The sequence below is a fragment of the Gallalistipes aquisgranensis genome (assembly GCF_014982715.1).
Lineage (GTDB): Bacteria > Bacteroidota > Bacteroidia > Bacteroidales > Rikenellaceae > Gallalistipes > Gallalistipes aquisgranensis.
Map to the genome: position 1 here is coordinate 1 of NZ_JADCJY010000002.1, position 57,671 is coordinate 57,671.

A 57,671-nucleotide genomic window follows, 5' to 3' on the forward strand; every position below is an offset into this window, starting at 1 on the left:
GCAGAAGCGCAACTTGAAAAAAATGACGCTATATCTATTCTGAACACCGGGAGTGATTATCCAAGTATGGTAACACTCGAAGATTTACGAATAATCATACGGAATGTAAGACCGGATTTGGATAAGGAAGAAATCGTATATCCAGCCACATTCACATTCGATCTGGGGTGTGACTCCCTTGATATGTTCGAAATTCTCCAAGGGTGCGCCAAATTTTACGGCATCGGATTTACCGAATCCGATATGGCCAATATTATGACGGTCGGAAACTTGGCCGATATAATCCAACAAAAATTAAACAAACTCTAAATCATCCGCCTCTTGATTCCAGGGACTGTTCTGAGAACTGCCGGACAGTCCCTGCGTTTTCCATGATTATTGCAATTTCAGAATTTCATCCGGAAAAAGTCTAAATATCCTCTTTCTCATTTCCGAATTTCCCTGAAATTTCATATATTGCCATACAAGCCCCTCGGGAAACCAACAACTACACCAACCTCAAACCCTGTGCGTATGAAAACACCTCTACCGCACATCATCGTTCTTATACTGCTCATTCCGTTATGGGCGGCCGGCCAGAAAAACCAGGGTGTCCAGGGTTCCGTATCGGATGCGGAGTCGGGACAGGCCATGGGTTATGTGACCATAGCCGCAGTCGACAGCAAAGGCAGACAGACCGGAACGGCCATCTCGCAGATTTCCGGCAAATATTTTCTTCACCTGCCGCGTTCGGGAAAATACACCCTCTACTTCTCGTTCGTGGGCTACGGAACCGAAAGCCGGACCGTCGACTTCGGGGGAACGACGCTCGGCCTGGGGAACCAGCGCCTCAAGCCCGGTATCGCTATCGAAGAGATTTTCGTGGCCGCCAGACCCCTGATCCGCAGGGAGAGCGACCGGATCGTCTTCGACGTAGGCAAAGACCCGGAGGTAGGCAAATTCAAAATGATGGAGATCATGTCCAAAATCCCTGAACTGGAGATGTCTCCCGGCAGCGGGAATCTGAATTTCCAGGGACAGCCGCTGGAAAAAATCCTGATCGACGGAAGACACAACGACATCATCCACCACAGCCGCCAGTATCCAATGGAGTTCATCCGCGCCGACTACATGGCTCAGATCGAAGTGATTCTGCCCGGCTCGCCCGAATACCACAACGAAAAACCGATCCTCAACATCAAACTCGACCGCCCCCTACCCTACGGTATCGCCGGAGAGATCAGACCGAACGCCTCGTCAGACAAAGCATTCGGAATAAAAAGCGATCTCGTGGCCAACACACCGATCACGGGCATCGGAGTCAATTACCAGTTCCTGTTCTCCGACGCACCGAAACTCGAAAACAGATCGACCCGGGAAAATTTTCTGCCGGAAAGCAACGACCGACTGCTCGAAAGCCGGTCGGAATCGAGCCACATGACACGCTCCCACAACCTGAACGTCTCGCTTTTCCGCCCCCTGTTCCGGAATACGGGAAACATACGGCTGCAAGGAAGCACCCAACGCGCCGAAACGATTGCGGGCAAGACGAACACTTCGGAAAGCTACGACACAGAAGGCAACCGTACATCGGGAAACTCTACCTCGTCCCGGATGTACGGCCAACAGCCGATGAAGTTCAACGGAGGAGTCGGTCTCGACAAATTCTGGAAAACATACACCCGAAGATTCAACCTCAAATTCGGATATGACTATACGGACCGCCCCACCGAAAACCGGACGACCACCCGGATCGAACCGTCACCCGAAACGGTATCCGAACAACAATCCCGCAGTCGTTCCGGATCGGTCCAGCATGCTCTCAAAGGGACCTTCTCATTCATCAACGGCACCTCCATCACTGCCTCCAGCCGTAATCGGATGCTCTACCTGAGTACGGGATACGTGAACCGCCGGTACGAAAACACGTCACAATACTATCTCCTCGACGACCTGTCGGGAGAATACATCGAAGAGGAGACCCGTTTCAACGGACTGAACTACCGGCAGGAATTCTCCTACTGCTACCTGGGTTACTCTGACAACTTATTCAACAACCGCCTCTCCTACTCCCTGCGGCTGCACGGAGAATACCTCGCCAACGAAGGCACCTACCAGAGCCGGGAGAGCATTCCGCTGGACTATCATGAATTCAACCTGCTGCCTCAGATCCGACTGGCGTACGAGATCAAACGGGCGAATTTCCGCCTCGGATACAGCGCCAGTGTCCAACGACCCAACCTGATGCAGATGAGCCCCTATGTCAACGACACCGATCCCGATAACCTCTCCGCCGGCAATCCCGAACTGAAAGGACAATACATGCACGCAGCCTTTTTCAATTACAGCCAGCGAATCGACCGGTTTCCGCTCAAAATGCTCGCCCTGCGTTACTATTTCCGCAGCACGAACAATGCCATCGAACGCACGACGACGGTCGACGGGAACAACGTCTCCTTCACCACCTACGAAAATCTGGGGCGGTCGAGACAAAGCGACATCAGTTTCACCATAAGCACCCGAGAGTTTTTCAAGAAGATATCAGCCTACTTTTCCATCCAATATTCCCACGATTACTATCGGTTCCACGACGGTACGGAAAACCGAAACAACCGACTGTCCGGCAGTGCATCGCTCTATTTCCATCCGGCCAAAGGTATGCAGATAAACGCCTCGTACAACATCCGTCCGACCTCCAGGTCGGCCCAACGCCAGTCGGACGACCGCTACTCTTCCCTGAATGTCAGTCTCAGCAAATATTTTCCCAAAGCCCATCTGGGAGGAAGCATCGAGGTCGAAGACCTGCTGAACGGGCACAGGTTCCTCCGGGAGACCCTCGGTTCGACCTCCTTCTTCCAGACCAGCTACCGCGAACAACTCGGACGAATCTTCCGGTTCAGTCTCTACTGGCGTTTCGGCAAATTCAAGCAGGAGGCGAAACAACAGCATATCGACAGCGGCGTGTACGACATGGGAACGCGAGAGTGACCCCGATTCCGTCGCTTCCGCCCGTTTTCCGCTCCCGGAACCGGAAAGAGGTGGCTTTTCCTCGCCGATCCGTTCTTTTTCCGCGAAATGAACGATGGGCATGATTCATCTTTTTCGCATTTTAATTACCTTTGCCCAAATCGCATGCACAATGAACGGAAACGGCTCCGGAATGAAACCCACCACCCTGCTCTGCCTTCTGCTTGGCGGATGGTGGATCGTCAACCTAATCCAGGCGGGATGTACGGAACTGGCCAACGACGAGGCGTACTACCACATGTTTTCCCGCGAACTGGCCTGGGGTTATTTCGACCATCCGCCCATGACGGCCCTGCTTGTACGCATGGGTGCCTTTCTGGGCGGAGAGTTGGGGGTCCGTTTCTTCTTCACGATCCTGCAACCGCTCTACCTGCTGATCCTCTACCGGATCATCCGGCCGGAACAGCCGACCCGCCGGGACGTGTTGCTCTATTTCGTGATCTGCGCGGCCCTTCCCGTCCTGCAGCTCTACGGCTTCATCGCAGTACCCGACGCTCCCCTATTGCTGTTCTCGGCTCTGTTCCTGCTCTGCTACAAGCGTTTTACGGAACGGGATTCGCTGCCGAACGCCCTGTGGCTGGGCCTCTCGGTCGCCGCACTGGCTTACAGCAAATACCACGGGGCGCTGGTGGTATTCTTCACGCTCGTCTCCAATCCCCGGATATTCCGGCAGCCCAGGCTCTACCTGGCGGGCGGCGTGGCCCTGCTGTTGCTCGTGCCGCATCTGATCTGGCAATACGAGCACGATTTCGCCTCGATCCGCTACCATCTGGCCGGCCGGAACGGATTCTTCAAGTTCAACTACATCACGGAATATATCCTCAACATTTTCGCCATCTTCAATCCGCTTTTCTTCCCGCTCTACGTCAAATCGTGGATCAAATCGAAATCGGCGAACCCGACCGAACGGGCCATCTACTGCATAACGCTGGGACTGATCGTGTTTTTCCTGCTGTCAAGCATCCGGGGATACGTCCAGCCGCAATGGGTGATCGTCTCTTCGTTCGGATTCATCCTGCTTTTGTTCGGTTATGCACGGCGGCATCCCCGCACCCGGAAATACACGATGGTCTCGGGGTGTGTCACGATCGGGCTGATCGGCCTGGTACGGCTGGTGATGATCTTCAACCCGATCGGCCTCCGGTTCGAGGTGTTCGACAATAAAACGAGCTACGGAGCCATCGCCGCCGTCGCGCAGGGACGCCCCGTCATCTTCGGAGGCAGCTACGCCATAGCGGCGAAATACGGATTCTATACGGGTCAGCCCGCCTTCTCTCAACCGTCGATCAACTACCGCACCAGTCAATGGCAGTACATGGACACGGACACACGGGCTGCCGGAGGTCCCGTCCTGATCGAAACCGGACCGGAGGGAGCGGACTCCACCCTGCACCTGGCCAACGGCCGGGACTTCAGTTATGTCGCGGTCGCCGATTTCAGGCCCGTCCGGAAAGTGGAAATCGCCGGCCGTCCCCTTCCCCGCCGCGTGAAGGTCGGGGAGACACTCACTGTCCCGCTCACCATTTTCAACCCGTACGACTACGATATCGGACTGAGCCCCGAATCGAATCCGCTCGTACTGGCCTGGGGCCGCAACAAGGAGGTATTCCGAGAATATGTCCTCCCCGTGAAGGGTACCGTTCCCGCAGGATCGCTGCTGCGGCAGACGGTTCGTTTCACCGTCCCCGAAGAGTTGGCTTCTCCCCGGGAGTACCGCGTGGGTTTCACGATCCGGCCCCGTTATCAGGGTTATTGGTTCAACAGTAAAGAGAGCAAAGTGAGCGTAGAGTGACACACGCACCTCATGGAATAAGATCATGATTCAGCAATTCATCAAATTCTGCGTAGTCGGGGGTTCCGGCATGGTGGTGGACTTCGGCATTACCTACCTGCTGAAGGAGTTGGTCAAAGTCAACAAATATATCGCCAATTCCGCGGGATTCCTCTGCGCAGCCACTTCGAATTACATCCTCAACCGTATCTGGACCTTCGGCAGCACCGATCCGCACGTAGCCCGCCAGTATCTGATCTTCATCGGCATTTCGCTGATCGGACTGGCAATCAACAACGCCGCGATCTATGTGCTGAACGACCGTTTCCGCCTCAATTTCTATTTCGCCAAACTGTTGGCGATCGGAGTGGTCACCTTCTGGAACTTCTTTATGAACTATTTCTTCAATTTCAGCGCATGAAAAAGCCTCTGAGCGAAAAGGAGAAGATGCTGGCATCGGAACTCTACACGGCCTCCGACCCGGAACTGGTCCGGGAACGCATCCGCGTACGGCGCGATCTGAAACGGCTGAACGACATGGTCTACGGCGACGACCCGGACTATGAAACCGTCCTGCGGCGCATCCTGCCCAATTGCAGCCCGGACGTACAGGTACAGCCGCCGTTCTACTGCGACTACGGTTACAACATCCGCTGCGGGGAGAACACCTTTTTCAACTTTGACTGTGTGGTGCTCGACGTGGCTCCCGTCACGATCGGGAAAAACGGCTTTTTCGCCCCGAAGGTCCAACTCTACACGGCAGGCCATCCGCTCGACCATAAAATGCGGGGCGACATGCTCGAATACGGGAAACCGATCACCATCGGCGACGACTGTTGGCTCGGGGGCGGCGTGATCGTATGTCCGGGCGTGACGATCGGCGACCGCGTAGTGGTCGCCGCCGGGTCGGTCGTAGCGAAAGACATCCCTTCGGATTCGCTGGCCGCAGGCAATCCCGCCCGCGTGATCCGTTCCCTGAAAAAGGAAAATTAATCGCTTCCTACTTCAGCGTATCCGCTCCGGGCAGAGCCACAGCGGCGGAATCGGCAGCAGCCCCCTCATCGGGTCGTACGGCGACGGTCTCTTCCGTACGCTCTTCCACGACCTCTTCCGGTGCAGGCACCTCCGGGTGCCGGACCACCCACACGATAATGAAGACAACGGCGAGTGCCGCGATGATTCCGATGATTTTCTTTGCCATGTTCTTCGGGTTTAACGGTTCCGGCCGTTATTGGCCGTTCAGTTCGTCGATCGCGCGGACGATCACATTGTCGATCGGGTAGATATTCGAGTAGAAGCCCGCATCCTCCAGCACCGAGTTCCGGCCTATATAAGCCCTCAGCTGGGCCGTAATCAGGGCCCGCGAACGCTCGATCTGCTCCTTGTCCGGGGCGACGCCCCGGCGTGAAGCATAGGCGATGAAGTCGTCGAAGAGTCCCGGATCGCTGTCCAGCAGGGCATCGAGCTCAGACACCGTCTTGACTTCGTTCAGTTTTTCACGGATGCGGTCGGAATACTCGATCGTATATTTGTAAAGGATATTGCGCCCTGTCACCTCCAGGAAATAGGGCGTCATGTCGGTCGTGTCGAGCGGAACGAAAATATCAGGCATGATGCCTCCCCCTCCGTAGACCACCTTGCCACCGGGCGTAGTGAAACGCAGGCTGTCGGCAAACTTGATGCTGTCAGCCGAAAACATTTCGTTGTGGCGGAAACGGGTCACCAGATCGTTGTTGTACTCGTCCGTCCCGTGTGTATAGGGCTTCTGGATGGACCGGCCCGTCGGCGTGTAATAACGGGCGATAGTGAGCCGCAATGCCGAACCGTCCGGATAGGGAAACTGTTGCTGAACGAGCCCTTTGCCGTATGACCGGCGGCCGATCACCGTGCCCCGGTCGTTATCCTGAATGGCACCGGCCAGAATTTCGCTCGACGAGGCGCTGCCCTCGTCGATCAGAATGGCCAGCGGCATATCGGTATATCCTCCCCGGCCGTCGCTGAACTCCTCCACGCGCCTTTTGCGTTTGTCCTCGGTGTAAACGATCAGTTTCTGTCCGGGCAGGAACTCGTTGGCGATCCGGATCGCCTGATCCAGAAAACCGCCCGTATTTCCCCTCAGGTCGAAAATCAGCCGGGTCATCCCCTCTCCTTTCAGCCGGTCGAGGGCGGCCTTCAGTTCATCGTACGAATTTTTCGAAAATGCAGTCAGTTTCACGAACCCGACCTGCGGCGCAATCATAAAGGCGGCGTCGATACTCTTGATCGGAATCACGCCCCGCTCCACCGTCACGGGCACCAGATCGCCGATTCCCGACCGCTGGAGGGAAAGATTCACCTTCGTGCCCCGTTTTCCGCGCAGGAGTTTCACGATCCGGTCCTGCGGAATCTTCCGGCCGGCCACCAGCGAATCGTCGATCCGGATGATCCGGTCGCCCGCCTTCACTCCGGCCTTGTCGCTGGGCCCGGACGAGATCACGTTAAGCACGATCACCGTATCGGTCGCCATGTTGAAAACCACGCCGATTCCGTCGAACTCCCCGTCCAGCGTCTCGTTGGCCGCCGCCATATCCGGCACGGGAATATAGACCGAATGGGGGTCCAGCTCTTTCACGAGCACGGGCAACACATGTTCCGCAATGGAGTCCATATTCACGGAATCGACATACAGATTCTCGATCAGCGAAAGCGTGTAGCCGATCTTATCGCCCGAAAACGGCAACGTCCGCGACCGGCGCTGCTGCGATTCGGCGCTGTTGCGGCCCAACAGCGAGCCGATCAGGATACCCGCCGCCACGGCCACCGCCAGCAGGGAGGGAAAAAGGATATTCCGTTTCGTATTCTTATACATAACCGTCTGTTTTCAAAGGGAGCAAATTCCATACCGCCGGCCGGCCGCTATTTGTTGGTGATCTTGTAGGAAAGTCCCACACTGAGCGAGTAGTTCAGCTGGGGCCGTTCGGGCTTGGGGGTGTTGGCGTATTTATCATAATAGAAAAGGGCGTAAACCGTCGTCGAGAGAAAACGCGTGGCCTTGATTTCGAACGTATTCTCCCATCGGACCGTGGGCGGGGTCTTGATATTGGTAAACGAATAGAGCGACCACCGGTAGCGGAATATCTGTTTGAAGAACTCCTTGTCGAAGTCGATCCTCACCGAGGGTCCCACCTGCCCCTTCGACCGCTTTCCCAGTTCGAGACCGTTGAGCCCCTTTCCGCCCACACCGTTTTCCCTCAGGTATTCGTCGAGCACCATCACGACGCTGCCCGCTACCGGAGAGATGGTAATGTTGAAAGGCGAACCCTCCTTCTTGTAGTTGAAACCGACCGATATGTCGAAGAAACCCGGCGCCATGAAAGTGGACACCTTCGTCGAATCGGTCCGGGACTTGTACCCGATCGAAAACTGGCTGCGCAGGTTGGCCGTAGCCGCATACGACCAGTTCTTGTGCATCTTCCAGGTCGTCTGCACGTTCAGCTTGAATTCATCTTCGTTCTTGAAAGCCCTCTTTTCGATCACATTGAAACCGTAACGGGCCTCCACCTTGTAATCGAGCCCGAACCGTTCCCGGGTGTGCTGATGGCGGAAATAAAGGGTCGTCCGCGCGGCCAGCGTATTGTCGCCGCCGCCCGCCCAGTTCACGAATTTGGTCTGGGTACCCTGCAATCCCAGATTCAGCTCGATGGCATTGCGCTCCTTGCGGAGTTTGCGTCGTTCGGCCTCCCAGAGCGCCTTGCTGAAAAAATCGTTGCGGTATTCGGTCTGCCGGACGGAATCGGCCCGTGCCCGGGTCTCGACAGCCGACGGCTCGACTTTTGATATGGAAAACTGGGCGACCGCCGTACAGGAAAAGAACACGGGAAACAGGAAAAACAGAATTTTCATCGCCCTCATCATCATATCGGATTTCGAACGTACAAATATAGCATAAAATAGGTTTCCGGTCAAATTTTCTTATTTTTGCAGATAAATCAAACCCGACGGATATGAAATACTTCGGAGCCCATGTCAGTGCAGCCGGAGGCGTGGAAAACGCCCCGCTCAACGCCAAAAATATCGGGGCGGGAGCCTTCGCCCTCTTCACCAAGAACCAGCGCCAGTGGTGGGCGGCCCCGCTCTCCCCGGAGACGATAGAAGCCTTCCGGAAAAACTGCGAGTCGCTGGGCTATTCCGCCCGACACATCCTGCCCCACGACAGTTACCTGATCAATCTCGGACACCCGGAATCGGACGCGCTCGAAAAATCGCGCGACGCTTTCGACGATGAAATGCTGCGCTGCGAACAACTGGGTCTCGACCGGCTCAATTTCCATCCGGGCAGCCACCTGAACAAAATTTCGGTGGAAGCCTGCCTCGACCGGGTGGCCGAATCGATCAACCGGGCGCTCGACAAGACCCAGGGCGTCACGGCCGTCATCGAGAATACGGCCGGACAAGGTTCGAACGTAGGATTCTCGTTCGAGCACCTGGCCCGTATCATCGACAAGGTGGAGGACAAGAGCCGCGTAGGGGTCTGCATCGACACCTGCCATGCCTTCGCCGCCGGCTACGACCTGAGCACTGCCGAGGCTTGCGACAGGACGTTCGCCGAATTCGACCGGATCGTCGGTTTCCGCTATCTGCGGGGCATGCACCTGAACGACACGATGAAGCCGCTGGCCAGCCGCGTAGACCGTCACCAGAGCCTCGGCAGAGGAGAACTGGGCATCGAGGCATTCAAATACATCGCGGCCGACCCCCGGTTCGACGACCTGCCCCTCATTCTCGAAACCCCGAACGAGGAACTCTGGCCCGAAGAGATCGCCGAGCTGTACCGTTTCGCCGGAAAATAAATTCGGAAAAAAGGGACGGATGCAGTAATTTTGTCCGGTCAATTCGGATAAGATGAAAGAGAATCTCACGATCGGCCATCTGGCCATGTTCGGCGCCAATCTTCTGTGGGGCGTCATGTCCCCAATTTCGAAGGCCGTATTGGAATCCGGCGCCATCACCCCCCTGGCCCTCACCACCTTCCGGATGCTGGGAGCGGCCCTGCTCTTCTGGATCGCCTCGGCCTTCACCCGACGGGAACACGTCCCGCCCCACGACCTGGCGATGCTCTTCTTCGCCTCCCTGTTCGGCATCACGCTCAACCAGGGCTGTTTCATCGCAGGCGTCTCGCTCACCTCCCCTATCGACGCCTCGGTCATCACGACTACCGTGCCGATCATCACCATGATCATCGCCGCCTTCTACCTCAAGGAACCGGTGACCAACAAAAAGGTGATCGGTATCTTTCTGGGAGCGCTCGGAGCCCTGATCCTCATTCTGAACGGACAACACGCCGCTCCGGGTACGGAACAGGAGAGCAGCATGGCCGGCAATATCCTCTGCCTGACGGGCGAGTTCAGTTTCGCCGTCTATTACGTGGTGTTCAAAAGCCTGGTGAGCCGTTATTCGCCCGTCACGCTGATGAAGTGGATGTTCACCTACGCCACGATCTGCTGCGTGCCGTTCTCCTATGCCGACATGACCGCCGTAGACTTTCCGCATCTGGGCACCGCCCTGCTATACGAACTGATCTTCATCGTCGCCGGGGCCACGTTCCTCTCCTATCTGCTGATCCCCCTCGGCCAAAAGCGTCTCCGCCCCACCGTCGTCAGCATGTACAATTACCTGCAGCCGATCGTGGCCACCATGCTGGCCGTACTGTGGGGCATGGACCGGTTCAGTCCCACCAAAGGGCTGGCGATCGTACTGGTCTTCCTGGGCGTCTATGTCGTGAACAAAAGTAAATCCCGCGCCCAGATGGAAGCGGAGGCCGCAGCCCGACAAGTCCCGGCCGAAACCGGAGATACGGAGACCGGGAAGAGGCATTAATCCCTCGCCGTCCCTCCGCTTTCCGTCTCCCGCCCGGCCATGAACTCCCGCGCTTTCGCCACGGCCAGATCTATATGGCTGCAGATGTTCTCCTGGCCGACCAACTCGTAGAAACCGGCCTTCTCCAGTGCCGAATGCACCTGTTCGTTCACGCCCGAGAGAATGATGTGGATACGCTCCCGGCGGGACATCCGGCACAATATGGTCAGGTTATGAATCCCCGTGGAGTCGATGAACGGAACACGCCGCATACGGATGATACGCACGGCGGGACGGTCGCCCAGCTGGGCCATCGTCTCTTCGAATTTGTTGGCGATCCCGAAGAAGAAGGGGCCGTCGATCTCGTACACCTCCACTCCCGCAGGCAACGAAAGGGGTTCCTCGGGAACGGATGTATCGGCACCCCGGCCCGAATCGACCTCGTCCCGCACCACCGAAATATTAGTCGTCTCGGCTACCCGTTTCATGAATAGCAGGCAGGCGATCACCAGTCCCACCTCGATCGCCACCGTCAGGTCGAAGAATACCGTGAGCAGGAAGGTCACCAGCAGGACGGCCACGTCCGGTTTCGGATTTTTCATCAGTGCCCGGAACGAACGCCACTCGCTCATGTTATAGGAGACCACCACGAGCACTCCGGCCAGGCAGGCCATCGGAATATACTGCGCCAGAGGCATCAGGAAAAGCAGAATCAGCAACAGCACCACGGCATGGATGATACCGGCCACGGGCGTCCGGCCCCCGTTATTGATATTGGTCATCGTGCGGGCGATGGCTCCCGTAGCGGGAATACCGCCGAACAGGGGGGTCACCATGTTGGCGATACCCTGCGCCATCAGCTCCTGATTCGAATCGTGCCGGTCGCCTGTCACGCCGTCGGCCACCGTGGCCGAAAGCAGCGACTCGATCGCCCCCAGCACGGCGATGGTCAGCGCCGCGGGCATCAGCCCGCGCACCATCTCCCAGCTCATGGCGGGAACCTGCGCGTCGGGCAGGGCGGAGTCGATCGAAAAACGGTCGCCGATCGTCTCCACCGACGTAATCCCCGCATACTGCCGGAGCAGATAGACAACCACCGTCATCACGACGATCGCCACGAGAGAGCCGGGAATCTTTTTCGAAAAACGGGGTGTCAGCAGGATCAGTACGATACTGAGCACCCCCACCCCCGTCGCCCAGGGATCTATCGTGGAGAAATCCCGCATGTAAGCCCCCCATTTCGAAGCGAAGTCGGCCGGCACCTCGGCCATCGTAAGTCCGAACAGGTCCTTGATCTGCGTGGTGAAGATCGTCAGGGCGATACCGCTGGTGAAACCCACCACGATCGGATAGGGAATGAACTTGATGATCGTTCCCAGCCTGAACAGACCGAGCAGGATCAACAGGGCCCCGGCCAGGATGGTGGCCACGATGAGTCCCGTCTCCCCGTACTGCTGGATGATACCGTAGACGATCACGATAAAGGCTCCCGTAGGTCCCCCGATCTGCACCCGGCTGCCGCCCAGCAACGAAACGAGGAACCCGGCGATAATGGCGGTCACGATACCCTTCTCGGGCGCCACACCCGACGCGATGCCGAAAGCGATGGCCAACGGCAGGGCCACGATACCGACGATGATACCCGCCATCAGGTCGGACGAGAAGGTCGCCTTCGAATAATCCTTAAAAACCGTACAAAGTTTGGGTCTGAACTCGAAAAATTTCATCTGAACACAGTTATCCGAAAAAGAAGCCGCAAAGGTATGAATTAAGACGGAACGATGCAACAAATTTCATCATATTCCGCTCTTTCCGGACACTTCATCCTTATTCGCAGGCGGGACAACAGGCCATCGGTCCCCTTCCTTTCCGTCATCCGCGCCAATACAAACGAAAAGGGCGTCCGCATCAGCGGACGCCCTTTTTCTTCTTGCGGAATACGGACTACATCATGCCGCCCATACCGCCCATGCCCGGAGCTGCCGGCACGGCAGGAGTCTCCTCCTTCTTCTCGGCGAGCACGCACTCGGTGGTCAGGAACATCGAAGCGATCGAAGCCGCATTCTCCAAAGCCACACGGGCCACTTTGGTCGGGTCGATGATACCGGCCTTGAAGAGGTCCTCGTACTTGTCGTCGCGGGCATTGTATCCCTCGGCGCCCTTGCTCTCCTTCACCTTGTTCACCACGACCGAACCCTCGCCTCCGGCGTTGGCCACGATCTGGCGCAGGGGCTCCTCGATGGCGCGTTTCACGATCTGGATACCCGTCGTCTCGTCCTCGTTGTCGCCCTTCATCTTATCCAGCACGTCCACGGCACGGATGTAGGCGACACCGCCTCCGGGGATGATGCCCTCTTCGACGGCGGCACGCGTTGCGGCCAGCGCATCGTCCACACGGTCCTTCTTTTCCTTCATCTCCACCTCGGTAGCGGCTCCGACATAGAGGACGGCCACACCGCCGGCCAGTTTGGCCAGACGCTCGGCCAGTTTCTCCTTGTCGTAGTCCGACGTGGAAATCTCCATCTGCTTGCGGATCTGGGCTACACGGGCCTTGATGGCGTCCTTCTTGCCGCTGCCGTTCACGATGGTCGTATTCTCCTTGTTGATGGTCACCTTCTCGGCCGAACCCAGCATGTCGAGGGTAGCCTGATCCAGCTTGAGACCCTTGTCTTCCGAAATAACGGTACCGCCCGTCAGCACGGCGATATCCTCCAGCATCTCCTTGCGGCGGTCGCCGAACCCGGGAGCCTTGACAGCGGCGATTTTCAGCGTACCGCGCAGTCTGTTCACGACCAGAGCAGCCAGAGCCTCACCGTCGACATCCTCGGCAATGATGACCAGCGCACGGCCGTTCTGAGCCACCGGCTCCAATACGCCCATAAGCTCCTTCATCGTGGAGATCTTCTTGTCGGTAATCAGGATGTAGGGCTTGTCCATCACGGCCTCCATCTTCTCCGAATCGGTCATGAAGTAGGGGGAGATATAGCCGCGGTCAAACTGCATACCTTCCACCACGTCGACATGGGTTTCGGTACCTTTGGCCTCTTCCACGGTGATGACGCCTTCCTTGTTCACCTTGCTCATCGCCTCGGCGATCAGCTTACCGATGTTGTTGTCGTTGTTGGCCGAAATCGTGGCGACCTGCTCGATCTTGCTGAAATCGGTCCCCACGGCCTTGCTCTGCTTGCGGAGCGTCTCCACTACCTTGGCGACAGCCTTGTCGATACCCCGTTTCAGATCCATCGGATTGGCCCCGGCGGTCACGTTCTTCAGCCCCACGCCGATGATGGCCTGAGCCAGCACCGTAGCCGTCGTCGTACCGTCACCGGCATCGTCGGCGGTCTTCGAAGCCACCTCTTTCACCATCTGGGCGCCCATGTTGGCGAAGGGGCACTCCAGTTCGATCTCCTTGGCCACGGTCACACCGTCCTTCGTCACCTGCGGAGCACCGAACTTCTTGTCGATAATCACGTTGCGGCCTTTGGGACCGAGGGTCACTTTCACGGCGTTGGCCAATGCGTCCACACCCTCTTTGAGCTGCTCCCTTGCTTCGGTATTGTATTTAATCTCTTTAGCCATTTTTTCTGAATTTTAAGCGTTTCTGAATCCTGGTTTAGAAAATTAGATGATTGCGAGAATATCGCTCTGACGCATGATCAGATAGTCGTTGCCGTCCACATTGACCTCGGTTCCGGCATACTTGCCGTAGAGCACCTGATCGCCGGCCTTCACCTCCATCTTGACCTCGGAGGTTCCGGGACCCACGGCCACCACTTTGCCCGCCAGCGGCTTCTCCTTGGCGGTATCGGGAATGAACAGGCCGCCCGCGGTCTTCTCCTCTGCAGGATTCGGCTGAATCAAAACTCTGTCTGATAACGGTTTAATTTTCATAATCCTTAAACTATTTTAGGTTGTTATACATTTTCCGAAGCACATTTATATCACAATGTATGCCAAAAGGATTTTGACACGTTTCCGTGACAAAATAGCGGACAGGCGGACAGAAACACCGGAATTTTCCTGTCACTTTGTCACGACAGGAAATTCCTATCCACGTCCGCGCTTTTTTGTGGCAGCCTTCTTCACCGCACCGCGTCCGCGTACCGCACCGCCGGACGTACTGCGGGTCCCCTTGCGCGAAGCCCGGTCCCAGCCTTCGCCCGCGGCTGCCCTCTCGAAGGCCGCCCAGTCGAATTCGTTGTTGGGAACCGGTTCGAAAAAGACTTTTTCCTCCTCCGCATCCCTCCGCTCCGCCGGTTTCGGCCGGCCGGCCCCATATTTTTTCCGTTCCCCGGTATCCGGCCTCTCCCGCTCCTTCCGCTCTCGGCGGATTTCCGGCTCCCCGGTATCGGGCCTCTCCCCGGCCGGACGCCTCCTCCGGCCCTCGCCCTTCTCTGCATGAGGCCGGAGACCCTTTCCACCACCTTTTCCGTCGGCCGCCAACTCGGCCACAGGGCGCTCTCCCTTCCGCAGGGCATTGAGCCGGCGTACGACCGACTCGGCATCGGCGAAAGGCACCGAAACGAACGAATAGTTGTCCATCACCTTGACATCGTCGATCTTGCTGTCGTTCAGGCCGCACTCCCGCTTCAGCAGGGCCACCATCTTCCGGGCGTCGTAACCGTCCTTCCGTCCGATGGAGATGAAAAGCCGGGCCGTTCCCCGCCGGTCGACGTTGATCGAACGGATTTCGGGATAGTGACTCTCCTCGAGCTGGTTCTTGAAAGCCAGACGAAGCAGGGCGCTCAGCGCCACTTCCGGCGGATTCTGTCCGAGAATGTCCCGGGCCATACCGGTATATTCCGTGTAGTTTTCGCTGTCGATCACCTCTTTCAACTCTTCCAGCACCTTCGCCCGTTTCATCGCCACCACATCCTGCGGCGAGGGCAGGGTCTCGCGTTTGATGTCGGCCTTCAGATCGCGTTTCAGGTAACCGAACTGACGCAGTTCCGAACTGGATATGAACGTAATGGCCGTCCCCTGGTTGCCCGCGCGGCCCGTACGGCCGATACGGTGCACGTAACTCTCGGAGTCCTGCGGCAGGGAGTAGTTGATGACATGGGTCAGATTGTTGATGTCGATCCCCCGGGCCGCCACATCCGTGGCCACCAGGATATTGGCCTGCCTCTTTTTGAACTTGCGGAGTATCTTCTCCCGCTGCGCCTGCGATACATCCCCGTGCAGCCCCTCGGCGGCATAGCCCCGTTCGAGCAGTCTATTTACCAACTCGTCCACCCCGACTTTCGTACGGGAGAAAACGATGCCGTAGAAATCGGGCTCCACGTCGATGATCCGGGTCAGGGCATCGAACTTGTCGCTCTCCCGCACCTCGAAATAGATCTGGTCGGTCAGTTCGGTCGTGAGCTGCGCCGATTCCACCTTCAGGATCTCCGTATCGTGCATGTACTTCTTCGAAAGCTGCACGATCCGTTCCGGCATGGTGGCCGAAAACAGCAGTACGCGCCGCTTCTCGTCCACATGGCTCATGATCTCCTCGATGTCTTCGATGAATCCCATATTGAGCATTTCGTCCGCTTCGTCCAGAATCAGATAACGGGTGTGTTCCAGCTTGAGCGTTCCCCGCCGGATATGGTCCAGGATGCGTCCGGGTGTCCCCACCACGATGTCGATCCCTTTGGCCAGCCTCCTGAGCTGCTCGCTCATCGAGGCTCCGCCGTAAATCGCGGCAATCGAGAGCTTCTTCCGGTTGAACGACAGCAGCTCCTCGGTCACCTGGAGGGCCAGTTCCCGCGTCGGCACCAGAACCAGCGCCTGCACACCCTCCCGCGAAGGAGTCAGCCGATCGAGCACGGGCAGCCCGAAAGCAGCCGTTTTGCCCGTACCGGTCTGGGCCTGCGCGATAATATCATTGGTCCGGCCCAGCAGGACCGGAATGGTCAGTTTCTGAATCGGGGAGGGGGTTTCGAATCCTTTGGCTTCGACAGCCCCGAGCATCACCTCCGACAGGCCCAATGCCTCGAATTCCTGCAAATTACTCATATACAAACACATATTAAAAAAGAGAGCCGGGGATTTTCTCTCCGACTCTCTGCTTGGGGGTGGAAGAAGGGGCTCGAACCCTCGACCTTCGGAACCACAATCCGACGCTCTAACCAACTGAGCTACATCCACCATGTGGGCCAGAATCTCTGGCGAATCAGGGTGCAAATTTAATTCTTTTTTATTAAACCGCAATATTTGAGGCGTAAAAATTCATCTTTCCGGCAAGATTATCCCTTTTCTCGGTCTCCGAAACCGGGAAACCGCCTGTTCCGCAGAGAAACGACCGAAGGGTTTACACCCGAAGCCTTTCCCAAGCAATATCGCAGCGACCTCTCCCTCCTCTCTCCCTCCTCTCTCCCTCCTTTTCAAAACGCGGCCGGTACTCCAAGACAAAAAGGGGTATCCGCGACCTGCGGATACCCCGGAAAGATAACGTTTCGTTCGCCTATTTCTTATACAGGCTTTTGGCGATTCCCATCTCCAGACCACGCAGTTCGGCCAGACCGCGCAGGCGGCCGATGCACGAATATCCGGGATTGGTCTTCTTCTTCAGGTCGTCCACCATCTGGTGTCCATGGTCGGGACGCATCGGGATCGACACCCCGCGACGCTGCTGCAACTCCAGCAGGGCCTTCATCACGCCGTACATGTCCACGTCTCCTTCCAGGTGGTTCGCTTCGTAGAAGTTCCCCTCCTCATCGCGCTTCGTACTGCGCAGATGCACGAAACCGACCCGTTCGCCGAACTCCTCCATCATGGCGGCCAGCTCGTTGTCGCTGCGCACGCCGAAGGAGCCCGTGCAGAGACACAGCCCGTTCGATTTGTTGGGAACCACCTCGATCAGTTTGCGGAAGTCGTCCGCCGTAGAAAGGATACGCGGCAACCCGAGAATCGGATAGGGAGGATCGTCCGGGTGAATTACCATCTCCACGCCCACCTCGTCGGCCACGGGCGTAATCTCCTTCAGGAAGTAGATCAGGTTCGCACGCAGTTTGTCGGCGTCGATATCCTTGTAACGGTCGAGCGCCTCCTGGAACTGGGCCACGGTGAAACTCTCCTCCGAACCCGGCAGACCGGCGATCATGTTGCGGGTCAGAAGCTCCTTGTCGGCCTCGGTCATCTGGTCGTAACGGGCTTTGGCCTTGGCCTTGTCAGCCTCGCTGTACTCCTTCTCCGCTCCGGGACGCTTCAGGATAAAGAGGTCGAACGCCATGAAGGCGGCACGCTCGAAGCGGAGCGCCTTCGAACCGTCGGGCAGTGTATAGGCCAGGTCGGTCCGCGTCCAGTCAAGCACCGGCATGAAGTTGTAGGTCACGGTATAGATACCGCAGGCCGCCAGATTGCGGATGCTCTGTTTGTAGTTGTCGATATATTTCTGGAAGTCGCCCGTCTGGGTCTTGATGTGCTCGTGTACGGGAACACTCTCCACGACACTCCACACCAGGCCGGCATCGGCGATCATCTTCTTGCGTTTCTCGATCTCCTCGATCGTCCACACCTCTCCGTTGGGAATATGATGCAGGGCATTGACCACATCGGTCGCACCCGCCTGGCGGATATCCCACAGGCTGACGGGATCGTTGGGCCCGTACCAACGCCAGGATTGTTTGCAAAGATACATAGTCTTTCGTTTTTTGGGAAAGTCCCGCCCTCCCTTGTCTCAGGCAGGGCGGGACTTACCGGTTTATACAATCGTTCGTTTAGATCGAGAATGCGTCGAAACCGCCGTCGATCACGGTCAGCGTACCCGAAACGAATTTCGAGGCGTCGCTGGCCAGCCACTGCAACGTTCCGAGCAGCTCCTCCGGTTCGCCGAAACGGCCGTAGGGAGTGTGTGCCAGAATCGTGTGCGAACGGGGCGTCAGGCTACCGTCGGGATTGGTCAGCAGGGTACGGTTCTGCTCGGTCAGGAAGAACCCGGGGGCGATCGCATTCACCCGCAGGCCCAAACCGAACTTGGTAGCCAGCTCGCCGCACATGTATTTGGTGAAGTTCACCACGGCTGCTTTAGCCACGCCGTAGCCGGCCACGCGGGTCAGCGGACGCAAGGCCGATTCCGAAGCGATGTTGATGATCGAACCTTCCTTCTGCTCCACCATCGCCTTGGCGAAGACCATCGTGGGGATCACCGTACCGAACAGGTTCAGTTCCACCACCTTCTTCACCGCGTCGATATCCAGGTCGAAGATCGTCTTGTCGGGAGCGATCGTAGCCCCGGCCATATTGCCGCCGGCACCGTTGATCAGCACGTCAATCCGGCCGTATTTGGCCATGATATCGTCGTAATTCTTCTCCACCGCCTCTTTTTTCAACACGTCGGTATAGAGGAAAAGCACCTCTCCGCCTTTGGCCTTGACATCGGCGGCCAGTTTGTTGCCGGCCTCCTCGTTGCGGTCGAGAATCACCACTTTCGCACCCTCGGCGGCGAAATGGTGTACCATCGAATTGCCCAGGATTCCGGCGGCACCCGTAATAACGACCACCTTATCCTTTACGCTAAATAGTTCGTTTGCCATTTTCAGATTATTTTTTCAAAGTTGGTTATTTCAATACGATCACCTTGTATTTCGGCACGAGCGACTTCATGATGACCCAGCCGATCAGATAAGCTACGGCGCAGACGCAGAAGATCACGAAGTAACCGGCCGGCTTTCCGACGAAGCCCATGAATGCCATCTGCGTCTTGTCCGCATGTACGAAGAGTTCGCCGGCGCAATACTGAAGAATCATCGAACCCACACCGCCGGCCATACCGCCGATACCCGTCACGGTCGCAATCGCGCTCTTGGGGAACATATCGCCCACGGTGGAGAAGATGTTGGCCGACCACGACTGGTGGGCCGCACCGCCGATACCGATCATGATAACCGGGAACCAGGGCGAAATCGTACCCAGCGGCTGGGCCAGCAGCACCAGCAGCGGGAAGAAAGCGAAGATCAACATCGCCCGCATACGGGCGGCATAGGGATTCAGCCCCGTCTTGTTGATGATGATGGTCGGGAGCTTACCGCCGTAGATAGAGAGCATCGTGATGGCGTAGAGCGTGAAGATCAGCGCCATACCCAGGCCTTCCGAAGTCTTGATCCCGAACTGTGTGTTCAGGTAGGAAGGCGTCCAGAACAGGAAGAACCACCACACGCCGTCGGTCATGAACTTGCCCACAGCAAAAGCCCAAGTCTGTTTGAACTTGAAGCACTCCAGGAAACCGATCTTCCGGCCTTCCGACTCCTCTTCCGCAGGGGCGAGGTCTTCGTGCCTGTCCTGCTCGATGTATTCGAGCTCGGCCTTGTTGACATGCTTGCTCCGGGCAGGTTTGTCATAAAGGAACACCCAGAAACCCATCCAGATAAAGCCCAGTGCACCGATGATGATGAAAGCCATCTCCCAGCCGAAAGCCTTGGCCAGCAGAGGGATAGATATCGGAGCCACCAATGCGCCGATCGAAGCGCCCGCATTGAAGATCGAGGTGGCGTAGGCACGGTCCTTCTTGGGGAAGTATTCGGCCGTCACCTTGATGGCTGCGGGGAAGTTACCGGCCTCACCAAGGGCGAGAATACACCGGGCAAACAGGAAGCAATACATGCTGACCGTAGCGATCACCACCATCGTGTCGCCCGTGGCGGCAGCCAGCTCGGCAGCAGAGTGCAGCCCTACGTGGGCCTCGGTCACCACGCCGCAGAGCGCGTGGAGGCAGGCGCCCACCGACCACACGCCGATCGACCAGAGGTATCCTTTCTTGGTCCCCATCCAGTCGATGAAACGGCCGGCGAAGAGCATGCAGATCGCATAGACGATCGAGAAGACGGAAGTGATCTTTCCGTAGTGGGATTCATCCCAGTGGAACTCGGGCTTGATAAACTCGTCCCACGTGAGGGAGAGCACCTGACGGTCGAGATAGTTGACCGTCGTCGCAAAGAAGAGCATGGCGCAGATAACCCAACGGAAGTTGGTCATCTTCTGTTCTGATGCATTCAGTTTATTCATCAATCTTTCAGGTTAGGTAAATAATCGGGAATTATTAGTTTTTTCGAACCGCAAAGTAGTAAAAAAAGGTGACTATTTACGGTATTTCGCAATAATCGCCAGTGCATTTTTACAAAGTTCCGTGATCGCGCCCCAGTTCTTGGCGGCCACCACGTCCTTCGGGAAGAGGTTGGAACCCATGCCCACGCAGGTCACACCCGCCTTCACCCAGGCCGAAAGATTCTCCTCGGTGGGCTCCACGGCACCCGTCACCATAATCATCGACCAGGGCATCGGCGCCTTCACGTTCTTCACGAACGACGGACCGCCCACGTTGCCGGCCGGGAACACCTTGCAGATATCGCATCCCGCCTCCTGAGCGAAACCGATCTCCGACACCGAACCGCATCCCGGAGTGTAGGGAATCAGACGACGGTTGCAGATCTTGGCCACCTCGGGATTGAACAGCGGTCCCACCACGAAGTTGGCTCCCAACTGGATATAGAGCGCGGCCGTAGCCGGATCGACCACCGAACCGACGCCCAGAATCATCTCGGGACACTCCTTGGCGGCGAATTTCACCAGTTCACCGAACACCTCCTGGGCGAAATCGCCCCGGTTGGTAAACTCGAATGCACGGACACCGCCCTCGTAGCACGCCTTCACCACGCTTTTAGCCACTTCGACATCCTGATTGTAAAACACGGGCACCATACCCGTTGAGGCCATCGCCGAGATGACCTGCACTTTCGAAAATTTTGCCATCGTTATCGTTCTTTATCTTAAAATTTCATCCTCTATTTTAAACGGCTTTTCGGGCCGGCATATTTCACCCGGCCCGAAAATCTCCGTTCGGTCTCTTTATCGGGACACACGGCCCGAACCGTCGCCCTTCATCAGGTTCTCCACCTCGGCTACGGTCACCAGATTGAAGTCCCCGTAAATGGTGTGCTTCAGGCACGAAGCGGCCACGGCGAAGTTGAGCGCCTTCTGGTCCTCGCCCGTGTAGGTGAGCAAACCGTAGATCAGGCCACCCATGAACGAGTCGCCGCCGCCCACGCGGTCCACGATGTGGGTGATGTCGTAGCGGGGAGACTGGTAGAGGGTCTTGCCGTCATAGAGCACGCCGCCCCAGGTGTTGTGATTGGCGTTGATCGAACCGCGCAGGGTGATGATCACCTTCTTGGCGCGCGGGAATTTCTTCATCAGCTGGGTGCAGACGCTCTCGAATTCGGCCGCATTCACCTCGCCGGCGGTAGCCGTCACGTCGAAGCCTTCGGGCTTGATTCCGAACACCTTCTCGGCATCCTCTTCGTTGCCGAGGATCACGTCGCAGCCCTCCACGAGCGCGGGCATCACTTCGGCAGCCGTCTTGCCGTATTTCCAGAGGTTCTTGCGGTAGTTCAGGTCACACGACACGGTCACACCCAGCCGGTTGGCAGCCTTGATGGCTTCCAGGCAGGCGTCGGCGGCACCCTGACTCAGCGCGGGGGTGATTCCCGTCCAGTGGAACCAGTCGGCGCCCTTGAGCACCTCGTCCCAGTCGATCATGCCGGGTTTGATCTCGGCGATCGAAGAGTGGGCCCGGTCATAAACCACCTTGCTGGCACGCGCCACGGCACCCGTCTCGAGGAAATAGATACCCAGCCGGTCGCCGCCGTAGATCACATGGTCGGTCTTCACGCCGTTCTTATGCAGATCCTTCACGCAGGCATCGGCGATGTCGTTCTTGGGCAGACGGGTCACGAACTGTGCCTCCATACCGTAATTGGCCAGCGATACGGCCACATTGGCCTCGCCCCCGCCGAAGGTGGCAGTGAACTCCTTGGCCTGACTGAATCTCAGATAACCGGGGGTTGCCAGACGCAACATGATCTCCCCGAATGTTACAACTTTTTTCATGAACGAATGATATATACTTTATAAAATGTTGCTTATTTGTCGAACCCGAAATAGTTCCTGGCATTGTAATAGGAGATGTCGGCCACCATCTTCGAGAGGAACTTCATCTCGCTTCGGGGCAGACGTCCGCTCTCCACGTCCCCGCCGATCACGTTGCAGAGAATCCGGCGGAAATATTCGTGGCGCGGATAGGAGAGGAAGCTGCGGGAGTCGGTGAGCATACCCACGAAACGGCTCAGCAGACCCAGCGCCGAAAGGGCATTCAACTGCTTGCGCATACCGTCCTCCTGATCGAGGAACCACCAGCCCGAACCGAGCTGCATCTTGCCCGGGACCGTCCCGTCGTTGAACGTGTAGGCCATCGTGGCGAGCACCTCGTTGTCCTTGGGATTCAGATTGTACAGAATCGTCTTGGCCAGTTTGCCAGCCGAATCGAGCCGGTCGAGGAACTTGTGGCCGGCAGCGGCACACTGTACGTCGTGGATGGCGTCGTAACCGGTGTCGGGACCCAGTATCTTGAACATGCGGGTATTGTTGTTGCGGATCGCCCCGATATGGAACTGCTGCGTCCATCCCTTCTCGGCGTCCATCACGGCCAGATCGTACAGAATACCGCTCTTGAACTTGAGGTTCTCCTCTTCGGTGGGTTTCACGCCGCTCATCACCTTGGCGAAGATCTGCATCAGATCGCTCTCGGTGTAGTCCTCGGCATAGAAGGTCTCCAGCCCGTGGTCGGAGAGCCGGCACCCCATCTCGGCGAAGAAGTCGTGACGCTTCTGCAGCGCCTGCAACAGGTCTTCGTAATTTCGGATCTCCATGCCGGCGGCCTCGCCCAGCTTCTCGACATAAGCCTTGTATGCCACGGGATTCTCCACGGCCATCGCCTTGTCGGGACGCCATGCAGGGAACACCTTCACGGAAAATCCGCTCTCCTTGATTTTCTTATGGTACTCCAGCGAATCGGCCGGATCGTCGGTCGTGCAGACCACCTCCACGTTGCAGCGCTTCATCAGCCCCTGCGCCCGGAACTCCTCGGTCTGGAGCTTGGCGTTGCACTCCTCGTATATCTCGCGGGCTGTCTCGGGGCTCAGCAGCTTGTCGATCCCGAAGATGCGGGAGAGCTCCAGATGGGTCCAGTGGTAGAGCGGATTACGCATGGTGTAAGGCACCGTCTCGGCCCACTTTTCGAACTTCTCGTAGTCGGATTTCCCGCCCGTGATGTACTCCTCGGGAACGCCGTTGCCCCGCATGGCCCGCCACTTGTAATGGTCGCCGCCCAACCATATTTCGGTCAGATTGCGGAACTGGTAGTTGTCCGCGATCATCTGCGGGATCAGGTGGCAGTGGTAGTCGATGATCGGCAGGTTTTCCGCGCTTCCGTGATACAGCTCCTGAGCCGCATCGTTGGTAAGCATGAAGTTCTTATCAATAAACTTTTCCATAGTTAATATGTTTTAGAGCTTTTCGTCGCAACCGTAGGCAAGGCCGTACGCACAGATCGTCCGATTTATACAATCCGGCTTACAAATTCCAAAAGTATAAAAAAATTCCGTAAATCGTGCACGTGCACGATTTTTTTTGCATATCTTTGTTTTGGTCTGCGGAGAGCGCTCTCCCGGCCGCTAAATTCGGGACGTTCGACATGGGAAACGACGACAAGAAAATCACGATCAAGGACGTGGCGAGACTGGCCGGCCTTTCGAAAGGGACCGTCGACCGCGTGGTGCACAACCGGGGCGAGGTCTCCGAAGAGAGCAAACGCCGCGTACTGGAAGTCATCCAGCAGATCGGCTACAAACCCAACATCTACGCCTCGCTGCTGGCCTCGAAAAAACACTACACCCTGCTCTGCCTGATTCCCCGGTTCCGCCCGGGCGAATATTGGGAACTGGTCTACACGGGTATCGGACGGGCCGTGGAAAAGGCCCGCAGCTACAACATCGGGATCGACGTGATCTCTTACGACCAGTTCGACCGGGAGTCGTTCCGCCGTGCGGCGCGCCAACTGCTGGAGGGCAATCCGCAGGCCGTGATGCTGGCCCCCATCTACCGGGACGACACGCTGGCCCTTACCGCGGAACTCGCCGCCCGGGGCGTACCTTATGTATATATCGACTCCCGTCTGGAAGGCAGCGGCTATCTGGCTTATTTCGGCATGCCGATGTACCAGAGCGGCTATCTGGCCGCCAGTCTGCTGACCGAACAGCCGGGTATCGGCGAAATCGCCAACTTCCGTATCGACAGGGGAGGCGCCCAGCCGCAGGACAATCCCACCCGGAAACGCAGGGAAGGCTTCATGGCCTATCTGGCAGAAAACCTGCCGGAGTGCCGGGTATTCGAGGACTTCATCAGGCCCTACGATCCAGAATACAACCTGCGGGTGCTGGACGAATTTTTCGAAAAGCATCCCCGCGTGCGACACATCGTCACCTTCAATTCGCGCGTGCATCTGATTTCGGAATACCTCGAAAAGAGGGGGCTCGGCGACCGGATCGTGGTGGGATTCGACAAACTCGCCGGAAATCTCGAAGGGGTGCGGAAAGGATACGTCAAATACCTCATCACCCAGCGCACCGAAACCCAGGTCTACCGGGGAATCAACGCCATCATCGAACACATGGTCTTCCACACGGCCCCGGCCGAGCAGGACAACTTCATGTCGATGGACATCCTGACCCGGTACAACGTGGACTACTACTCGGACATATACGAATTCTGACAAATCAAACATAACGAATTATGCAACCTCTGAACAGAAACAACGCAGCCAACAAACGCTATCCCGAACGGATCATCCAGTTCGGGGAAGGGAACTTCCTCCGCGCCTTCGTGGACTGGATCGTGTGGAACATGAACGAAAAGGCCGGATTCAACAGCGGCGTAGTGGTCGTACAGCCCATCGAACGGGGCATGGTGGACATGCTCAACGCCCAGGACGGCCTCTATCACCTCAACCTGCAGGGAATCGACAAGGGCCAGGAGGTCGACAGCATCCAGCTGATCGACGTCATCAGCCGCGGACTGAACCCCTACACCCAGTTCGACGAATACCTGAAGCTGGCCGAAAATCCCGATATCCGTTTCGTGATCTCCAACACCACCGAAGCGGGCATCGCCTTCGATCCCACGTGCAAACCGGACGACAAGCCGGCCAAATCCTACCCCGGCAAGCTGACCCAGCTGCTCTACCACCGGTTCAGAACCTTCAACGGCGCCGCCGACAAAGGGCTCATCATCTTCCCCTGCGAGCTGATCTTCCTCAACGGCAAGGAGCTCAAGAAGTGCATCGAACAGTACATCGACCTGTGGAATCTGGGCGACGACTTCCGCCAATGGTTCGAAACGGCCTGTGGGGTTTACTGCACGCTCGTCGACCGGATCGTACCGGGCTATCCGAAAGACACCATCGACGAAATCCTCGCCAAGATCGGCGTGGAGGACAAGCTGGTGGTCAAGGGCGAGATCTTCCACCTGTGGGTGATCGAGGCTCCCGAGTCGGTCGCCAAAGAGTTTCCCGCCGACAAGGCCGGGCTGAACGTGCTCTTCGTCCCCAGCGAGAAACCCTACCACGAGAGGAAAGTGACCCTGCTCAACGGCCCGCACACCGTGCTTTCGCCCGTGGGCTATCTTTCGGGTCTGAACACCGTGAAAGAGTGCGTGGAAGACCCCGTAATCGGCAAGTTCGTCCACAAGGTGATGTTCGACGAACTGCTGGAAACGCTCGACCTGCCCAAACCGGAACTGGAAAAGTTCGCCCACGACGTACTGGAGCGGTTCCGCAACCCGTTCGTAAAGCACTTCGTGACGAGCATCATGCTCAACTCCTTCCCGAAGTTCAAGACCCGCGACCTGCCCGGACTGAAAATCTATCTGGAACGCAAAGGCGCTCTGCCCCGCGGACTGGTACTGGGTCTGGCCGGCATCATCACTTATTATAAAGGCGGCAAGCGCGGCAACGACGAGATCATGCCCAACGACGACCAGGCAATCATCGACCTGCTGAAACGGCTCTGGGCCACGGGCGATCCCTGCCATGTGGCCGAAGGAGTGCTGGGAGCGGAATTCATCTGGGGCGAGGACCTCAACAAGATTCCCGGCCTCACCGCCCAACTCTGCGCCGATCTGAAACTGATCCAGGCCGAGGGCATGGCAGCAGCCGTGAAACAAATCGTATAATTCCTCCCGTTTATGGCAACATTCATTCGGATCAATCCGGCCGACAACGTGGCCGTAGCCATCGAACCCCTGCACAAGGGCGACAGCGTGCAGATCGGGGAAGAGTTGATCGTACTGGCCGCGGATATCCCCGCCGGACACAAATTCGCGCTGAAAGATTTCGCACCGGGCGAACACATCGTCAAATACGGCTACCCGATCGGGCATGCCCGCGAGGCGATCGCCCGGGGAGCCTGGGTCAACGAAAAGAATATCAAAACCAATCTGGACGGCGTGCTGGAATACACTTACCGGCCGCAAACGGTGACGCTCGACATTCCGAAGAGCGACCGTACGTTCCGGGGCTACCGTCGTGCCGACGGTTCGGTGGGTACGCGCAACGAAATCTGGATCGTCCCCACCGTGGGCTGCGTGAACGGAGCCGTGGGCCGGTTGGCCGAGATGCTCCGGGCCGAGACGAAAGGCGAAGGGGTGGACGCCATCGCCGCGTTCCCCCACAACTACGGATGCTCCCAGCTCGGAGGTGACCACGAGAATACGCGCAAGATTCTGCGGGACCTGGTGCTCCATCCCAATGCGGGCGGCGTACTGGTAGTGGGTCTCGGCTGCGAAAACAACCAGTTGTCGGCTTTCCGGGAGATGCTCGGCAAGGTCGATCCTGCCCGCATCAAGTTTATGGAGACCCAGAAAGTGAAGGGCGACGAACTGGAAGAGGGCATGCGGCTCCTGCGCGAAATCTACGAGGTGGTCCGGAAGGACGAACGCACCGACGTGCCCGTCTCCGAACTGCGCGTGGGCCTCAAATGCGGCGGTTCGGACGGATTCTCGGGCATTACGGCCAATCCCCTGCTGGGAGTCTTTTCCGACTGGCTGACGGCGCAGGGCGGCACGACCGTGCTGACCGAAGTACCGGAGATGTTCGGCGCCGAAACGATCCTGATGAACCGTTGCCAGGACGAAGCCACGTTCGACAAGACCGTCCACCTGATCAACGATTTCAAGGAGTATTTCATCCGGAACGAACAGCCGATCTACGAGAACCCCTCGCCGGGCAACAAGGCAGGCGGCATATCCACGCTGGAAGAGAAATCGCTGGGCTGCACGCAGAAGTGCGGCAAGGCGACCGTACGCGACGTACTGATGTACGGCGACCGAATCAAAACGCGCGGACTGAACCTGCTTTCGGCCCCGGGAAACGATCTGGTGGCGGCCACGGCACTCGCCTCGGCCGGCTGCCAGATGGTACTCTTCACCACGGGACGGGGCACCCCTTTCGGCACCTACGTCCCCACCATGAAGATTTCCACCAACAGCACCCTGGCAGCCAACAAGCCCAACTGGATCGACTTCAACGCGGGAGTCATCGTGGAGAACCGGACGATCGGAGAGACCTGCGCCGATTTCACGGACTACGTGATCCGCGTGGCCAGTGGTGAAAAAGTCAACAACGAAAAGAGCGGTTTCCGCGAGATCGCCATCTTCAAAACGGGCGTAACGCTCTGACAACAAATCCGAATCTACCGGAAGAGGGTGCCCCGCAAACCGCAGGCACCCTCTTTTCCTTTCCGGCCGACACCGGCAACCAGCCCCTTCTATTCGGCCACCAGCTCGATCCGGTTGCCGTCCGGGTCGCACACCACGCTCTCGAAAAAGCCGTCGCCGGTCACGCGGGGCTCTCCCGCCACTTCGTATCCCGCGCTGCGCAGCCGCCCGGTCAGCCCGACCACTTCGTCCCGGCTTCCCGCCGAGAACGCCAGATGACAAAATCCGGTGCACACCTCTCCGGGCCCGCAGGCCACATCCCGACTGCGCATGATCTCCAGCGAAGCCCCCTCCCCGAACGAGAGGAAATAGGATTCGAATCCCTTGTCCGGGTTCACGTATTTCGGGCCGGCAGTCGCGCCCAGCCACTGCACGTAAAAATCCCTCAACTCTTCGAGGCGGGTGGTCCACAAGGCGACGTGTGCGATCTTCATCGGTTTTCGGTTTTCCGTACGACAAAAAAGCCGCCCGGCAAAGGCGGCTTTATAACGTTTATATCTTAATCCGCTTACAGCGAGTTCACGTGAACCTGCAGGCTTCCCTTGAGGTTGCCGGCCTTGTTCTTGTGAATCACGTTTTTCTTGGCAAGCTTATCCAGCATGGCCGTAACTTTGGGAAGCAGGGCTTCGGCGGCACTCTTGTCGGTGGTGTTGCGCAGCGCCTTCATCGCGTTACGGGCAGTCTTGTGATAATACCTGTTCTGCAGCCGCTTGGCCTCAGTCTGACGGATTCTTTTCTCAGATGACTTGTGGTTTGCCATGTTCCTTTTATTAAAAAGCGTCTTTAAATTTCGTAGCCCATAGGAGAATCGAACTCCTCTTTCAAGAATGAAAATCTTGCGTCCTAACCGATAGACGAATGGGCCATCGTACGCCGATGTGTTAATTTCAGCGGTGCAAAGGTAACTAAAAAGTGACAATATGCAAATATTTCACCGAAAAAAGTGACGGGAAGCGTTTTTTCATCCTGTCATTCGGCCGCCGGAGTGTCGTACATCATGTAATCGGCAGCCAGCAGCACGAGCAGCATGAAATAAGAGACCGCTCCGCTGAACCAGGCCGAAAGCAGCAGCGACAGCACGGCCACAGAGATGACGGCCCGCGCCTGTCTCCGCCGGGGCATGCTCCGGAAACGGAGCAGACAGGCCACCGTGCGCCGGACCGTGCCCAGCAGGTAAAAGGCCAGGGCGACGAGCGTGGCAGCCAGCCCCGCCGCCGGGTAATCCCGGTTTAGCAGCGCACCGAGCACGACCAGCCCCACGACGATTAAAATAAAACTCTTTCCGGACATCCCAATAAAATTCACACACCGCAAAGGTACAATAAAAATCTTTTCGTAGTTTTGTCCCGAAACGATTTACAAATCCGCCACATCATGCCGAACCTGTCAGAAAAAGGGATTTACCTGCCGCCTTCCCCTATCCGGAAGCTGGTTCCCTATGCCGAAGAGGCCAAGCGCCGGGGCATCAAAGTACACCACCTCAACATCGGTCAACCGGACATTCCCACGCCGGCCGTCGCGGTCGAGGCGGTCCGCGCCGTCCACGACAGGGTGTTCGAGTACTCCCACTCGGCCGGCATCGAAAGCTACCGCCGCAAACTGGCGGGCTACTATACCGGCATCGGTATCGACATCACTTACGAGGACCTGCTCGTCACGGTCGGAGGCTCGGAGGCGATCTTCATGGCCATGACCGTCTGCATGAATCCCGGCGACGAGGTGCTCGTTCCCGAACCCTTCTACGCCAACTACAACGGTTTCGCCATGGAGGCGGGCGTCAACATCAAGCCGATCTTCTCGACCATCGAGAACGATTTCGCCCTCCCTCCGATGGAGGAGTTCGAACGCCACATCACCCCGCGCACCAAAGCGATCCTGATCTGCAATCCGAACAACCCGACCGGATACCTGTACAGCCGCGAGGAACTGAACCAACTGCGCGACATCGTCAAACGGTACGATCTGTTCCTGCTCTCGGACGAAGTGTACCGGGAGTTCTGCTATGACGGCCACAAACATATCTCCGTGATGAATCTCGAAGGAATCGAGGATAACGTGGTGATGATCGACTCCGTATCGAAACGGTACAGCATGTGCGGTGTCCGGCTGGGCACGCTCGCCTCGCGCAACCGCGAGGTGATCGAGGCGGCACTGAAAATGGCCCAGGCCCGCCTCTCGCCTCCCTATCTGGCCCAAGTGGCAGCCGAAGCCGCCCTGGACGCCCCTAAAAGCTATTTCGAAGAGGTTTACGCCGAATACAACAAACGGCGCATCTGCATCGTGAATGCCCTCAACGAAATCGAAGGCGTCTACTGCCCCATGCCCAAAGGAGCCTTCTATACCACCGTAAGGCTGCCGATCGACGATTCGGACCGTTTCGCCCAATGGATGCTCGAGGAGTTCAGCCACAAGGGCGAGACCGTCATGCTGGCCCCGGCTACGGGATTCTACGCCTCCCGCCACCTCGGACACGACGAGGTGCGCGTGGCCTACGTGCTCAAGTGCGAAGACCTGCTGGCTGCCGCGGAATGTATCCGGGAAGCACTGAAAGTCTACCCCGGACGCACTCTTTAGCCACCACAAAAAGAGGCTGTCCTACGCGCCCGGGTCCAATGAAATCACCCCCGCAGGAACAAAATCCTGCGGGGGTGATTTCATTTCAGAAAGCCCGACAGACCTTATTCCCGTCGACAGGCAATCCGTCTGTTCTACCTGACATACAGGATGCTGCCCACAGACCGCTCTCCCTCGTGGTCGAAAGCTCCGTTATCGCAGGGATAGTTGACCACCCCTTTCCCCGAAATCCACAGGGTCGTGGAACCGCCTCCGTCCAGATTCATCGCATCGTCGGCTCCCAGGGCCCACATCGCCTTGGCAAGTTGGGGCGTGGTCATCCCCGCCGCCTTGCTCGGGAAACGGCCGTCGACCGTCAGAAAAATCACGTCTCCGCCCTCGGTCACACCGACGGCCGTCCGGGGATTTTTCGACGTATTGTGAGAGGATGAGGTGCTCAACGCCTCGACCACCTTGTCTTTCAGCAGGAACGGCCCGCCTACCAGGATATTGTCCCCCTCGAGTGTCCGGGCCTCGGTGTTGCGTCCGGGCACTTTCCGAACCTCCGCACGATTGTCCTGAATGATGATGGCAGCGTTCCCGAACGTAGCCGAAACATCGTCGTAGCCCTGCTGCACTACAACCCCGTCGATCTTTACGAAAGGCAGTTTATCCGCGGAAAAATACCCTGCATTGATTCCGGCCAACGCTCCCGCCGCTTCACATTGCACGCTCGTTTTACGAGTTCCCGAAGCGGGATTTGCGATTCCCAGCTTATTGGCCGAAGAGGGCGTCACACACACCACATTCATCGACTGGGGCAGGCCGAATGCGGTGAGGAAGGCCGACTTCCACACGACGCCCTCCCGCAGCTGTTCGGTTTTCCAGTCGGCCGTGACGATCAGCAGCGAATCGCACCGGTCAAGGTCATAATCATAATTCCCTGCATTCGACGTGGCACCGTCGCGCACCACCGTAACGGCGACACTCTCCTTGTAAATGCGCGGCACCTTCACTTTCAGGGCCGTCTCGGAAGCCTCCGACACCTCGGCCTTCACATCGTCGAAATAGACCTCGTTCTCGGCAGGCACCGTTCCGAAATTCTTCCCGGTGACGGTGACGGTCTCGTCGTACACGCCCCGCCCTCCTTCGATTCCGGTCACCTCGGGCACGCCCGGACGATAAGTCAGGGTGAGGGTATTCGTCGCGGCCCCGCCGACCTTCAAGTTGACGGCCACGGTCTGGCCCTCACGGCCGTCTTCCGGCGCTGCAACCATGATCCGGTCGTTGGAGAACGCGATGATGGGGTTCTCCCTTCCGTCGAACAATACCTGCACGTTTTCCCGGTGAAGGCCGAAATTCTTACCGTGAATGAAAAGGCATTTTCCAGGCCGGACATATTCCGGCTCGAGCGAAGTGATTTCAGGTGCGGAATCTTCGTCCTTATCGCATCCGGCCGCAACGGCAAGCAGCAGAGGCAGGGACAACAGCAGTAAAAGGCTTCGTTTCATAACGACAAAATCAATTTACAGATTAGCATATAGATCTTTTGTAAATCAAAACTATACATCCCTCCTGCAAAATCCAAGCGGAGCGGCTCACTTTGACGCGAATCGCCCCGCCTTTGCCGTTTTTCGAAACCTCGCACCTCCGGTCCCGGCGTTTCCGGTCCCTATTTCACATAGACGACACTTCCCACCGGGCGCTCCCCCCCATGATCGAACGCCCCGTTATCGCAGGGATAGTTGACCACCCCTTTCCCCGAAATCCACAGGGTCGTGGAACCGCCTCCGTCCAGATTCATCGCATCGTCGGCTCCCAGGGCCCGCATCGCCTTGGCGAGTTGGGGCGTGGTCATCCCCGCCGCCTTGCCCGGGAAACGGCCGTCGACCGTCAGGAAAATCACGTCTCCGTCCCCGGTCACACCGACGGCCGTCCGGGGATGCCTCGCCGTATTATGGGTAGTGGAAGTGCTCAACTGCTCCACCACTCCGTCTTTCAACAGAAACGGTCCGCACACCAGAATGTCGTCCCCTTCCAGAGTCCGGGCTTCGGCATTGCAGCCCGCCACTTTCCGTATCTCGACCCGGTTGTTCCGTATGACGATCGCGGCATTTCCGAATGTCGACGAAACACGGTCGTATCCGGACTGAACGACCGTTCCGCCTATCTTTACGAAGGGCTTTTTCTTCTCATCGAAATACCCCCCGTTTACACCGAGCAAAGCACCCGCATCACCGCACTGCAAACTCGTTCTGCGGAGCCCCGAAACGCTGCACCCGATCCCCAGTCTGTTCTGCTGCGAAGGAGTCACGTACACCACATTCATCGAGTGGGGAGCGTCGAACGCCTTCAGGAAAGCCGACTTCCATACGACGCCTTCCCTCAGCTGCTCGGTCTTCCAGTCGGCCGTGACGATCAGCAGCGAATCGCAGCGATCCAGATCATACGAAAAATTCACGGCATTCGACCTCACTCCGCCGCGAACGACCGTGACAGAGACATTCTCCTTATAGATACGGGGCACTTTCACAGTCAAGGCAGTCTCCGACTCTTCCGTAATCTCCGCCTCCGTCTCGTCGAAATAAACGACACGCTCACCGACAGCCCCGAACCTCTTTCCGATGACCGTGACGAGCTCTCCGTACAACCCCCGACCACCGTCTATACTCGTTATCTCCGGCACATCGGTACGCCAAACAGAAGTGACGGCCTCCGAAACATTTCCATCCCTGCTCAGGCGAACGGAAACCGGACGACCGTCCTGCCCTCCGTCGGGAACCGTAACCCCGACCCGGTTACCGGAAAGCGACTCCGCCGGATATTCCCGCCCGTCGAAAAGCACCCGGATCGCACCTGCGTCCGAACCGAAATTTTTCCCGTAAACCATCAGGGTTCCACCGGGCTGAAGGTAGTCCGGCACCAGCGAAACGATAACAGGTGCCGGCATCGATTCGGCTTCCGCATCCTTGCCGCATCCGAACGCAGCATAAACCGACAAGACGATCAACAGAAAAAATGCCATACCACTACGCTTTAGGGTCATGGAATAAACCACCATAATTAATAATATTAATCATACAAATATAACGGAAAAATACTCACGAACAAGTATCGGACAACATTCCGTTCACACCCGAAAACATTTTTTATACATCATCTCCGGAACCGATGAAAAAATACGAAATATCTTGCAAAAAAGAAAAACAAGCCCTATCTTTGCACCCGCAATTAGATCCCAAAGGATTCATAATTGCGACTCGGGGTGTAGCTCAGCCCGGTTAGAGTACACGTCTGGGGGGCGTGTGGTCGTACGTTCGAATCGTATCACCCCGACAAATTAGGCCTAAGTATTAATCACTTAGGCCTTTTTGTTTCCGCATACGTTTCCGCTTTAAAATGAAAATCTCGGTTTGAGGTCTTCTACCCGGATAAATACGGAGTATCTCCACTCATTTCTACTTCACTTATCGCCCCCACAGGAAACAATCCTAAAAAAGTTTTTCCGGATAACTTTATGCCGAAATCTTGCAACTGGATTCTGTGAACATTATTTGGAGCAGTTCAAACAACAGATACGAGGACAGACTTTGACAGGGGTCTTAATATAAACACTTTGACAATGTTTGTCCTTTTTATACTATATCCTTTTTATTTCAATTATAATTTCATAACTTGTATTGCATATATGTAGATGATTAATAATCATTAGTTTTTTCAATGACAAAACTATTGCTTCCATACGCCATTAATAGCTCTGGCAACCTTGTACACATTGATGACGCCCGTAAAGGCGATATTTATACATGTCCTTCATGTGGAGCGAATTTATCATTAAGAATTAGTAAAATACCTGAAGGTCAAAAATATCATCGAATAAATCACTTTGCCCACAAAGGTTCTGTTGATAATCGTTGTTCGGAATCATTTCTGCATAAATTATTCAAACAACGCGTAGCAGAGTATATAAGAACGGAGTTAGACAGGCCCAATAAAGCTATTTGGTTTGAATGGAAGTGTGATAAATGCAACGAACTACATAAGGGGAACTTACTAAAAAAAGCAACTCAAGTCATTGAAGAATTAGACTTGCAAGTATGTAGGCCCGATATTGCATTACTTGATAAAGATGGTAAAGTTGTCATAGTAATAGAAATTGTGGTGACACATAAACCTTCGTCAGAGACATTACAATTCTATAAAGATAATAAGATTGCATGTCTACAAATCGAGGTCTCTGATTTTTCAGAATGTGACAGGATACAAGAGAAAGTATTGCATCCAAACGCTGTAAGTATGTGTCCAAACCCGATTTGTAAAAAATGCGGAGAGGTAATGAATAGTGCCAAATTAATAGTTGTTACTGCCCCATGCTGGAAATGTTCTAATGCCATGAAAATTGCCATGATTGTATCAAATGACGGCAATTACATACATAGTCCCAAGGTTTTTACCAATGATGAAATTAGGAAGGCTCAAATGTTTGGAGTAAATATTAAAAACCGATATAGTCAAACGGTACGAGAAAATTATTGGGCAAATGTTTGTGATAAATGCAATGCATTCGTAGGAGATTTTTATATGCATGGCTATTTCAATTTACCTCATGACGAAGAGGTAGATTTAAGTTATAAATGCTTTAATTGTATGCAAATGGAGTATTAAAAGACGAAATAGAAGCCGAGACCCATTTTATGCAATGTTTGTCCTTTTCGATATTTTTACCTAATTATGAGAATAGCATCCAATCATATCATCACACTCCAATCTAATGAAATTTTCGTCTTCGGAAGTAATCTGGCAGGACAACATGGAGGTGGTGCAGCGCGGTTGGCATATCAGAAATTCGGGGCTGTTTGGGGGCAGGGTGTCGGATTGCAAGGACAAAGTTATGCTATACCGACCATGCAAGGTGGAGTAGAGACTATTAAGCCCTATGTAGACGAGTTCATTGAGTTTGCAAAGCAACATCCACAACTCAAATTCTTGGTGACGGAAATCGGTTGCGGGATAGCAGGATTCACTCCAACCGAGATTGCTCCGTTATTTGAACAGGCAAAAGGAGTAAGCAATATCTATTTGCCAGAACACTTTTGGAAGCTACTTAAATAAGATAAAATAGAGTATAAAGGCAAGCGGAAGATTTGGCACAATTTATATAAATTATTATACCTTTGCTCATACGATATGCCGAAACTATACATCATAGCAGGTTGCAACGGTGCGGGAAAAACGACTGCATCCTATACCGTATTACCTGAAATGCTCGGTTGCAAAGAGTTTGTCAATGCCGACGAGATTGCAAAAGGTCTATCACCGTTCAACCCCGAAAGCGTGGCAATCGAGGCGGGGCGGCTGATGTTGCAACGAATGGATGATCTGCTTGCAGAGGGTGCTGATTTTGCTTTTGAAACGACACTGGCGACACGCTCTTATGTGAGATTTATCGAGCGGGCACATGCGAAAGGCTACTTCGTAACCTTACTTTATTTTTGGTTGCCGACACCCGAACAAGCTATCGAACGTGTAGCGACACGGGTCAGAGAGGGCGGACATAATATTCCATCAGATGTCATTCGCCGTCGTTATGCAAATGGGATGAAGAATCTGACGACACTTTATACACCGATTTGCGATTTCTGGGCGATATACGACAACAGTTCGGCAGATGCGGAGATTAAAATCGTTGCTTCGGGAGAGAAAGATACAACAATCCAAATAACAGATACGTTATCCTATAAAGCGATTACAACCTATGAGCGAGCTTGAAATAAAACAGATGCAGGAAAAGATCAATGCAGGGATTTTACTCGCCCGAAAGCGTCTGATCGAGAAAACCAAGAAAGAGGACGGCGAATTGGTGGTCATGCGTGATGGCAAGGTCGTACGCATCAAAGCCAAAGACCTCAAATAATCTATATCCTCGGCTAAAGGGTCGGGGATTTTTCTTTTTGCTGAAACAAAAGCATCGCAACATTCTTAAAAGAAGGGAGCTGGAAAAAGTTTCTTGCACGTCTTTTCTTCTTGTTATCAATTCACTAATTGTCTAACCATGATTGACTGTCGAATCAACCGACAAGTCAACCGTACCTGTTTCAGCTATCGCAATAAACTGATAACTTGTTTATTATATAGCTTTAGAGTACACGTCTGGGGGGCGTGTGGTCGTACGTTCGAATCGTATCACCCCGACCGAAGAAGCCGACTGGTATCAGTCGGCTTCTTTATTTTCGACATTTTAGTCTCTGACATATCCTGCCCCTTGTCCGGCGGCAACCGGCAAAACCTTCCGCACCGGCCGTATCCATCAGCAAGAAACACGACAAAAAAGTCCACTTCGTATACCGTATCGAAAAAATAGCTATATTTATACGGAATACCGACCGATGAACCGCCATGAAAACTCTGAAATTCAAAATCGAAGGCGTATGCCCCCTGTTGCAGCACGACGACAAAACCGCGAATCCATTCAATGAATATGCGAAACAGCTCAAGGCCATCTCCTCGAAACGGAAGAAGACGGAAGACGACCTGCTGGAAATGGCCCGTATAGAGTGGCTGGCCGGACTATACCACACTCCGCAGTCCGGATATTTCATGAAAGCCGAATGTTTCGAAGGCTCCTTTTACGAAGCGGCCAAGGCGAAAAAACTGGGCAAGACATTCAAGGAAGCCGTCAGAATTCCGGACGATCCGGCATTCCATTTCGAACACGAGGCCCTCTCCCCCGACCAGCTGTTTCTCATGGACGAATACAAAGATTTCAGGACCATCAAAATCCAGCGCTCCAAGGTTCTGCGCTGCCGCCCGATATTCAACCGGTGGCACTGCGAAATCGAGATATGGTATGAGGAGACCCGGCTGAACGAACAGGAGATCCGGGATCTCGTGGAATACGCCGGCCGGTATATCGGCATCTGCGACTACCGGCCGAAGTACGGTCGGTTCCGCGCCACCGAAATCTGACATACGGCACGGTTCGGCGTGGCATGGCCTCGCAAGGCGGGACTGGGCATGATTTGGCGAGACGAGACGAGGCGGAACATGGCATGGCTCCCCAGAAAGGGAGTGGCTTTAAAAGATAGTTCGGAATACTCAGGGGTTCGATTCCCCTGCTATCTGCAGGACTGTCCCCGGCAGTCCGTCCCGGCGGAGTGGGCTCCGGCGAGACACGACAGCGCAAGGTACGGTGCGGTGCAGAATGGCTGAGCGTGGCGGGATGCGGCTGGGCATGGCTTGTCCTGGCATGGCACGGCTCCGGAAAGGAGTGGCTTTCAAAGATAGTTTGGAATACACAGGGGTTCGATTCCCCTGCTATCTGCACGCAAATAACCGGTATCTCATCATATGGAACCCATCCGAATCGACTCCGGACCCTGGAATATACTCGTGGAGGAAATCCTGGCAGTCTATGCGCCGGGCAGCCTGATTCCGCACGAATGGCTCAAAAACAGATTCCGTATCCGGGACAAATCCGAGCTGAAATTCAAGGATTACGGCAACGAGGCCGAATTCATCGCGGCCCTCGAACGGATCGACCGCACCTACCAGTTCCTCGTCGAGAGCCTGCAAAGCCGACTGCTGGAGGACAGGAAAGGCTACCTGGTCAACCGGCACGGGGAGGGCTACATGATCCTGCCTTACGACGAACAGGTGGCGTACGCCTACAACCGGTTCATCGGGAAACTGGAGCGAAGCATAAAAAAGACGGACCGCATCATGAAATACCGTCCGCCCGTCTCCGCCGAACAGCAGGCCAGGGACAACGACATCATCGCCCGCTACTCTTGGTTCACGCAAATGGTTCCCGTACTGAAAAAATAGTTCGCCCGGCCTCCGGCACCGGCGTATCCCGTCCGGAGGCGAGTGGCCGGTTCACCGGTCCTCGACGGTAATCACGTTCTCCCCCTGCCGCAACCGGATATCCCGGTCCAGCCGCAGCGTACCCCGGACATTGGCCGGCACGGTGAGCGTCAGCCGAATGCGTCCGTTCTTCCGCTCCCACCGGCTCCGGATCGTGCCGGACACCGAACGGTACTCCCCCTCGGCCCACGTGAGCGCCTTAATGAATCGGGGAGTGAAAATCACATGCCGGAATCCCGGTTCGGAACGATCGTAATTGATACCGGCAACAACCTGGGTCATCCAAGCCGTCACGTCGCCCAGAAACGAATGGTTCAACGACGCATCCTTGAAACCTTTGTCCATCACCCAGGTCTCGGGCAGCGTGGTCAGCCCCATATAGATCCAGTTGGCCCACGAGGGCGCTTCCGGATTGACGATCATCCGGTAGGCATCTTCCGCATAGCCGTAACGGGCCAGCACGGAGGGGACCAGTTTGCTGCCCAACATTCCGAAATCGAGGTGATACCCGTTGCGGCGGATCATCTCCGCCAGCCGGTCGGCCGTGCGCTGCTCCTCCCCGGCCGGCACCATACCCATACCGAGCGCCACGGCCTGCGCCGCCTGCGTTCCGTTGGCCCAAAGACCGGTGGCGGGGTCGTACCACCGCTCCACGATCGTCCGGCGCAACTCTTCCGCCTTCCGGCGATAAGGAGCGGGATCGTGCCCCAGTTGTTCCGAAAAACGGGCCATCAGGGCATTGTCCAGCCAGTAGAAAACGGTGGAGGTGAACGACGCGTCGGTCTTCGCCTTGTAATAGACCCAGTCTCCGAGTCCGTAGGTCAGTATTCCGTCCTTTTCCCGCGTCTTCAGATACTCCAGATAACGCCGCAGGGTGGGATAGAGAGCCTCTATGGCCCGCGTATCGCCGTAGTACATATTCAGTTTGTAGGGAATGACGAACATGGCTGCGTCCCACACCGGACCGATCCAGCCTTCGTATCCCCATCCCGCACTGGGCACGATTCCCGAAATGTCGCCCGCCTCGCGCTGGTTGTCGACGAAATCGTTCATCCACTTCTCGTACACCGCGATCCCGTCGTAATTGAGCAGCCCCAGGTCGAGCGAAATGTAGGCGTCTGCCGTCCAGCCGTTTTTCTCCCGCTGGGGACAATCGGTAGGAATACTGTGCAGATTGCTCAGATAGGTATGACAGGTCGCCTCATGAATCCTATTGAGTATCGTGTCCGAACAGCAGAACGACCCTACGGGCTCCACGTCGGTATGGATGAACAACCCGGTCACGCTCTCCCGGCCGATCTCCACGGGCCGGTCGCTCTCCACCTCGACGTAGCGGAACCCGTGGTAACAGAACGACGGCATCCAGACCTCCGTTCCGCCGCCCTTCAGGTAGTAGGTATCCGTCTGGAACACCTCGTTGGGGTCCCGGTGCCACGACCGGTCGTTTCCCTCCCGCTGGAAATAGACGTCGATATTCCCCTGGTTGAGCCGGCCGTCGGGATGGAGCAGCTCCCCGTGCCGGATTTTCACGCACGTTCCAGCCTGTCCCCGTATCTTCAGCCGGCAGAGCCCGCTGATGTTCTTTCCCATGTCGAAGACGTAAACGTTGTCCGGAAAAGACTTCATGTCCGCCGGCACGATCTCTTTCGTAATCCGGATCGGAGGCATTTGCTGGGCTGTCACCAGCGGGGCCGGCGCTTCGACCTGCCGCACCCGGTCCCACCCGGAATCGTCGTAACCGGGCTCCGTCCATCCCGTCTTCTCCAGCCGGGCGTCGTACATGTCGCCGCTGTACAGGTTGTTGTACACGTAAGGCCCCGTATTGTACCGCCACGAAGTGTCCGACGCGATCGTCTCCACGCTGCCGTCCGCATACTCGATGCGCAGATCGCACAACAGGCGGGGACGCATCCGCCAGCGGGCCTTGTGGAAGTTCCACACCGCCAGCGACTGAATGTTCAGCCAGCCGTTGCCCAACACCGCGGCCACGGCATTCTCCCCCTCTTTCAGCAGCTCCGTCACATCGTAGGTGGAATAGAGCACCCGTTTGTCGAAATGCGTGTAACCCGGATCGAGCAGGCGGTCCCCCACCCGGCGGCCGTTGATGAACATCTCGTAATAACCCACCCCGCAGACATAGGCCCGGGCCGAACGGACCGGCTTGCCGACCGAAAAACCCCGGCGCAGCATCGGAGCTTTCCGGTACTCCTTGTCGAACCAGTCGCCGATCCACACTCCGCTCCAGTCCGCCGGCTTCATCTTGGCCGTTTCGAACCATCCGGGAACGGAAACCGCCTTCCGTCCCCGGCGGTCCCACACCTCTACCCGCCACCAGTAACGGGTATGCGGAGCGAGCGGCCTCTTTCCGTCGTAACGGACGCACATCCGGCCCCCGTCCGCGGGTTCCGCCGTCCAGAAATCGGGCTTTCCGGCCGTCAGAAAGGCCGAATCGGTCGCTACAGAAACCCGGCAGCGCACCTGCACGAACTCCCTGTCCGACTCGATATTCCATGTAAACCGGGGCCGGGGATTGTCGATTCCCAACGGCACCTCCAGGTATTCGGTACGCATCCGGGTGACGCGCTCGCCGGCCCTGATCACATCGGGCAGTACGAAAAGGGAAAGGGCTACACAAAGGCAGAACAGAACGGTCTTTTTCATCTTCGAGTTAATTTTTTCTGATTAGGGTTGTCCAAAAATAATCAACACGCACCGGATTGCCAACTCCCCTCGGCCGGATACCTCGTTTTTTCTTCCGCTTCCCCGCACAAGCCGCCCCTACCGGCTCTTCCCTTCACGAAACACAAAAAAGCGGAGGAATTATCGGACGAACCGCAATATTTCCATAACTTTACCACGCGGCACCTGTCCGCGACACCCGAAAAAACTATTTGTACAACCCGAAAACAAACCATCCATGAAACCACGCAACCTCGTCCTGCTGTGCCTGCTCGCCTCCCTCCTGTCGGGATGCACGGCAAAAACCGACAGCGGCACCCCGCGCATCGTCAACATCGTCAACTTCATCCGGCTCTGCGAGCCCCGCTTCCCGGAGATCACCGAAGATGTGCTCTACGAAACCACCGCACGCCAGGTGGAACTGATGGACCGCTACGGGTTCCGGGGCACCTTCCTGCTGCAATACGACGCCCTCATGGAGCCCCGTTACGCCGAACTGCTGAAAGAGGCGGCCGGCCGGGGGCACGAAGCCGGAGCCTGGTGGGAGATCACCCAACCCCACGTCGAACGAGCCGGACTCACCTGGCGGGGCCGTTTCCCGTGGGACTGGCATGCGAACGTAGGCTTCTCCACCGGCTACACGCCGGCCGAACGGGAAAAGCTGGTCGATGTCTACATGGAAGATTTCAAAAACATTTTCGGCGCCTATCCCCGGGTGGTGGGCTGCTGGTTCTTCGATGCCCGCACGCTGGCCTACATGCACGAAAAGTACGGTGTCGAAGCCGCCTGCAACATGAAGGACCAGATCGGCACCGACGGCTACACGCTCTGGGGCGGCTACTGGGCGGGAGCCTACTATCCCAGCCGGGAGAACTCCTACATGCCGGCCCAGAACGAGGCGATGCAGATTCCGGTCCCCGTCTTCCGCATGCTGGGCAGCGACCCCATCTACCAGTACGACAACGGACTGGGTACCGACGTTCAGACGGTCGAATCCCTCGAAGCTGTCTATCCCGAGAGCGGCGGCCACCCCGGCTGGATTCGCTACTTCTACCGTTCGCTGACCGACGATCCGGCCCTCGGGTTCACCTACGCCCAGACCGGGCAGGAGAACTCCTTCACGTGGCCCGCCATGGAAAAGGGACTCCGGGAACAGTTCGCAGTGCTGGATTCCCTCAACCGCGCAGGCAAAGTCCGCATCGAACCGCTCAGCCACACGGCCCGCTGGTTCCGCAGCCGGTATCCCGTCACGCCTCCCACGGCCCTCTCCGTTCTGGAAGACCACAAGGGGGAGGGCCGCCGGACCGTCTGGTTCGACAGTCGTTTCTACCGGGCCAACCTGCTGCTCGAAAACGGAACGCTGCGTTTCCGGGACATCCACCTGTTCGACGAGACCGTCCGCTCGGCCTACCTCGACACACCGGGCACCGACACCCGGTCGGCCTACTACACGCTGCCCGTGGTGGACGGCTTCGAGTGGAGCACGCCGGACAGCCGGGCGGGGCTCTATCTCTGCCGCACCGGAGCGGACGGCCGGCCAAAACCCGTGACAGTACGGAACCTGCGGGTTCCCTCGCCCGAAAAGAACACCATGTGCGCCGTAGCGGAAACCGAATCGGGTAACTTCGACATCCGGCTGGAAGAGTCGGGATGGAGCATACGCTCCTGCGACGGCAGCGACGACTGGGCATTGGTCTTCCGGACCCCGAAAAAGGAGGCGGTACCCGCCCTCTCCGTCTCCCCCCGGCAGCTCCACCTGCTTTCCGACGGTCATCCGTACCGGCTCGAAGCCCGTTCCGGCCGCTTCGAAACACCCGAACTCCCGGCCCAGGAAACCGTCCCCGCACTCTGGTCCCTCCGTCCCTCGGAAGGGGAAATCCGGATCGACTGCTCCCTCCGGTAACCGAGCATACATAATAAAGACGAAGCCTTCCCGAGTTTCGGGAAGGCTCCGTCTTCTATACCGGTTTTCTCTATTCCGTAAAAGTCACGTGACTGTGCTCGAAAAACATCAGTTTGCCGCTCTCTACCCCGACCAGCAGATTGATCCCCTTCGACGTGTCCCCGAGACCGCAGGGCGCGGGGGCATTCGAATGGATACCCAGATAGAGATCTTTCCCGTCTACCTGCACCTGACGCGGATACTCGAACTTCATCCTTTCGTTCGTCCCCGCATTGCGGAACAGGAGCACCTGCATCCCGTCCACCTTGCCGAACTCGTTCCGCCGGTGGGCTGGCAGTCCCTTTTCCGGATTGGGATATGAACCGCCCCGGGTACAGCCGACCAGCAGGTCGAGATTGCCGTCGCCGTCCCAGTCCGCGAAGGCCAGTTTACCCCGGCCGAAATTGTTCCCGAGCCGTTTTTCGGTCGTCTGGTGTCCCGTAATGTAGCACCCGTCCGTCAACTCCAGCCGTCCGCCGTCCTCCAGCGTCAGGTCGTCCACCTGCCAGTAAAGATGCAGGGCATTCCCCTCGTCCATGTTGACCAGACAGTTCCTTCCTCCGATCCGGGCCACGGCGGGACGCACCCGCCACGAGCCCCACAGCTCGAGATTGTCCACCGACAGCGGCTGGGGAGCACCCAGATCGGGTTCTGCGGCCGTCCCCCGGTTCAGCATCACGCGGAACCGGGCATCGGAACCGGAAAAGACCACATCGGGCAGTCCGTCGCCGTTCCAGTCGAAGACCGTGGGACACATATAGCCCCACGCAGCCTCCATCGGCCCCTGCACGATCTTGTATCCGGGCCGGAAACAGATCGGTTCTCCGGCCGAACATATCTCCTCGGGGTAATCGAAATCGGGTGCTCCGTTCGTTCCCCGGTTACGGAAAAAGAGCAGACGGCCCTCCGAATTGCCGACCACCAGGTCGAGCACCCCGTCGCCGTTCCAGTCCACCACGTTCGGCACAGCCAGCGATCCGGCGAACAGGTCGCCCCCCTCGCACACCACCGGCACGGGAGCCCCGAACACAGGGTCCTCGCCGGACTTCATCCCGGCAGCCGGGTAATAGTAGAGCGCACTCTCCCCTCCGATCATCATCGCATACTCCTTGCCCCCGTTCACGGGGAAAGCGACCGCCACGCCGCCCTGCGCCGGATGGGTCAGCACCCGGTTCCGGTCGCGCCACACGTATTTTCCCTCTCCGTCGTCGCCGATCATCCGCAGGGCTCCCAGCGAATTGGTCACCACATAGCCGTTCCCGATCCGGGCCGAGGAGAGCGGCTGGAGCATGAACCGGTCTCCGCCCGCGAGCCACCGCGAACGCCCCACCGTCTTTTTCGCATCCAGATCGACCGTCACCTGCCTCAGTCCGCCCCGGGGCAGCGTTCCCCGGAACAGACCGGCCCCGTTGTAGTACGAATGAGCATCGACATTACCTCCCGCATCCTTCGGGAAATAGGTGCTCCCGTCGTCGGCCGTCACGGTCACTTCGGCGGTCGAAGTCCCCGTCATCCGCACCGACATGTGGGAAAAACGGCCGAGGCCGCCGATCTTCATCCGTCCCGTTTCGATCAGGGCATTGGACTGCGGGTCGTACTCCGTGAGCAGGAACTCTCCCCCGCCAGCCGCCCACAGCGCCAAGGTCTTCCCCTCACGGACGAAGAACGCCCCCACGGGAAGCCGGGAAATCCCGCTCACCGAAAGGTCTATCTTCTCCGGCTGCGCATACACGGGTCTCCCTTCCGGACCCATATAGCGGAACCGGGCCACATACATACCCTGCGTGGCCGCCAGCCCGTTGGGAGCCCGCAGGAAAACGTCCGGCAGTTGCGCCTCCGCAGAGGAGAACCGCCAGCCGACCGGAGTGAAACTGATCGCATACCCGGGTTTGAGCGGGGCATACCCTTTCTCCCCGCCCGCCTTCAGGGGAGAGGCATTCTGCAGCGGAGGCGCGGCGGCCGCCTCCGGACACACCGTTCCGGCCGACAGCCATACCCCCAGCAGAAGCGCACAACGTATCATCGCCCTTCTTTCCATACCTCTTATTCCTCAATGTTTACGGTCACCTTGACGACGCTCTCTTTCCGTTCGCGCCCGAAGACGTTCGAAGCCACGAACACCGCTTCGTACGTTCCCGGCTCCTCGAACACATGCTCGTAGGAGACGACGTCCGTATCCGAAAACGCCTTGACCGGGACACCCCAGTCGGGGCCCAGATTGGTCACGGCCTCCACGCCGAACCCTTTGCTGATCGCCCAGGCGTTCTTGTCCACGGTCGGGTTTCCGGCACAACTGAATACCAGCCGTTCCGTATTCTGGGTCAGCACATTATCCTTTTCCGTCTCGAATCCTGCGTACCGCACGAACGTCCACCCGGCCCCTACATGGTTCGAAAGCACGCTCTCCTTCTCCGTAGTGACGGTCGTCAGCTCGAAATCGTAGATGAGCGCATTGGTCCGCTGCCCGTGATCCCTGACCGGCGCCTTGATAACGTACTCGTAAGCGAGGTAGAGTTCGCCCCCGTCTTTCGGGAAAAGATCATAAATATCCACCTCCCCCGAAGGCGTCCGGGTCGTGGAGAGCGAATGCGCCAAGTCGAACCGGTCGGAAATGTCCGTCCAGGTCGCCGCGTCGATCCCCGCCGGCGTATAATCGCCCGAAAAATCGGTGGAACACTTCACCTTCAGATTGTTGAACTGACTGCCGTTCTGCAGCTGGGTCGTGAAGAACATCTTCACGGCCTGTGTCTCGTACACCCGGTCGCGGTCGGCGAAGGCATAGTCGTTCCCCTTCTCGCCCGAGTAGAAACGGATGAAATCCGCCCCGCCCGAGAGTTCGAACCGTACGGCGTCGCCCGCATGCCAGGTCCCCGGCGCCACCCGCACCGAAAGGCCCGGTGCCGAAATATCGTCCGACTTGTCGCACCCCTGGAACAGGGAGGCCGCAGCCCACAGCGACGCGAACATAATGCAATATCCGATTGTTTTCATGATTTTACGCATTTTACCAACCCGTATTTTGTACCAGTTTTCTGTTCACACCCATCTCGTAGGAGGGAATCGGCCACATCACGCCCTTTGGCTCGACCTGATTGAAATAGAGCATGGCCTCCGTATAGTTGCGCGGCACGGTACCCTTCACGTACTGCATCTGGTCGTAATAGATGCCCCACCGCACCAGGTCGTCCTTGCGAAGCAGCTCGAAAGCCAGTTCGCGGGCCCGCTCGTCGCGCAGCTCCTGCATGAAGTTCTCCTTGCCCGAATATACGTAGTCGACCTCTTCGCTGGCCGTCTCCGGATCGAGCCCGTGTCCCCGGCGCCGCACCTGGTTGAAACACTCGAGCGCCTCGTCATCCTCCTCGGCCAGCGCCTGGTCGTTGTTGAAATGCGCTTCGGCATACATCAGCAGCACATCGGAGTAGCGGAGCACCGGAAAGTTGATCGGCGTGGCATTGTTCTGCTTCGGAGATCCTTTCTCGTACTCGCGCCGGAATTTGGCACAGTAGCGCAGCCATTTCTGCGCGGCGGCCGTGGGAATCTTCTCAAGCGTATTCCTGTCGTAGGTGAAACTGCCGATACACCAGTCCCGGCGCACGTCGTCTCCGTCGTAGAGTTCGTACAGATAGGCCGTCGCCCGCAGGAACCCCTGGCAGAAGCCGATCGAGGAGCCCGCCGGCGAAGGAATGCCCGTATTGCGGCCCACCATGGCGGCACAGTAATAGACCGTATTGTCACCCCAGTATTCGATCTCCCAGATACTTTCCGCAATATCGTACTTGTCCTGGCTGTAATTGATGAAGACCTGCTGATAGTCGGGATTGAGCCTGTGTGTTCCGCAGTCGATCACCTTCTTCGCGTACATCTCCGCCTTGGCATACATATCGGTGCGCTTCAGCGGTTCGCCCGCCATCGTCAGGCAGACCCGCGCCAGCGTCCCCCACACGGCGGACCGGTTGATCTTTCCCCCGCCGTAGAGTCCCTCGGCCGGCACGACCAGCCCGGCCGCCGTCTCCATGTCGGAGACGATCTGCTCGTACACCTTCTCCGGATCGGCCTGCGGCACCTGCGTGTATTCGGGTTCGGCACTGGGCGCCGAGTGCAGGATCAGCGGCACGTTGCGGAATTTGTTCACCAGCATGAAGTAGGCATAGGCCCGCAGAAAGAGGGCCTCGCCCCGGACATTGTCGCGCACGGTCTCGTCCATCGGGGCCCGGTCGAGATTCTCCAGCAGCAGATTGGCCCGGCTGATGCAGATGTAGAGATACTGCCAGTAGGAGAGGATACGGCTGTCGGTCGACACCACGTAGTTGTACCCCACGGTAAACTGGTCGCGGTTGTAGGATTCGTACCCCAGGTCGGCGCTCAGCCCCATGATGCCCTGCATGTTGGCTCCGTAGAGCATGTTGTTGGCCAGCGCCCGGTACACCCCGTACAGGGCCGTGTTCACCTGTTCCTCGGTTTTGTAGAACCCCTGCGGGGTAAAGGTGTCGTGCGGTTCCGTTTCGAGGAATTCGCAGGCGGACAGCAGGCCGCAGAGCGTCAGAACCGGCAAAAAACGTTTTATGAAGCGGTTGTTCTTTTTCATCGTCGTGACGTTTTAGGAGGACTAAAAGTCCAGTTGTAATCCGAACGTGTAAATCCTGTTGCGGGCATAGGCCGAGTAGTCGAACCCGGGGGTCAGCGTCGTGTTGCGCGTGGAAACCTCGGGGTCCACGCCGGAATAGTTCGTCCACGTGAAGAGGTTCTGGCAGGCGAAATTGACGTTGATCGACCGCATACCCAGCTTCTTCACGAATTTTTTCGGCAGCGAGTAGGCCAGTTGCAGCGTCTTCAGCCGCAGGAACGAGCCGTCCTCCAGCGTCCGGGAGGTGTAGTACCCGGTGGGGCCGTGTCCCTTGGCCCGCGGGATGTTGCTACCCTGATTCTCCATCGACCAGCGGCCGGCATAGCTGGCGTACTGGTTGATGGCGACGTTCTGGTAATTGCCCTCCAGGACGATCCGGTTGGCGTTCATCACCTTGTTGCCGTAGTTCCACTGGAAGAAGACATTAAGCGAAAGGTTCTTGTACACGAACGTATTGTTGAACCCGCCCGTATGGAGAGGCAGGGCGCGCCCTATCACGGCATTGTCGGCCGCGGTGATGGTGCCGTCGCCGTTCTGGTCCACGAACTTCGCGTCGCCGGGACGGATGTTGGCCCGGGCGCTGCCGTTGGTCGGGAGCGAGGGCTTGAGCAGGTAGCTGCCGTCGCGCTGCACGTCGAAATCCGACATCTGGTAGACCCCGTCGTACACCAGTCCGTAGAAAGCGGTGATCGGCCCTCCCACCTTCGTCACGTAAAGGTTGGTGTTGTTGAAGTCGCCCGTGAAGACGATCTTCGAGAAGAGCATCTGCTGTCCGTCCGTCAGCTGCAGCACCTTGCTCCGGTTGAAACTGATATTGAAACTGCTGCTCCAGGTAAAGTTCCGGGTCTTCACGTTCACCGTGTTGAGCGAAATCTCCAGACCGTCGTTACGGACCTTTCCGATGTTGCGGTAGGCCTTCGTGAGCCCCATGCTGTACGGCAGGTCGGAATTGAGCAGCAGGTGGTCCGACGTCTTGCGATAAAGGTCGACGGTCAGGGCCAGCCGTTCCTTGAACATGGTCAGGTCGTAGCCCAGGTCGAACTGCTCCGTGCTCTCCCACGTCAGGTTCGGATTTGCGAGGCTCGAGATCACGGCCGCGTTTTGCGGGGTTTCGTTGTTCTGGGAATAGTATTCGTTCACCTTGATCCCGCCGTAGGAGGCGTAGTTTCCCACACGGTTGTTACCCGTAACACCCCAGCTGAAACGGAGCTTCGCCTCGTCCACGAACTTCACATTGCGCAGGAACTTCTCGTCCTTCATTCGCCAGGCCACGGCTCCCGAGGGGAAATACCCCCACCGTTTGCCCTTGGCGAATTTCGACGAACCGTCCGCCCGGAACGAAGCGGTCAGGATATAGCGCGACTTGTAGCTGTAATTGACACGGGCCAGCGCCGACATCAGCCGGTTCTCCTCGATCACGGCATTGGTGGAGTGCGGCGTTCCCGTGTCCAGCCCCGCCAGGCCGAACTCCTCGAAGGGGATGTTCCACACCTCATGCGAATTGTCCTTCAGGTTGTAGGTCTGCATCGTGAAACCGGCCAGCGCCGAGATGAAATGGTCCCGGCGGAAACGGGTCTGGTAGGTCAGCGTGTTCTCGTTGAGCAGCTGTTTGTTGCGGTACATGCCGTAACTGCCGTTCACCCCGCGGGAGTTGTTGGCCGAGGGATAACCCGAATAGGTCTTCGAGTTGTAGAAACGCTCCGTCTCCCGGCTGTTCTCATAGATACCGCCCCGGATATTGAGCGTCAGCTCGGGCAGTATCTTGTAGGTCAGCCGGGCATTCACCCTGAGGTTGCGGCGCGTCACGTTCCGCACCTCGTTGGCATTGGACATGATGGGGTTCAGGTTCGAGAGCGAGGACTCGTCCTCGTACATCTGGTCGTAGGTGGTGTCGCCCAGCAGGAACGGACGGTAACTCCACACCCGGTACATCATGTAGGACTGGTACTGCGTGGACTGCGGCCCGGAATTGGACTCCTCGGAGGCCACCGCCCCCTTGGTCACGTCGGTCATGTAGGCGGCGTTCAGGTCGAGCCGCAGTTTTTTCGAAAGCGCCTGGTCGATCCGCACCTGCCCCTGGTAGCGGGTGTACCCGGAGTGGTCGATGATGCCCTTCTGGTCCACGATGTTTCCCGAAGCCCAATAGCGCGTCTGCTGCGTACCCCCGCTCACGGAGACCGAATGGGTGTGCATCGGGGCGATGCGGAACAGCTTGTCCTGCCAGTCGATCATCGCCTCGTTGCGGTAGTCCTCCAGCGTCATGTTCACGTTCGTCAGGAAGGTCTCGGAGAGATTGGGATTGAGCTCCAACATGTAGCTCACGTAGTCGTAGGGATTCATCACGTCCATCGTCTTGGCCACCTGCTGCACGCCGTAGGTTCCCGTGTAGGAGACCTTCACCGGCCCCGTCTTCCCGCTCTTGGTCTCGATGATGACCACGCCGTTGGCACCCCGCGAACCGTAGATGGCCGTCGAAGAGGCGTCCTTCAGAATGGAGATCGAGGCGATGTCCTGCGGATTGATCGAGGCCGCGGAGAAATCCTCCGTCGGGAAACCGTCAATCACGTAGAGCGGCGAGTTGTCCTGTGACACGGAGTTGGCGCCGCGCACCACGATGTTCATGTCGCTGCCCGGCTGCCCGTCGTTGCTGGTGATCATGACTCCCGCGATGCGGCCCTGCAAGGCCTGGTCGAACGAGGGCACGGGCGCTTTGGTCAGGTCGCCCACGTCGACCGTCCCGATGGTTCCCGTCACGTCCTTCCGGTTCTGTTCACCGTAACCGATCACCACCACGTCGTCGATCTTCCGGGTGGACTCCTCCAGCACGATCGTCAGCGACGTGCGCGAACCGACCGTCACTTCGGCGGCCTTGTACCCCAGCATACTGACCGAAATCACATCGGATGCCTTCACCATGAGGGTGAACTTGCCTCCCTTTTCGGCGATCGAGCCGCGCTGGGTTCCCTTCACGATCACGGCGGCGCCGACCAGCGGCTGTTTCTCCTCGTTGACCACCGTGCCGGTCAACCTGAAAAGTTTCTCCTTCCCTTTCGGAGCGCCGTCCGCCAGCACCCGGTCCGCCGCCGCGAACATTCCCAGCAGGCAGACCAGCCACACCGCCGCACCGAAAGAGAACCTGCCCGCAAAGGGCATGTTTCGTCCAAGGTTCTTCATCGCATTCATATTTAGGTTAATAAATTCACGGCCTCCTGAACCGGCACAAGAACAAACGTTTGCGCAAAAACCGCGAAAAAAATAGGCTTCCACGCCCTCCCGATCTGCCTGTCCGGATACGGCGAGACGGCACCGTCCTGCCGCCTCATTCCTCGTTCACCCCTTCTCATCCGCTAAATCGTTTTACAAATTAAAATATATTATTCTAAAAAAGCAAAATTTAGCTGAAAAAATTTTTTCGGACGAAATTTTCTTTCTTTCATCCACACATGCGGAGCGTGCGGCCGTCCCGACAAACGTTTGTTCTCACAGTCCGTTCCGGCCTCACGCCACATCCGCCCTTTCCGGAAGGCGGCCCGGAAAGGATGTTTTCCGCCCCTGTCATAAAAAAACGACCCCAAAAGGTCGTTTTTCATGATTCCGGTCCTGCGGCGGGGGAAGAGCCGCGGCCAACCGCTATGCCTGCATCTCGGGAATCGTCTTCCCGATCAGCTTCTGAATCTCACGCAGCAGGGGGCGCTCCTCTTCCGAACAGAACGAAACCGCCACCCCGTCGTTTCCGGCCCGGCCCGTGCGGCCGATACGGTGCACGTAAGTCTCCGGCACTTCCGGCAGATCGTAGTTCACCACCCGCTCCAGCCGGTCGATGTCGATGCCCCGCGCAGCGATGTCGGTCGCCACCAGCACCCGGGTCTTGTGGGCCTTGAAATTGCCCAGCGCACGCTGGCGGGCCACCTGCGTCTTGTTGCCGTGGATCGCCTCGCTGCGGATTCCCGCCTTGGTCAGGAACCGGGCGATCTTGTCGGCCCCGTACTTCGTGCGGGAAAAGACCAGCACGGAGTCGCTCCTGTCCTCCTGCAACAGATGGATGAGCTGCTCCTTCTTCTCCTTTTTCTCCACGAAGCAGACCGACTGCCGGATCACGTCCACCGTCGAGGCGGGAGGCGCCACCTCCACCTTCACGGGCTTGTAGAGAATGGAGCGCGAGAGCGAGGCGATGGCCGGCGGCAGGGTGGCCGAAAAGAAAAGGGTCTGTTTCCTTTTGGGCAGCATCGGCAGTATCCGTTTGATGTCGTGGATAAACCCCATGTCCAGCATCCGGTCGGCCTCGTCCAGCACGAAATAGCGCACCGCATCGAGCGAAACGAAGCCCTGTGCCGCCAGATCGAGCAGCCGTCCCGGCGTGGCGATCAGCACGTCCACACCTTTAGCCAGCGCTTCGGTCTGCGGACGCTGGTTCACCCCGCCGAAAATCACGCAGTGGCGCAGCGGGGTGTGACGGGCATAATCGGTGAAACACTCCCCGATCTGGATGGCCAGTTCGCGGGTCGGGGTCAGGATCAGCGACTGTATCTTGCGGGGCGAGGGAATCCGTTCCCGGCAGATATGCTGGATGATGGGCAGGGCGAAAGCCGCCGTCTTGCCCGTTCCCGTCTGGGCGCACCCGAACAGATCGCGGCCTTCGAGTGCCACGGGAATGGCTTTTTCCTGGATGGGAGTGGGAGTAACGTAACCTTTTTCGGCAAGAGCCCGCAACACGGGTTCCGCAATATTCAATTCTTCAAATGTCATAATGATAAGAGGCCGCATCATAAGGCAGCCGTTTTTTTAAATTCGACTCAACTGCAAGGAAAGTGCGGGAGAAGGGGCCTGATTCACGGCGCCGCAGAAGACTTTGCCCGACAAAGATACGACAATTTACCGGAATCGCAACCGAAGCGTTGATTATTCCGCGAATAATCGTTACTTTTGGCCCGACACACAGGGGTGGCCGCCTCCGGGCAGTCTGAGATCATACCCATTGAACCTGATGCGGGTAATGCCGCCGTAGGAAGAAAGAGAGTCTTTTCCCGGAAGACCCGCGCACAGCCGCGCCCCGTGTGATTTACCGTTTACCATCAACCAAAACGTTAAACCGACATGGAAAGAGTCGTATCCGCGGGAATCATAGATTCCTATTTCAGCAAACTCAAATCGAACCTCAGCCTCGACGCCGCCATCGTGGGCGGCGGTCCCTCGGGACTGGTGGCCGCCTACTACCTGGCCAAAATGGGGCGCAAGGTGGCCCTCTTCGAACGCAAACTGGCCCCCGGCGGCGGCATGTGGGGCGGCGCCATGATGTTCAACCAGATCATGGTGCAGCAGGAGGCCGTCTTCATCCTCGACGAGCTGGGCATCCGCCACGAACCCTACGGCGAAGGCTACTGCACGGTCGACTCCGTCCACTCCACCTCGGCCCTGATCTACAAGGCCACGCAGGCCGGCGCCACCGTCTTCAATTGTTTTTCGGTGGAGGACGTCGTTTTCCAGGACAACGCCGTGCGCGGACTGGTGGTGAACTGGGCCCCCGTACACCGCGAAGGACTGCACGTCGATCCGCTGGTCATCATGGCCGGAGCCGTGCTCGAAGGCACGGGCCACGACTGCGAGGTGTGCCGGCTGGTGGCCCGCAAGAACGGCATCCGCCTCGACACCCCCTCGGGCGAAGTGATGGGCGAGCGCTCGCTTTCGATCGAACTGGGCGAAAAGACCACCGTGGAGAACACCAAGCAGGTCTATCCCGGCCTCTACGTTTCGGGCATGGCGGCCAACGGCGTGAGCGGCAGCTTCCGCATGGGTCCCATCTTCGGCGGCATGCTCCTCTCGGGCAAGAAAGCGGCCGAAATGATCGCCGCCGACCTCGACCGCCGCAAATAATGTCGGCCGTGAAAGATTTCGGACTCTACGTCATCATCACCCGTCCCGTCCTCCCCTACGAACGGATCGCCGAGATCTGCGCGGAGGAGGGCGTCCGGATGCTCCAGCTGCGCGAAAAGCATCTTCCCGACCGGGAGATGCTCGCCGTCTGCCGGCGGCTGGCCGCGGTCACCCGGGGCAGCGGCACGAAACTGATCGTGGACGACCGGGCCGACATCGCCCTGCTGGGCGGGGCGGACGGAGTACATCTGGGACAGACCGACCTGACCCTGGAAGAGGCACGGCGCATCGTCGGTCCCGGCCGCATCATCGGCCTCTCCACCCACTCCCTCGCCCAGGCCCGCGAAGCGATCGCCCAAAGCCCCGACTACATCGGGTTCGGCCCCGTCTACCCCACGCCGACCAAAGCGATACCCGATCCCACGGTCGGCACACAGCTGCTCCGCGAAGCGGTAGCCCTCTCCCCGGTGCCCGTGGTGGCGATCGGGGGAATCGACGCCGGCAACCTGCACACCGTCACCGCCGCCGGAGCCCGCAACCTCTGCTGCGTGCGTTACCTGATGGAAAGCCCCGACCTGCGGGACCGCATCCGCGAACTCCGGAGGCTGATGGACGGAGCGGCCGGATAGAGGGCTGTTCCCCGCTCCGGCGGGAAGAACCGCCGTCCGAGCTTTTCCGATAAAAATCTCCGCACAGACAGGCGGAGATTTTTATTTTTTCCCTACCTTAGAGATTCAAAACTACCCTGCCATGAAAAAACTGCTGTTCACCCTGCTGCTCTTTGCCGCCTGCGGTTCGCAGGCCGAAGACGGCGGAACGTCCCCGGCTCCCGGGACCAAGGAGTACGACATCACCGATTTCGGAGCCTCCGGCGACGGCACGACGCTCTCGACCGGCGCGATCCAGCGTGCGATCGACCGCTGTTCGGCCGAAGGCGGCGGAACGGTCTGCATACCGCGCGGACGTTTCCTCTCCGGAACGCTCCAACTGAAAAGCGGCGTCACGCTCCACCTGGCGGAAGGAGCCATTCTGCTCGGCAGCACGAAGATGGAAGACTACACCCCGTCCAACCTGATCCGGGCCAAACAGGCCGACGACATCGGCATCACCGGTCCCGGCACAATCGACGGGCAGGGCTCCCATTTCTGGTACCGCAAGCCCACGGGCCACTACGACCACCTGCCGGAGCGTCCCGGCTGCATGGTCTACCTCGAAGACTGCCGCAACGTCCGCGTCGAGAATGTCCGCCTGCAGAACTCCGAGAGCTGGACGCTGCACCTGCTGGGCTGCACCGGGGCCACGGTCCGGAGAGTCACCGTCCGCAACCCGCTCCACGGGCCCAACACCGACGGGATCGACATCCAGGCGTCCAGCGACGTGCATGTCTCGGAGTGCGACATCTACACCGGCGACGACGCCATCGTCCTGAAGCACCGCCACTCGAAATACTACGACCGCATCTGCGAAAACGTCACCGTTACCGGCTGCGTCCTCACCACGACCTGCAACGCACTGAAAATCGGAACGGAAACCCTCGGCGAATTCCGGAACATCACCTTCCGCGACTGTACGGTGCGCGCCGTCGGACCCGATGACTCGCTGGCCCGCATACGGCTCGAAGCCGGCCTGCCCGCACGGGCCATTTCGGGTATTTCGGTCGAAAGCGTGGACGGGTCGCACATCCGGGACGTCCGTTTCGACAACATCGAGATGGAAGAGGTACGCGCCCCGATCTTCGTGCGGCTGGCCAACCGGGGCGCGGGCGACCGGAAGGGACGGCCCAAAGTGCCCGGTTCGATCCGGAACGTCACCATCTCCCGCGTCAGCGCCGGTTCCGCCTGGTACGCCTCGTCCATTACGGCCATCCCGGGCTATGCCGTGGAGGAGGTAACCCTCTCCGACATCCGGATCACGACGGCCGGCGGGGGCGACGAGGCCCTGGCCGAAAAGAGCGTCGACGAGCGGATCGAATCCTACCCCGACGCCCACATGTGGAAGGAGCTGCCCGCCTCGGCCCTCTACGTCCGCCATGCCCGGGGAATCGGGTTCGACGGCATACGGATTTCGCTGGAGGGAACCGACAGGCGGCCCGTCCTGATCTGCGACGACGTGCGCGACTTCCGGATGGAGGGGCTGAAGGCGGACGACCGCTCCGAAGGCGAAGCCCTCATCCGGCTCCAGGAGACGAAGGGAGCCCTTTTCGGTCCGATCGACACCGAATCGCCCTGCCCTTACCTGTTCGACCTGCGCGGAACGGGCTGCACGGACATCCGCACGGAGTGCCCCTCCTCCCGGATCAAGGGGCCGGCCGGAACCACCCCCGCACAGATTTAACGGTAAATGAACGGTTATTCCCGTTTAATTGCGTAGCTTTGCAGAGAATTAATAGAAATATATGACGAAGAAAGTATCCAAAAAACAGACGAAACTGGGACGGAAGATCGGAACCGGCGCCGAACGGGCGGGGGTCATCGCCGACCTGTTCCGCTCGTTCCCCTCAAAAAAATACACGATCAAGAATCTGGCCGCCGCCATCGGCAGCAGCGACCGCGAAGGGCGGCAGTTCGCCCGCGAGGTGGTCGACACGCTGATCCACCAGGGCATGGTGGAGGAGGTGATGGACGGCAAGTACCGCCTCCGGGCCAATCTCAACCGGGAAACCTACGAAGGTGTGGTCGACATGCTCGCCTCGGGCTCGATGTATGTGACCGTGGAGGGGCTCGACCACGACGTATTCATCACCTCGCGCCACGCGGCCCACGCCCTCCACGGCGACCGCGTGAAACTCATCATCACCCGCACGGGCAAGGGCGGCGTCCCCGAAGGGGAGATCCTCGAGGTTCTCCAGCGCACCGACCGCAACTATGTGGGCGTGGTGGAACTCTCGCCGGGCTTCGCCTTCGTGAAGGTCGACTCGCGCAAGGTCCCCGTAGACATTTTCGTCCCGCTGAAAGAGGGACATCCCTACAAGAACGGACAGAAGGTGCTGGTGCACATCACCGAATGGCCCGAAACGATGAAGAGCCCCCGGGGCGAAATCCTCGACGTATTCGGGCAGAGCGGCGACAACAACGCCGAAATGCACGCCATCCTGGCCGAATTCGACCTCCCCTACAAATTCGACGAAGAGGTGGAGAAGGCGGCCGAGGCGATCCCCGACCGCATCACCGAACAGGACTACAAGGAGCGGCGCGATTTCCGCAGCGTCACCACGTTCACCATCGACCCGGCCGATGCCAAGGACTTCGACGACGCCCTTTCGATCCGCCCGCTGGGCGAAGGGAAATGGGAGGTGGGCGTCCACATCGCCGACGTCACCCACTACGTCACGGAGGGTTCCGTGGTGGACACCGAGGGCGAAAACCGGGCCACGTCGGTCTACCTGGTCGACCGCACGGTACCCATGCTGCCCGAACACCTCTCGAACGGACTCTGCTCCCTGCGTCCGAACGAGGAGAAACTCTGCTTCTCGGCGGTCTTCGAACTGGACGGCGAGGCGCAGGTCTCCCGACAGTGGTTCGGCCGCACGGTCATCCTCTCCGACCGCCGGTTCACCTACGCCGAAGCGCAGGAGATCATCGAGGGGAAGAACCAGACCGACCCGCTGCGGGACGAGGTGCTGGCCCTCAACGCCCTGGCCCGGAAACTGCGGGCCGAACGCTTCCGCCACGGTTCGATCAGCTTCGAACGCGAGGAGGCCAAATTCGAATTGGACGAAAACGGCAAACCGCTGGGAGTCTACTTCAAGGAGCAGAAGGAGTCGAATCAGCTGATCGAGGAGTTCATGCTGCTGGCCAACCGCAAGGTGGCCGAATTCATCGGCAAGAAACGGGGCCCCGGCGCCAACGCCGAACGCACGTTCGTCTACCGGGTGCACGACAAGCCCAACAGCGACAAGCTGGCCCGCTTCAGCAGCTTCATCACCCGTTTCGGATACAAAT

At 57.8% G+C, this 57,671-nt stretch carries 46 protein-coding genes, 3 tRNA genes and 1 riboswitch (1 of these 50 running past the window's edge); of the genes, 23 read left to right on the plus strand and 26 right to left on the minus strand.

All coding sequences use genetic code 11. The features are described from left to right. From INF32_RS09345 to INF32_RS09365, 5 genes are all read left to right on the plus strand, one after another. Positions 1 to 309, plus strand: a 309-nt coding sequence (locus tag INF32_RS09345) for a phosphopantetheine-binding protein (RefSeq protein WP_226388138.1), incomplete at its 5' end; no start/stop codon positions are given. A gap of 204 nt (positions 310 to 513) precedes the next feature. Beyond that, positions 514 to 2,967, plus strand: coding sequence for an outer membrane beta-barrel family protein (locus tag INF32_RS09350; RefSeq protein WP_226388139.1), 2,454 nt, complete (start codon positions 514 to 516; stop codon positions 2,965 to 2,967). A gap of 172 nt (positions 2,968 to 3,139) precedes the next feature. Beyond that, positions 3,140 to 4,798, plus strand: a complete 1,659-nt coding sequence (locus tag INF32_RS09355) for a glycosyltransferase family 39 protein (RefSeq protein ID WP_226388140.1) — start codon at positions 3,140 to 3,142, stop codon at positions 4,796 to 4,798. A gap of 25 nt (positions 4,799 to 4,823) precedes the next feature. Then, positions 4,824 to 5,198, plus strand: a complete 375-nt coding sequence (locus INF32_RS09360) for a GtrA family protein (protein ID WP_226388141.1) — start codon at positions 4,824 to 4,826, stop codon at positions 5,196 to 5,198. Next, entirely contained in the window at positions 5,195 to 5,770 is a 576-nt protein-coding gene (locus INF32_RS09365; protein ID WP_226388142.1) for a sugar O-acetyltransferase, read from the plus strand. Before INF32_RS09360 ends, INF32_RS09365 begins: the two co-directional genes overlap by 4 nt. Before the next feature lie 7 nt (positions 5,771 to 5,777). Here INF32_RS09365 and INF32_RS09370 read toward each other — a convergent pair whose 3' ends face one another. From INF32_RS09370 to INF32_RS09380, 3 genes are read right to left on the minus strand one after another with little or no spacing between them, the layout of a single operon-like run. Next, positions 5,778 to 5,978, minus strand: a complete 201-nt coding sequence (locus INF32_RS09370; RefSeq protein WP_226388143.1) for a hypothetical protein — start codon at positions 5,976 to 5,978, stop codon at positions 5,778 to 5,780. Between the two features lie 27 nt (positions 5,979 to 6,005). Next, positions 6,006 to 7,625 (minus strand): S41 family peptidase, encoded by a 1,620-nt coding sequence (locus tag INF32_RS09375; RefSeq protein ID WP_226388144.1) that lies wholly within the window; start codon positions 7,623 to 7,625, stop codon positions 6,006 to 6,008. Between the two features lie 47 nt (positions 7,626 to 7,672). Next, complete coding sequence (locus INF32_RS09380) at positions 7,673 to 8,659, minus strand: DUF3078 domain-containing protein (RefSeq protein ID WP_226388145.1); 987 nt, start codon at positions 8,657 to 8,659, stop codon at positions 7,673 to 7,675. Positions 8,660 to 8,760: 101 nt separating this feature from the next. On the opposite strand from INF32_RS09380, the gene nfo reads away from it, so the two are divergent. Together nfo and INF32_RS09390 are read left to right on the plus strand one after the other, a co-directional pair. After that, a complete protein-coding gene (gene nfo, locus INF32_RS09385) occupies positions 8,761 to 9,606 on the plus strand; it encodes a deoxyribonuclease IV (RefSeq protein WP_226388146.1) in 846 nt (281 codons plus the stop codon). Positions 9,607 to 9,658: 52 nt separating this feature from the next. Then, positions 9,659 to 10,633, plus strand: a complete 975-nt coding sequence (locus INF32_RS09390) for a DMT family transporter (protein ID WP_226388147.1) — start codon at positions 9,659 to 9,661, stop codon at positions 10,631 to 10,633. Here INF32_RS09390 and INF32_RS09395 read toward each other — a convergent pair. From INF32_RS09395 to uxaC, 11 genes are all read right to left on the minus strand, one after another. Next, positions 10,630 to 12,339 carry a SulP family inorganic anion transporter gene (locus tag INF32_RS09395; protein ID WP_226388148.1) on the minus strand — a complete coding sequence of 570 codons (1,710 nt, stop codon included), beginning with the start codon at positions 12,337 to 12,339 and terminating at the stop codon, positions 10,630 to 10,632. The two genes, INF32_RS09390 and INF32_RS09395, sit on opposite strands and share 4 nt — an antisense overlap. Before the next feature lie 217 nt (positions 12,340 to 12,556). Continuing rightward, a complete protein-coding gene (gene groL, locus INF32_RS09400) occupies positions 12,557 to 14,191 on the minus strand; it encodes a chaperonin GroEL (RefSeq protein ID WP_226388149.1) in 1,635 nt (544 codons plus the stop codon). Positions 14,192 to 14,233: 42 nt separating this feature from the next. Then, on the minus strand, positions 14,234 to 14,503 hold the full coding sequence (locus INF32_RS09405; protein ID WP_226388150.1) for a co-chaperone GroES: 270 nt from the start codon (positions 14,501 to 14,503) through the stop codon (positions 14,234 to 14,236). A 156-nt stretch (positions 14,504 to 14,659) separates the two neighbouring features. Then, entirely contained in the window at positions 14,660 to 16,612 is a 1,953-nt protein-coding gene (locus INF32_RS09410) for a DEAD/DEAH box helicase (protein WP_226388151.1), read from the minus strand. A 54-nt stretch (positions 16,613 to 16,666) separates the two neighbouring features. After that, a tRNA-His gene (locus tag INF32_RS09415) sits at positions 16,667 to 16,745 on the minus strand. Between the two features lie 315 nt (positions 16,746 to 17,060). Further along, the gene (gene uxuA, locus INF32_RS09420; RefSeq protein WP_226388152.1) at positions 17,061 to 18,236 is read right to left on the minus strand and encodes a mannonate dehydratase; all 1,176 of its coding nucleotides are present in this window, start codon (positions 18,234 to 18,236) and stop codon (positions 17,061 to 17,063) included. Positions 18,237 to 18,315: 79 nt separating this feature from the next. After that, positions 18,316 to 19,131 (minus strand): SDR family oxidoreductase, encoded by an 816-nt coding sequence (locus INF32_RS09425; RefSeq protein WP_226388153.1) that lies wholly within the window; start codon positions 19,129 to 19,131, stop codon positions 18,316 to 18,318. 25 nt (positions 19,132 to 19,156) lie between these two features. Continuing rightward, positions 19,157 to 20,599 (minus strand): MFS transporter, encoded by a 1,443-nt coding sequence (locus tag INF32_RS09430; protein WP_226388154.1) that lies wholly within the window; start codon positions 20,597 to 20,599, stop codon positions 19,157 to 19,159. A gap of 72 nt (positions 20,600 to 20,671) precedes the next feature. After that, positions 20,672 to 21,343 carry a bifunctional 4-hydroxy-2-oxoglutarate aldolase/2-dehydro-3-deoxy-phosphogluconate aldolase gene (locus tag INF32_RS09435; protein WP_226388155.1) on the minus strand — a complete coding sequence of 224 codons (672 nt, stop codon included), beginning with the start codon at positions 21,341 to 21,343 and terminating at the stop codon, positions 20,672 to 20,674. 96 nt (positions 21,344 to 21,439) lie between these two features. After that, positions 21,440 to 22,480, minus strand: coding sequence for a sugar kinase (locus tag INF32_RS09440; protein ID WP_226388156.1), 1,041 nt, complete (start codon positions 22,478 to 22,480; stop codon positions 21,440 to 21,442). Positions 22,481 to 22,512: 32 nt separating this feature from the next. Continuing rightward, positions 22,513 to 23,922: a glucuronate isomerase gene (uxaC, locus tag INF32_RS09445; RefSeq protein WP_226388157.1), complete on the minus strand. Its 1,410-nt coding sequence runs from the start codon at positions 23,920 to 23,922 to the stop codon at positions 22,513 to 22,515. A 200-nt stretch (positions 23,923 to 24,122) separates the two neighbouring features. Between uxaC and INF32_RS09450 the strand changes: the two genes are divergently transcribed. Genes INF32_RS09450 through INF32_RS09460 form a run of 3 tightly spaced genes read left to right on the plus strand, consistent with a single transcriptional unit; the run spans position 24,123 to position 28,159 of the window. Further along, complete coding sequence (locus INF32_RS09450) at positions 24,123 to 25,199, plus strand: LacI family DNA-binding transcriptional regulator (protein WP_226388158.1); 1,077 nt, start codon at positions 24,123 to 24,125, stop codon at positions 25,197 to 25,199. Positions 25,200 to 25,219: 20 nt separating this feature from the next. Next, a complete protein-coding gene (locus INF32_RS09455; protein WP_226388159.1) occupies positions 25,220 to 26,656 on the plus strand; it encodes a tagaturonate reductase in 1,437 nt (478 codons plus the stop codon). 12 nt (positions 26,657 to 26,668) lie between these two features. Continuing rightward, positions 26,669 to 28,159, plus strand: coding sequence for a UxaA family hydrolase (locus INF32_RS09460; protein ID WP_226388160.1), 1,491 nt, complete (start codon positions 26,669 to 26,671; stop codon positions 28,157 to 28,159). An 89-nt stretch (positions 28,160 to 28,248) separates the two neighbouring features. Here the strand turns inward: INF32_RS09460 and INF32_RS09465 are convergent, their stop codons facing one another. The 4 genes from INF32_RS09465 to INF32_RS09480 all read right to left on the minus strand — a co-directional run bounded on the left by INF32_RS09465 (position 28,249) and on the right by INF32_RS09480 (position 29,488). Next, positions 28,249 to 28,632, minus strand: a complete 384-nt coding sequence (locus INF32_RS09465) for a VOC family protein (protein ID WP_226388161.1) — start codon at positions 28,630 to 28,632, stop codon at positions 28,249 to 28,251. A 74-nt stretch (positions 28,633 to 28,706) separates the two neighbouring features. Next, entirely contained in the window at positions 28,707 to 28,958 is a 252-nt protein-coding gene (rpsT, locus tag INF32_RS09470; RefSeq protein WP_226388162.1) for a 30S ribosomal protein S20, read from the minus strand. A 33-nt stretch (positions 28,959 to 28,991) separates the two neighbouring features. Next, positions 28,992 to 29,063, minus strand: a tRNA-Glu gene (locus INF32_RS09475). 104 nt (positions 29,064 to 29,167) lie between these two features. Beyond that, the gene (locus INF32_RS09480; protein ID WP_226388163.1) at positions 29,168 to 29,488 is read right to left on the minus strand and encodes a hypothetical protein; all 321 of its coding nucleotides are present in this window, start codon (positions 29,486 to 29,488) and stop codon (positions 29,168 to 29,170) included. 84 nt (positions 29,489 to 29,572) lie between these two features. Here INF32_RS09480 and INF32_RS09485 point away from each other — a divergent pair, with 84 nt between their 5' ends. Further along, positions 29,573 to 30,772: a pyridoxal phosphate-dependent aminotransferase gene (locus INF32_RS09485; protein ID WP_226388164.1), complete on the plus strand. Its 1,200-nt coding sequence runs from the start codon at positions 29,573 to 29,575 to the stop codon at positions 30,770 to 30,772. Positions 30,773 to 30,906: 134 nt separating this feature from the next. On the opposite strand, the gene INF32_RS09490 is transcribed toward INF32_RS09485, so the two are convergent. Together INF32_RS09490 and INF32_RS09495 are read right to left on the minus strand one after the other, a co-directional pair. Then, the gene (locus tag INF32_RS09490) at positions 30,907 to 32,262 is read right to left on the minus strand and encodes a phosphodiester glycosidase family protein (protein ID WP_226388165.1); all 1,356 of its coding nucleotides are present in this window, start codon (positions 32,260 to 32,262) and stop codon (positions 30,907 to 30,909) included. A 161-nt stretch (positions 32,263 to 32,423) separates the two neighbouring features. Beyond that, on the minus strand, positions 32,424 to 33,776 hold the full coding sequence (locus INF32_RS09495; RefSeq protein ID WP_226388166.1) for a phosphodiester glycosidase family protein: 1,353 nt from the start codon (positions 33,774 to 33,776) through the stop codon (positions 32,424 to 32,426). A 236-nt stretch (positions 33,777 to 34,012) separates the two neighbouring features. Here INF32_RS09495 and INF32_RS09500 point away from each other — a divergent pair. From INF32_RS09500 to INF32_RS09530, 7 genes are all read left to right on the plus strand, one after another. After that, positions 34,013 to 34,087, plus strand: a tRNA-Pro gene (locus tag INF32_RS09500). A gap of 384 nt (positions 34,088 to 34,471) precedes the next feature. After that, positions 34,472 to 35,416 (plus strand): competence protein CoiA family protein, encoded by a 945-nt coding sequence (locus INF32_RS09505; protein WP_226388167.1) that lies wholly within the window; start codon positions 34,472 to 34,474, stop codon positions 35,414 to 35,416. 66 nt (positions 35,417 to 35,482) lie between these two features. Beyond that, positions 35,483 to 35,863, plus strand: coding sequence for an A1S_2505 family phage non-structural protein (locus INF32_RS09510; RefSeq protein WP_226388168.1), 381 nt, complete (start codon positions 35,483 to 35,485; stop codon positions 35,861 to 35,863). 75 nt (positions 35,864 to 35,938) lie between these two features. Beyond that, on the plus strand, positions 35,939 to 36,520 hold the full coding sequence (locus INF32_RS09515; RefSeq protein WP_226388169.1) for a zeta toxin family protein: 582 nt from the start codon (positions 35,939 to 35,941) through the stop codon (positions 36,518 to 36,520). Then, the gene (locus INF32_RS09520) at positions 36,507 to 36,665 is read left to right on the plus strand and encodes a hypothetical protein (RefSeq protein WP_226388170.1); all 159 of its coding nucleotides are present in this window, start codon (positions 36,507 to 36,509) and stop codon (positions 36,663 to 36,665) included. The genes INF32_RS09515 and INF32_RS09520 overlap by 14 nt, the downstream gene beginning before the upstream one ends. Before the next feature lie 482 nt (positions 36,666 to 37,147). Continuing rightward, positions 37,148 to 37,717, plus strand: coding sequence for a hypothetical protein (locus INF32_RS09525; protein ID WP_226388171.1), 570 nt, complete (start codon positions 37,148 to 37,150; stop codon positions 37,715 to 37,717). A gap of 381 nt (positions 37,718 to 38,098) precedes the next feature. Then, a complete protein-coding gene (locus INF32_RS09530) occupies positions 38,099 to 38,575 on the plus strand; it encodes a hypothetical protein (RefSeq protein WP_226388172.1) in 477 nt (158 codons plus the stop codon). Between the two features lie 51 nt (positions 38,576 to 38,626). Here INF32_RS09530 and INF32_RS09535 read toward each other — a convergent pair whose 3' ends face one another. Continuing rightward, positions 38,627 to 41,275: a family 78 glycoside hydrolase catalytic domain gene (locus INF32_RS09535; protein ID WP_226388173.1), complete on the minus strand. Its 2,649-nt coding sequence runs from the start codon at positions 41,273 to 41,275 to the stop codon at positions 38,627 to 38,629. Between the two features lie 256 nt (positions 41,276 to 41,531). On the opposite strand from INF32_RS09535, the gene INF32_RS09540 reads away from it, so the two are divergent. Next, positions 41,532 to 43,196 carry a hypothetical protein gene (locus INF32_RS09540; RefSeq protein WP_226388174.1) on the plus strand — a complete coding sequence of 555 codons (1,665 nt, stop codon included), beginning with the start codon at positions 41,532 to 41,534 and terminating at the stop codon, positions 43,194 to 43,196. Between the two features lie 70 nt (positions 43,197 to 43,266). Here INF32_RS09540 and INF32_RS09545 read toward each other — a convergent pair whose 3' ends face one another. From INF32_RS09545 to INF32_RS09565, 5 genes are all read right to left on the minus strand, one after another. Continuing rightward, complete coding sequence (locus INF32_RS09545; protein WP_226388175.1) at positions 43,267 to 45,258, minus strand: FG-GAP repeat domain-containing protein; 1,992 nt, start codon at positions 45,256 to 45,258, stop codon at positions 43,267 to 43,269. 20 nt (positions 45,259 to 45,278) lie between these two features. Further along, positions 45,279 to 46,226, minus strand: a complete 948-nt coding sequence (locus INF32_RS09550) for a DUF5017 domain-containing protein (RefSeq protein ID WP_226388176.1) — start codon at positions 46,224 to 46,226, stop codon at positions 45,279 to 45,281. Between the two features lie 13 nt (positions 46,227 to 46,239). Then, on the minus strand, positions 46,240 to 47,820 hold the full coding sequence (locus INF32_RS09555; RefSeq protein WP_226388177.1) for a RagB/SusD family nutrient uptake outer membrane protein: 1,581 nt from the start codon (positions 47,818 to 47,820) through the stop codon (positions 46,240 to 46,242). Positions 47,821 to 47,841: 21 nt separating this feature from the next. Beyond that, positions 47,842 to 51,033: a SusC/RagA family TonB-linked outer membrane protein gene (locus INF32_RS09560; RefSeq protein ID WP_226388178.1), complete on the minus strand. Its 3,192-nt coding sequence runs from the start codon at positions 51,031 to 51,033 to the stop codon at positions 47,842 to 47,844. A gap of 456 nt (positions 51,034 to 51,489) precedes the next feature. Continuing rightward, positions 51,490 to 52,605, minus strand: a complete 1,116-nt coding sequence (locus INF32_RS09565; protein ID WP_226388645.1) for a DEAD/DEAH box helicase — start codon at positions 52,603 to 52,605, stop codon at positions 51,490 to 51,492. A gap of 181 nt (positions 52,606 to 52,786) precedes the next feature. Continuing rightward, positions 52,787 to 52,884, plus strand: a riboswitch (TPP riboswitch). 69 nt (positions 52,885 to 52,953) lie between these two features. On the opposite strand from INF32_RS09565, the gene INF32_RS09570 reads away from it, so the two are divergent. From INF32_RS09570 to rnr, 4 genes are all read left to right on the plus strand, one after another. After that, complete coding sequence (locus tag INF32_RS09570) at positions 52,954 to 53,730, plus strand: sulfide-dependent adenosine diphosphate thiazole synthase (RefSeq protein WP_226388179.1); 777 nt, start codon at positions 52,954 to 52,956, stop codon at positions 53,728 to 53,730. An 8-nt stretch (positions 53,731 to 53,738) separates the two neighbouring features. Then, a complete protein-coding gene (gene thiE, locus INF32_RS09575; protein ID WP_226388180.1) occupies positions 53,739 to 54,359 on the plus strand; it encodes a thiamine phosphate synthase in 621 nt (206 codons plus the stop codon). 121 nt (positions 54,360 to 54,480) lie between these two features. After that, positions 54,481 to 56,064 carry a glycoside hydrolase family 28 protein gene (locus INF32_RS09580; protein WP_226388181.1) on the plus strand — a complete coding sequence of 528 codons (1,584 nt, stop codon included), beginning with the start codon at positions 54,481 to 54,483 and terminating at the stop codon, positions 56,062 to 56,064. A gap of 61 nt (positions 56,065 to 56,125) precedes the next feature. Further along, a protein-coding gene (rnr, locus tag INF32_RS09585; protein ID WP_226388182.1) for a ribonuclease R crosses the window boundary here: on the plus strand, positions 56,126 to 57,671 show its 5' portion. It continues 800 nt past the right edge of the window; 1,546 of the gene's 2,346 nt are visible here — the first part of the coding sequence; the start codon lies at positions 56,126 to 56,128; its stop codon lies beyond the right edge, outside the window.

Coding starts and splice junctions, on each gene's coding strand:
- INF32_RS09440 (WP_226388156.1), bottom strand. CDS start 22,480: ATGAAAAAAGTTGTAACATTCGGGGAGATCATGTTGCGTCTGGCAACC.
- INF32_RS09550 (WP_226388176.1), bottom strand. CDS start 46,226: ATGAAAACAATCGGATATTGCATTATGTTCGCGTCGCTGTGGGCTGCG.
- INF32_RS09485 (WP_226388164.1), top strand. CDS start 29,573: ATGCCGAACCTGTCAGAAAAAGGGATTTACCTGCCGCCTTCCCCTATC.
- INF32_RS09465 (WP_226388161.1), bottom strand. CDS start 28,632: ATGAAGATCGCACACGTCGCCTTGTGGACCACCCGCCTCGAAGAGTTG.
- INF32_RS09505 (WP_226388167.1), top strand. CDS start 34,472: ATGACAAAACTATTGCTTCCATACGCCATTAATAGCTCTGGCAACCTT.
- uxuA (WP_226388152.1), bottom strand. CDS start 18,236: ATGTATCTTTGCAAACAATCCTGGCGTTGGTACGGGCCCAACGATCCC.
- INF32_RS09460 (WP_226388160.1), top strand. CDS start 26,669: ATGGCAACATTCATTCGGATCAATCCGGCCGACAACGTGGCCGTAGCC.
- INF32_RS09560 (WP_226388178.1), bottom strand. CDS start 51,033: ATGAAGAACCTTGGACGAAACATGCCCTTTGCGGGCAGGTTCTCTTTC.
- INF32_RS09580 (WP_226388181.1), top strand. CDS start 54,481: ATGAAAAAACTGCTGTTCACCCTGCTGCTCTTTGCCGCCTGCGGTTCG.
- INF32_RS09360 (WP_226388141.1), top strand. CDS start 4,824: ATGATTCAGCAATTCATCAAATTCTGCGTAGTCGGGGGTTCCGGCATG.
- INF32_RS09370 (WP_226388143.1), bottom strand. CDS start 5,978: ATGGCAAAGAAAATCATCGGAATCATCGCGGCACTCGCCGTTGTCTTC.
- INF32_RS09565 (WP_226388645.1), bottom strand. CDS start 52,605: ATGACATTTGAAGAATTGAATATTGCGGAACCCGTGTTGCGGGCTCTT.
- INF32_RS09455 (WP_226388159.1), top strand. CDS start 25,220: ATGCAACCTCTGAACAGAAACAACGCAGCCAACAAACGCTATCCCGAA.
- INF32_RS09510 (WP_226388168.1), top strand. CDS start 35,483: ATGAGAATAGCATCCAATCATATCATCACACTCCAATCTAATGAAATT.
- rpsT (WP_226388162.1), bottom strand. CDS start 28,958: ATGGCAAACCACAAGTCATCTGAGAAAAGAATCCGTCAGACTGAGGCC.
- INF32_RS09375 (WP_226388144.1), bottom strand. CDS start 7,625: ATGTATAAGAATACGAAACGGAATATCCTTTTTCCCTCCCTGCTGGCG.
- INF32_RS09495 (WP_226388166.1), bottom strand. CDS start 33,776: ATGGCATTTTTTCTGTTGATCGTCTTGTCGGTTTATGCTGCGTTCGGA.
- INF32_RS09535 (WP_226388173.1), bottom strand. CDS start 41,275: ATGAAAAAGACCGTTCTGTTCTGCCTTTGTGTAGCCCTTTCCCTTTTC.
- INF32_RS09555 (WP_226388177.1), bottom strand. CDS start 47,820: ATGAAAAAGAACAACCGCTTCATAAAACGTTTTTTGCCGGTTCTGACG.
- INF32_RS09545 (WP_226388175.1), bottom strand. CDS start 45,258: ATGATACGTTGTGCGCTTCTGCTGGGGGTATGGCTGTCGGCCGGAACG.
- INF32_RS09430 (WP_226388154.1), bottom strand. CDS start 20,599: ATGAATAAACTGAATGCATCAGAACAGAAGATGACCAACTTCCGTTGG.
- INF32_RS09480 (WP_226388163.1), bottom strand. CDS start 29,488: ATGTCCGGAAAGAGTTTTATTTTAATCGTCGTGGGGCTGGTCGTGCTC.
- INF32_RS09405 (WP_226388150.1), bottom strand. CDS start 14,503: ATGAAAATTAAACCGTTATCAGACAGAGTTTTGATTCAGCCGAATCCT.
- INF32_RS09530 (WP_226388172.1), top strand. CDS start 38,099: ATGGAACCCATCCGAATCGACTCCGGACCCTGGAATATACTCGTGGAG.
- INF32_RS09515 (WP_226388169.1), top strand. CDS start 35,939: ATGCCGAAACTATACATCATAGCAGGTTGCAACGGTGCGGGAAAAACG.
- INF32_RS09355 (WP_226388140.1), top strand. CDS start 3,140: ATGAAACCCACCACCCTGCTCTGCCTTCTGCTTGGCGGATGGTGGATC.
- INF32_RS09490 (WP_226388165.1), bottom strand. CDS start 32,262: ATGAAACGAAGCCTTTTACTGCTGTTGTCCCTGCCTCTGCTGCTTGCC.
- INF32_RS09365 (WP_226388142.1), top strand. CDS start 5,195: ATGAAAAAGCCTCTGAGCGAAAAGGAGAAGATGCTGGCATCGGAACTC.
- INF32_RS09540 (WP_226388174.1), top strand. CDS start 41,532: ATGAAACCACGCAACCTCGTCCTGCTGTGCCTGCTCGCCTCCCTCCTG.
- INF32_RS09350 (WP_226388139.1), top strand. CDS start 514: ATGAAAACACCTCTACCGCACATCATCGTTCTTATACTGCTCATTCCG.
- INF32_RS09525 (WP_226388171.1), top strand. CDS start 37,148: ATGAAAACTCTGAAATTCAAAATCGAAGGCGTATGCCCCCTGTTGCAG.
- INF32_RS09435 (WP_226388155.1), bottom strand. CDS start 21,343: ATGGCAAAATTTTCGAAAGTGCAGGTCATCTCGGCGATGGCCTCAACG.
- uxaC (WP_226388157.1), bottom strand. CDS start 23,922: ATGGAAAAGTTTATTGATAAGAACTTCATGCTTACCAACGATGCGGCT.
- INF32_RS09395 (WP_226388148.1), bottom strand. CDS start 12,339: ATGAAATTTTTCGAGTTCAGACCCAAACTTTGTACGGTTTTTAAGGAT.
- INF32_RS09380 (WP_226388145.1), bottom strand. CDS start 8,659: ATGAAAATTCTGTTTTTCCTGTTTCCCGTGTTCTTTTCCTGTACGGCG.
- INF32_RS09450 (WP_226388158.1), top strand. CDS start 24,123: ATGGGAAACGACGACAAGAAAATCACGATCAAGGACGTGGCGAGACTG.
- INF32_RS09520 (WP_226388170.1), top strand. CDS start 36,507: ATGAGCGAGCTTGAAATAAAACAGATGCAGGAAAAGATCAATGCAGGG.
- INF32_RS09410 (WP_226388151.1), bottom strand. CDS start 16,612: ATGAGTAATTTGCAGGAATTCGAGGCATTGGGCCTGTCGGAGGTGATG.
- groL (WP_226388149.1), bottom strand. CDS start 14,191: ATGGCTAAAGAGATTAAATACAATACCGAAGCAAGGGAGCAGCTCAAA.
- INF32_RS09390 (WP_226388147.1), top strand. CDS start 9,659: ATGAAAGAGAATCTCACGATCGGCCATCTGGCCATGTTCGGCGCCAAT.
- INF32_RS09570 (WP_226388179.1), top strand. CDS start 52,954: ATGGAAAGAGTCGTATCCGCGGGAATCATAGATTCCTATTTCAGCAAA.
- INF32_RS09425 (WP_226388153.1), bottom strand. CDS start 19,131: ATGGCAAACGAACTATTTAGCGTAAAGGATAAGGTGGTCGTTATTACG.
- nfo (WP_226388146.1), top strand. CDS start 8,761: ATGAAATACTTCGGAGCCCATGTCAGTGCAGCCGGAGGCGTGGAAAAC.